The sequence below is a fragment of the Streptomyces sp. NBC_00829 genome (genome assembly GCF_045161795.1).
In the GTDB taxonomy this organism is placed as follows: Bacteria; Actinomycetota; Actinomycetes; order Streptomycetales; family Streptomycetaceae; genus Streptomyces.
Genome location: NZ_CP108867.1, coordinates 4,181,420 through 4,238,393 on the forward strand (window position 1 = coordinate 4,181,420; position 56,974 = coordinate 4,238,393).

A 56,974-nucleotide genomic window follows, 5' to 3' on the forward strand; every position below is an offset into this window, starting at 1 on the left:
TGCGGGATCAGGTGCGGCCCCGGTCACTAGCGGACGGTCTCCAGCACGTCGGCGACGCCCAGCGCGTCCGCGATCTCCGTGAGCGCGTCCGTGTCCAGTGCCAGCAACTCCTTCTCCGACAGTCCCAGGTCCATGAGGATGTCGCGGTCGCCGACCGGTCCCGCAGGGACCAGTTCGGCGGCCGGAAGCGAGTCCGCTTCGTCCTCGTCGTCCTCGTCCGGCTCGCCGTCCTCGGTGCCGTCGAGGTCCAGGGTGTCCAGGTCGTCGGCCGGGTCGTCATCGTCCCCGCCGAGCAGTTCATTGGTGAGGATTTCCCCGTACGAGGAGCGTGCGGCCGCGGCCGCGTCCGAGACGAAGATGCGAGGGTCTTCCTCGCCCTCCACCCGGAGGAGGCCGAACCAAGCGTCTTCCTGCTCGATGAAGACGATCACCGTGTCCTCGTCCACCGAGGCCTCACGGGCCAGGTCGGTCAGATCCGACAGGGTCTCCACATCGTCGAGCTCTGTGTCGCTCGCTTCCCACCCGTCTTGAGTGCGCGCGAGCAGTGCGGCGAAGTACACCGTGACTCTCCCACTGATCAGAGGTGTGACGACCGGCGGCGCTTTGCTCAGCCCCGCCCACTCGGAATCGTGGCAGAAACCTTGGCTTTGCGAGAGGTCTTCCGTCGTTGAGTCGGCCATCAGTTCTTACAAGAACCCTTCATGAGGACCGTTACCGCCGGGAGCAGTCACCAGCGGAAGGTCCTCATGCGCATCTGCTGCCGCATCCGTGCCGCCCGGGCGCGCCGGGGCTGGACGCGGTCGCGCAGTGCTTTTGCCTCATTGAGCTCGCGGAGGAACTGGGCGCGTCGCCGTCGGCGCTCCGCATCGCTCTCGGCCGCTGTCTCCTGCTGGTCGGGTTCGGGTTCCCGCATCGGCCACTCACCACCCCACGGCTGAGTCCGTCCCCTCCACCTTCCCTCCGGACCACCCGTTGATGCGACCCCGGGCTACTGTTGGCGCCATGCGGATCCATGTCGTCGACCACCCGCTGGTGGCGCACAAACTCACCACACTGCGCGACAAGCGCACCGACTCCCCGACCTTCCGGCGTCTCGCCGACGAGCTGGTCACTCTGCTTGCGTACGAGGCCACCAGGGACGTGCGCACCGAGCAGGTGGACATCGAGACCCCGGTGACCGGGACGACGGGCGTGAAGCTCTCGTACCCACGCCCGCTGGTCGTCCCGATCCTGCGGGCCGGTCTGGGCATGCTCGACGGCATGGTGCGGCTGCTGCCGACCGCCGAGGTGGGCTTCCTCGGGATGATCCGAAACGAGGAGACACTGGAGGCGTCGACGTACGCGAACCGGATGCCCGAGGATCTCTCGGGCCGCCAGGTGTACGTCCTGGACCCGATGCTGGCCACGGGCGGCACCCTCGTCGCGGCGATCCGCGAGCTGATCAAGCGCGGCGCGGACGATGTGACCGCGGTCGTGCTGCTGGCGGCGCCCGAGGGCGTCGAGATGATGGAGCGCGAGCTGGCGGGCACCCCGGTCACCGTGGTCACCGCCTCCGTCGACGAGCGGCTCAACGACCACGGCTACATCGTGCCGGGGCTGGGCGACGCGGGCGACCGCATGTACGGCACGGCCGGCTGAGACGGCAGCCTCAGCACTTCCCGGAGGGCGCGGGCGCGGGCGCGGGGTTGGCCAGGGCGGCCAGCGCCGTGTCGGCGTCCTTCTTCGTGTCCAGGGTCCTGAAGGCCGTGCCGAGGATCAGGTCGATGTCCGCGGTCGCGCGGGTGTCGGTCTTGACCTGGCTGCCCTTCAGTTGGGTGGCGAGCACGCGGAACGCGCCCCGCTGCGCCGCTGCGCCGCCCAGCAGTATCCCGGTGCCGGGGATCTTCTTGTCGTACGCCTCGGGTGCGTTGCCCACCTTGCCGATGGCGAAGCCGCGCAGCTTCAGCTCGTCGGCCGCCGCCTTGGCGAGGCCGCCGCGCGGGGTGGCGTTGTAGACGTTCACCGTGACCTGGGCCGGTTTCAGCGCGAGGGGGGCCGCGACGGAGGGCTTCGGGGCGGGCTTGCAGTCCGTCGTGCGCGTCCCGGCCGCCGACGACCCGGCGTCGTCACCGGTGAAGACATCGATGAGCTGCAGGGTTCCCCAGCCGGCGAGGCCCAGGGCGACGGCGGCGGCGACGACCACCAGAACGATCCTGCCGCGGCGGCGAGGACGTCGCATTCGTGGGTACTTGTCGCCCGTAATGCGGTACTTTCCGCCCATGCCGGGGGGAGTGAGCATGCTCATGGGCGCAGCGTAGTGCGACCTGGTGCCGATGCCTACTAAATGATCAACCGATTGGGTCCGTACGGTCCGTAAAGAGCCCGAAAGGGTCAGTCGAAGAGGCCCGCCGACCGGTCCGTCGAGCGGTCCCGTGCGGGGGCCGCCCCGCTTCGGGCGGGGCGGAGTGCGGCTTCAGCCCAGTTCGAGGACGCGGGCGTGCAGCACCTGGCGCTGTTGCAGCGCCGCGCGCACGGCGCGGTGCAGGCCGTCCTCCAGATAGAGGTCGCCCTGCCACTTCACGACGTGGGCGAACAGGTCGCCGTAGAACGTGGAGTCCTCCGCGAGCAGCGTTTCGAGATCCAACTGGCCTTTGGTGGTCACGAGCTGATCGAGGCGGACCGGGCGCGGCGCAACGTCCGCCCACTGCCGGGTGCTTTCCCGGCCATGGTCGGGATAAGGCCGCCCGTTACCGATGCGCTTGAAGATCACACGGAAAGCCTACCGGTCAAGCGGCTCCCGGCGCAGCCACGCAGCCACGGTGCAATGCTGGACAAAATTATGCATAACCGAAATAGAGGGCCGTCAAGAACGCCAGTGGAGCGCCGTCGATCACGCCCAAAGCGGAAACTTCCGCATCTGCGGCCACTTCGGCAGCCCCTTCCACGACAGCACCGCCCGCTGAGGCGTCCGGGGCGTCCGAGGCGTCCGAGGCGTCCGGGGCGTCCGCCGCGCCGCCGCCCGCCGCGCCGCCGCCCGCCGCGCTGCCGCTCCAGTTCGCTGCGGCAGCTCTCCGCCAGCGGCGTGCCCGTCTTCCTCGCCGACGTCAACGGCGACGGCTGTTGCGGAATCGCGGCCCCCGGCGAACCCGGCGCACGGGTCCAGGAGCGGGCGGGCCAGTCGGCCAGGAGTGGGAGGCCAAGGGCTTCCCCTGCGAGTTCTACGGTCTGGGTGGCACCGGCCCCGGCATTCCGGTGCGCGCGACCGTCACCGGCTTCGGACCCGTGCTGCTCTCCAAGGTGCTCCAGCTCAACCAGATTCGCTCGAAAGGGGTCGGGGTCTTCTTCGTCACGCAGACCTCCGCAGTCACGGATGGCCCCGGGCCTCGATCGCCGGACGGATGTGATGTGCCGCCTGTCCGCGAGCGCCGGCAGGGAGCAGGACCACGCCCCGCCGGCGCTTGAGGCGCGGGCCCCGGGCCTCGTTACTCCGTCACGTCGTGGCCGTCGTGCAGGCCGCCCCCACTGCCCGCGCCCCCACCCGTCGGCACGGTGACCACCGGCTTCCGGAGCGAGCTCAGGTCGTGCGCGTACGTGCCCACCGCGTTCGCGATCACGCCGATGTTGATGCCGAACGCCCTCATGTCGATGTTGGCGAGGTTGTCGCACTTGGAGTGGTAGCAGGCGTCGTACGCCGTTCCCGCCGTCCCGCCGAACTTCGCCGCCTGGGCCGGGGTCTTGATGCCTTCCGCGCCGGTGAAGGTGCCGCCGGAGGGGATGCCGACCTCGATGAACGGCCCGTAGTCCGAGCGACCGGAGAAGTCCGTGCCCTCGTGCGGCTTGCCCTGCTTGTCCAGGAACGCGTTGATGTCGCGTTCGAGCTGCGCCGAGCCCGCGGGGCCGGGGCCCGAACCCACGCCGTCCGAGTCGTCGCCGTCGTAGACGAAGAGTCCGTAGTTCGGCGAGGCGATCATGTCGAAGTTCAGGTAGAGCTTGATCTCCTTCTTGCCCAGCGAGCTCAGCTGCGCGACGTACGCCTCCGAGCCGAGCAGGCCGTTCTCCTCCGCCGACCACCAGGCGAAGCGGACCTTGTTGGCCGGCTTGGCGTGGGACTTGGCGAGTTCCTGGGCGACTTCGAGGAGTCCGGCGGAGCCGGAACCGTTGTCGTTGATGCCGGGGCCCGCGGTGACCGAGTCGAGGTGCGAGCCGAACATGACGGTGTTGGCCGCGTTGCCGCCGCGGGTCTCCGCGATCACGTTGTTGGTGGAGCGCTTCTGCTGCAACTGGCGGATCTCGAAGGAGAGGTTCACCGGCCCCTTGGCGAGGTCCGCGGCGAGCGTCTCGCCGTCCGCCTTGCTGACGCCGCCAGTGGGGATCTTCCCGGAGGCCGTGTCGCCGAGGGTGCCCGACAGCGCGCCGTCGGTGTTGTTGTAGATGATCGCGCCGACCGCCCCCGCGCCCGCCGCCGCAGCCTGCTTCTCGGCGAAGGTGCAGCCTCCGCGCTTGATGAGGGCGATCTTCCCGGTGAAGGTCCCGGAGGCGTAGTCGGTGGCCTCACAGCCGGTCGTCGCGTCGACCGGGACGGCGGCCAGGCCGGCCTTGATGCCGCCCACCGGGGTGGACTTGGTGTACGTCATCGCGGTGATGGCGAGGGACCGCGGCCCGGGGGAGAGCACCGCCAGCTTCTCGGCCTGCGTCTCGGTGTAGATGAAGTCGAACTGCTGGTACGAGACGTCGTAGCCGTACTTCTCCAGCTGCTGGTAGACGTACGCCGCGGAGGCGTCGTACCCGAGCGAGCCGGCGGCCCGGTGACCGTCCGTGGTGTCGGCTATCTGCTGTAACTTCTGCAGGTGCTTGTAGGCGTCCTTGGCGGACGACTTCCCCACCAGCTTCCTGGCGAGCTTCGTCGCGTCCTTGGCCGCCTGGTCTCCGGGCTTCGGGCGGGCGGCGGAGGGGGAGGCGGATGCCAGCAGGAGCGGGGTGGCGAGTGCGGCGGCGGCCAGGACGGCCGCGGCTCTGCGATGGGTTGCCTTCACAGAGGTCCTTCCCGAGGTCTACGAGGTTGAGGGGAAGCTAGCGATCTCTGCGAGTTCTGGGAACAGCAGCGCCTCAACTCCTGGCGCATTTCACCGCTTTGACACCAGGACGTGATCCATCCACTTCAACACGCCGTTGATCAGGCCTTTTTGGTAGCCTTCGCGGCTCGTTTCATCTCCTGCTTGTGTGCGCGCACCTTGGCCAGCGACTCGGGTCCGGTGATGTCGGCCGCCGAGCGGTAGGAGCCCTTCTCGCCGTACGCCCCGGCCGCCTCGCGCCAGCCCTTCGGCTGTACGTCGAACTGCTTGCCCAGCAGTGCCAGGAAGATCTGAGCCTTCTGCTCGCCGAAGCCGGGCAGTGCCTTCAGCCGCGCGAGCAGTTCGTCGCCGGTGGCGACGTCCCGCCAGAGGGAGCTCGCGTCGCCGTCGTACTCGTCGACCAGGTACCGGCACAGCAGCTGCACCCGCTTGGCCATATTGCCCGGGTAGCGGTGGACGGCGGGCTTCTCCTTCAGCAGCTCGGCGAAGGCGTCCGGGTCGTACGAGGCGATCTCGGCGGCGTCCAGATCGTCGCCGCCGAGCCGCTGCGCGACGGTGTAGGGGCCGGAGAACGCCCACTCCATAGGGACCTGCTGGTCGAGCAGCATGCCGACCAGGGCGGCGAGCGGGCTGCGGCCGAGCAGTTCGTCGGCCTCGGGCTGCTGGGCGAGATGAATCGTGGGGCTCATGCCCCGATGATCACCCGGTGGCCGGTGGGCCGCCAGTCTCCTTCCGCCGACGGTGCACGCCGTCGTAGGGCCGGCCCCCAGGGTTCCCGGCGGGGACGCCGTTCTTCCTCACAGCGTTCGGGGGTTCGCCTCGCGCGAATACCCCCGTACGGTATGGACGCATGTGGACTTCACGGCTGCCCGTGCCCCGGGCCCTGGTCGGGTTCGTGTTTCTGGTGCTCGCGCTGACGGCCCTCTCGTACGCCGTGGGGCGCGCCGTCGGCCCCGTGGCTCCGGGGCTGCACCGCGTCGAGGAGCCGGGCGACCCCGCGCCCGAAGGGCCCGGCGGGATGCCGGGGACGCATGACATGGGGGCGGTCCGGTGACGGATCTCCTGATCAGCGGCATGACCTGCGCGGCCTGCGTGGCCCGGGTGGAGAAGAAGCTGAACCGTGTGGAGGGCGTGAGCGCCACCGTCAACCTGGCGACAGGTCTGGCCCGGATCACCCATCCGCCCGAGGTGAGCGCCGGGACGCTGATCTCGACGGTGGAACGGGCGGGCTACACCGCCCGGTTGCCGCAGCCACCGCAGGACGAGAGCCCGGACGAGAGCCCGGACGACGCCGAGCGGCGCGAGGGCCGCGAGCGGCTGCTGATCACGGCGGCGCTGGCGGTGCCGGTACTGGTCCTGTCGATGGTCCCGGCCCTCCAGTTCGACTACTGGCAGTGGCTCTGCTTCACCCTCGCGGGGCCGGTCGTCATCTGGAGCTCCCACCCCTTCCACGCTCGCGCGCTGGCAGGACTGCGGCATGCCACGGCCACCATGGACACCCTCGTCTCGCTCGGTGTGCTCGCCTCCTACCTCTGGTCGGTGTACGCCCTGTACTTCGGCGGCGCGAGCGACCCGGGCATGCGGATGCCGTTCAGCTGGCTGCCCAGCGCGGAGGGCGGCACCGCGCATCTGTATCTGGAGGCGGCGGTCGGCGTACCGCTCTTCGTCCTGGCCGGCCGGTATCTGGAGGCGCGCGCCAAGCACGGCACCGGGTCCGCGCTGCGGGCGCTGGCCGAACTGGGCGCGAAGGACGTGGAGCTGAGGAAGGGCGGCGAGCGGGTCCCGGTGTCGGCGCTCCGCGCGGGCCAGGAGTTCATGGTCCGGCCGGGCGAGAAGGTCGCCACCGACGGTGTGGTGACCGAGGGCGGCTCGGCGCTGGATCTGTCCCTGGTCACGGGCGAGCCGACACCGGTCGAGGTGGGCCCCGGCTTCCGTGTCGTGGGCGGCGCCGTCAACTCAGGCGGGCTGCTCGTCGTCCGCGCGACCGCCGTCGGAGCGGACACCCAGCTGGCCCGCATCACCCGCCTGGTGACCGACGCCCAGGCGGGCAAGGCACGCCTTCAGCGGCTCGCCGACGCCGTCGCGGGGGTGTTCGTCCCGGCCATCGTGACGGTCGCGGCCTGTGTGCTCGGCTTCTGGCTCGGGGCCGGCGCCGACCCGGAGGCCGCCGTCACGGCCGCCGTCGCCGTACTCGTCGTGGCCTGCCCGTGCGCGCTGGGCCTCGCGACCCCCACCGCCTTCCTGGCGGCCACCGGGCGCGGTGCCCAGCTCGGTGTGCTGATCAAGGAGCCGGGGGCGCTGGAGCGGCTGCGCCGCGTCGACACCGCCGTCTTCGACAAGACGGGCACGCTCACCACGGGCCGTATGACACTCGTCGGGACCGCGGTGGCCGACGGCCTCGACGCGGCGGAGGTGCTGCGTCTGGCGGGCGCGGTGGAGTACGGCTCCGAACACCCCATCGGCCGGGCCGTGGTGGCGGCAGCGCGCCGACAGGCGGACGGTGAGCCGCTGCCCGAGGCGGCCGGCTTCCGTGTCGTGCAGGGCGAGGGCGTGCACGGCCGGGTCGAGGGCCGGGAGATCTCCGTACGCAGACCCCGGGCCGGAGGCGGTCTGCCGGAGCCCCTGGGCACAGCCCTGGGGCGCGCCGAGGAGGCGGGCCACACGGCGGTCGTCGTCGAGGTCGACTCCCGGCCCGTCGCCGTGCTCGCCGTCGGCGACACCCTGCGGCCCTCCAGCGGAGCCGCGGTGACCAAACTGAAGCGCCTGGGCATCGAGCCGATCCTGGTGACCGGCGACGGGCCGGCCGCGGCGCACGCGGTCGCCCGGGAACTGGGCATCACCACCGTGCACGCGGGCGTCACCCCCGAGGGCAAGTCCGAGCTGGTCGCCGCGCTGCGCGCCGAAGGACGGCAGGTCGCCGTGATCGGCGACGGCGTCAACGACGCCGCCGCCCTCGCCGTAGCCGACCTGGGCATCGCGATGGGCAGTGGCACGGACGCGGCCATCGGAGCCGCCGACATCACGCTCGTACGGGAGGACATGGCGGCGGTCGTCGCGGCGGTGCTCCTGACCCGCCGCACGCTCACCACCATCCGCGCCAACCTTGTCTGGGCCTTCGGCTACAACGTCGTCACCGTGCCGCTGGCCGCGACGGGCTGGCTCAACCCGATGTTCGCGGCGCTCGCGATGTCCGCCAGCTCGGTCCTGGTCGTCGGCAACAGCCTGCGGCTGCGCGCCGACCGTCCGGGCGCGCGGCAGGCCTCGCGGCGCCCATTTCGAGATCCCTCAACCGAGATCTCCCACACCCGTCCACAACCTCCCAGGACAGAACAGCTAGCCCCATAAAACGTCCGGCGGCGGGCGGAGGCACATGGAATCGCTGCGGGCAGAGCTGTACGCGATGCAGACCGCGCAGCCCTGCACGGTGCGGCGGGCACTCAAGGAGGTCCCGAGGCTCTGCCCTCTGCTGCCCCCGGACCGAGGCATGCCGACTATGTGACGGGCCCGTGCCTCAGACCGCTTCGCGGAGCCAGGTACGGGCCCGTTCGTCCAGTTCCAGCGCCGGGCGGGCACCGCGCGAGCGGAACGGAGCCAGGTCCGAGCGCATCGACTGGACCGACTTACGGGTGCGGGACGAGCGGATGCCGGTCATTGTGTCCATCGCCTTGTCCCAGGTGACGCACGCCGCCTCGATCTGCCCTTGGTGAAGTTGAGCGTGGCCCTCGGCTGCGGCGGACAGCGCGGCAATCCGCTGGTGTGCCGTCGAGCCGTACCGCTTTCGGGCACCCGCGTGATGGGCCTCGGCAGTCGCGTGGTCGCCGACTCGTGCGTAGATCTTCGCCGTGTGGGAATCGACTGTGGCGGATGGTGCTCCCCACAGTGAGGCCCAGCCGGTCATCTCGCCGATCTCGCCACGCGCCGCCAGGTCACGGGCGCGGTCGGCCTCGCGGCGTGCGTCGGCGAATCTGCCGGACTCGGCGAGCGCGCGGGCCCGGCAGATGACGAACAGCGATTCGGTTGCCCGATCGACGCCGCGGCTCAGTCTGATCGCTGCGTCGGCGAGCCCGAGCACGTGTTCCGGTCGGCCATTGTCCATGCCGTGGTGGGCGAGGATACGCAGAACGTACGCCTGATCTCCTCGATTCCCAGATCTGCGGGCGAGGCTGAAGGCCTGGAGGTAGTAGCGCTGCGCCAAGCCGTGCTCGCCGGCGTCGTACGCCTTCCAGCCGGCCAAGTAGGCCAGGGACGCGGCTGCCGAGAACATCTTCCGCTGGAGTGCTTCGGTCTGGAACCGCGAATTGCACAGGCGCTGCACGTCGTCGGTGAGGTACTGCACGACGGTGCTGCGGCCATGCTGCCCGCCGTGGCGCTCATCAATGGCCGTGAACATGCTCACCATGTCCCGGACGGCTTCGACCTCGGCGGCTCCGGCGGTGCCGCCGGTGACTGCGCGCTCGGTGCGGGCCTGGATCTCGCCTGCCATGCCGAGAGGCAGGGCGGCGCCGGCCACGGAGTATGCGGCTGTCGTCAAGAAGGTTCGTCGCTCGATGTCAGCTCTCCCAATCCGCCCCAGCGTCACCACTGGATCGCCTTCGACGGTAAGCCCCAAGTCGGCCTGGTCGGAATCGCCGTCGGCTACGGCGAGCCCCAGTTCTTCAAGACTTAAGGGTCGGGCGACTTTCCGCGCGAGGAATTCGCGCAGGTATCGAGCCGTCGCCGGATGGGGACGCCCCCCGCGGACCCAATACGCCACGTTCGACTTGGTGGTGTGAATCGAGCTGTCGCCGGAGGCAGTTGCCACAGCTCGGACGCCTCGGGCGGTTGCTTCGTAGCTCACCCCAGCTTGCTCGATCGCCTGCGCAAGTTTGCCATTGCGTGACTGGGCCATGACCCAACGTTAGTGCCCTTTGGGCAAGTTGAGGGATCGAACGCATTCGAACACTCTTGAACGGGTTGAACGCTTTCCACCTTGGCGGCACCTGGTGACGCTCCGCGTGCGGGAGTTCACTGATCCCGTCGAGCAAGGAAGCCGTGATGGGGACCCCCTTCGGCTTCCGCGCTCGCCCCCCGAAGGGCGGACCGCCGACGTGACAGTGGCGGTCCGCCCGCTCCCCCGAGCGACGGAGACGACGATGCGAGGCACGGCAAGGGCGGCACAAGATACGACGTGGATGGACCGTGACAACGAGTCCATGCGCTTCCTCGGTGGCTCCGCCACGCCCCGCGTCCAGGCCGCGCCGAACCTGCAACTGAAGCGGCTGCGCGAACGCCTCAATGAGCCGGTGTTCGCACACCGCCCGATCCGGCCCCGGCGTGTCATCGCCTACGTCCGCACGCTCAGGGGAGCGGACTCGGCCCCGGCGTTCGAGGTCCTCGCCCAAGAGGCCGCGAAGCGTGGCTGGTACGTGGGGCACCAGTTCCACGACGACACCGGTCCGATGGCCCCGCAGCAGTCCCCCCGCTGGGTGCAGGCCCGCAAGCTCATGCACGAAGGCTTCGCGGACGGCGTTCTGGTCCTGGACCGCAGCCACATCAGCCGGGATGACAGCGAGTACGAGATTGAGCTGACCTTCGTGGCCGAGTGCCAGTGCTTCACGGCGCTGGTCGTGCCCGAGACGGCGACTTGAAGAGAACCGGTCCGCTGGATGGACGAGCGGTGGTGGGGCTGGCGGCAAAGGCGCTTACAGATCCTCATCGTACTGACCTGCGCCGGGCTGATCGTGCCGCTCGCCCTGTACGGCTCCCCATCCGTGAGAGGAAGACGATGACCAGCCAGCTCCCCCGCCGTGTGCAGGGCGCAGCTCTTGCCGCGATCGTGTCGGACGACCCCGGTCCCTCCGAGGTGAACCTGTTCAGAGTTGCCGCCGACGAAACGGTTGAGCGGCGCTTCGATCCCAACAAGCCGCACCCTATTCGACAGGTGGGCGGCAGCCCGGAGCCTGCGGCATGAGCGCCGCGGTGCTCCCCCCGACCCGCAAGCCGGGGTACTGGGACGACTGCTATGCCAAGGGCACCCGATTCCGGCCGGTCAATGACGAGGAACAGGGTCTGTTCCGCGCGCACGTGCGGCCCGAGACCGGCATGACCACGATCGATGTCGGATGCGGGTGGGGCCAATTCGCACACACGATGGCGACGGCATGGGGCCTGGACACGACGGGCTACGACTTCTCGCCTCTGGTCATCCGCGAAGCCGCAGCCAAGTTCACGCACCCTCACCTGCGCTTCCGGGAACATGACTTCAACGTCGAGCCGATCCCGGCGGACCTCGCCCCCGGCAGCGTGGACATCGTGGTGTGCCGCCTGGCCTTGGCTTTCCTGGATCGGGCCCGTTTCCTCACGGACGTGCGCCGCTGGCTGCGGCCGGACGGTGTGCTGTATGTCATGACCCCCGTACACGAGCGGCAGCCTGCCGAAGCGTCGCACCGCGGCATCTCGGAACAGGTAATCGTCAGGCTCGGCGACGGCTGGGCGAAGACCACCCGCTACGACCTCTGCAACGACGGATGCCTGACCGCCGTCGTGCTGCGCGGCCCACAGGGCTGACGCTCTCCGCCTCCGGCCTGACGCCGGGCCCAAGACCCATGACGGGCTCAAGTACGGGGGCGGCTCTACCTCGGCACGGCACGGTCAGTGCGACCGCGCTCCAACTCCCGCGTGGAATGGCAGCCGCGCCGTGCCGGGATTCCCCTCATTCAGCGAGACGGAGACCTTCCGCATGTCCCAAACCACTGGCACGAGGCTGCACGAGGTACTGCGGCTCGCCGGCGCGTCGGATGATGCGCAGATGGACGAACAGGACACTCACCGCCTGTCGATCGCCCCCGAGTCCTTACGGGCGGCCCTGGCCGACCGGCACACGGCTCGGGTCCACGTCACCGGCACTCTCGAACGCCGGCTGGTGTTCCTGGAGCGCGAAGACGGGCAGTGGGCGGTGGCTGACCTGTCCGGCCAGCCGCACGACACCCGGACCTGGCCTGCCTGGACTGACGGACACTTACAGCTCGATACCGGGCGCTCCTGGCTGTCGCTGGCCAAGCTTGACGAGCACATCGTCTACCGGTTCAGCCGGCCGCAGGTGCTGCTGGCCGCCCTGTATCACCCGGAGAACTTCCCTCTGCCGCGCTTCCCCCTCGGAATCTCCGACGTGGCGCGCGCCGCCCGGTCCACCCTGCTCGGAACGGTCAGCCTGGCCGACATGCAGCTCGGCGTGGTCCTGGACGACCTGCTCACCCGGGTCCGCGAAGACACGCCGGACATCCTCGGCGTCTCGGCCACGTTCGGCCAGCACGACCTGCTGATCAAGCTGCTGGACGCGGCGTACGCACTCGACGCGCCGCCCACCGTCATCGTCGGCGGCAGCCTCACTGCCAGGAACGAAGGGCTGCTCCTGGGGCGGTACCCGGATCTCCTCGTCGCGCGGGCAGGCGGCGAGGAGACGATGGAGGCGCTCCTCGGGCACTGGCACGGCGACCTCAAGCGCGACCAGATCCCAGCACTCGGCTTCAACGGCGTGGCCCGGGGCGGAGGCATAGCCATCGGCCGTCGGCACACCGCGAAGCAGGTGGCGCGTGACGCCTCCGCGGACATCTTCCCGGAGCTTGATCTCCTGCCCGCCACCTTCGAGTACCACGGTGTCGCGCAGCTTGAGGCAAGCCGGGGGTGCACGAACTTCTGCTCTTTCTGTCCGCGTGGCCACAAAGGCACATGGTCAGGTGGGGCACCGGATCGGCTTCCGTGGATGCTTGGTGAGATCCGCCGCGTCTTCGACCGGTACCCCGAGGTTGCGCGGGTGCTGTACCTGGTCGATGAGGAGTTCATCGGCGCCGGCCCGGACGCGGTCGAGCGTGCCCTGAGCGTGGCCGGCGTACTGAAGGCGGCCGGGTTCGCATGGGAGTCGAGCTGCCGCATCGACCAGGTCGTGCACCGCGGTCACGATCGAGCCTGGCATGTCGAGCGCGCACAGATGTGGAGGACGCTCGTACGTGAGCAGGGACTTCGCCGGATGCTGTTCGGCGTCGAGTCCGGAGTGGACTCGATTTTGAGCCGATTCAACAAGGAGACCACCGCCGAGCAGAATGCGCTCGCGATCCGGACTCTGTCGGTGCTGGGCGTGCCCACCCGGTACACGTACATCACGTTCGACCCCCTGATGACGCTGGTCGAGCTGAAGGCGACGCACGCCTTCCAGGGCCGCGATGACCTGCTCCTGCGGCCCTCTCCCGGCCTGTCGGCGGACGAGATCGTGGACGGCGTGGGTGACGAGGCGTTCGTGGCCGAACACACTACGGGCCGACCGATGCACACCGGGATCTCGTACATGCTCGTGTCGATGGAGTGCCTGATCGGTGCGGCCTACACCCGCGAAGCGACCAAAGCCGGACTGACTGGCGACCTGCGGCCGCAGATGGGCCGCGTGGACTCCACGTACGCAGACTGGCGCATTGGCGTCGCTTCCGAGTGGGCGCAGCGGTGGGTGGACCGGAACTTCGCCCTGGACTACACACTGAAATCGCTGGAGAAGATCCTCGACGGCGAGCAGCGGTCCGTGGTGCGCGGCGCCCGCGTCGTCCTCAAGGGCGCGGCGTACGGCGTCCTCGGCGACATGATCAGCGTGATCGAGACCCAGTCACTGGACAGCACCGCAGAGACGGACCTGATCGTCAAGATCGCGGACTCACTGGGAACTCGCATCGACCAGCTACGCGGCGAAATGGACACGACCGTCACCGAAGTCGCCGCGCAGTTGCGGGGCGAGCACGGGGAGATGCTGCGCCGCGAGCACGCCCGGTGGGCATCCGAAACGACATGGCGACTGATCAACACCTCCGACACCTGTGGAACGTGAGGATGTTCGTGGAATACGTAAGGCTCCCGGGCCTGAACAGGATGGTGTCCCGTATCAGCGCGGGCTGCTGGACGATCGGCGGTACCGCCGTCAACGGCGGCAAGCCGGTCGGCTGGGACAACGTGGACGCGGAAGCCGCCTACAGCGGCCTGGTGCTCGCGTACCAGTCGGGCGTAACCCTGTTCGACACCGCCGACGTCTACGGCATGGGCAGCTCGGAACGCCTCGTCGGCCGCCTGCTGAGTGGCGTACCCCGGAACTCGGTGATGGTCTCCAGCAAGGGCGGGTACTTCGCCGGTACCGCCCGGCACCCGTACCTGCCTCAGCAGCTGGGCCATCAGTTCGCCGTGACGCTGGACAACCTGGGCACGGACTACCTGGACGTCTACCACCTGCACAGCGGCGACTTCGGCCCAAGCGACGAGTACCTGCAAGCTACGGTCATGGCTGTACGGCGGCTGCGCAAACTGGGCATGGTCCGTGCGATCGGGATGCGGGCGCCGCACCGGTTCGCTGTCGAGTGGGCGGACGACCCTGACCACCCGTGGGGTGAGGAGGCCAGCCGGTTCCTGCACCTGTTCCGCACGGTGCAGCCGGACGTGCTCACCGTGCGCCGCAACCTGATGACGCCGCTGTACGAACCAGGCGAGACCGATGTATTCGCGTTCGCCCGTGCCGAGAGCGTTGGCGTGCTCGTCAAGCAGACGCTCGGGCAGGGTCTCCTTCTGGGGAACTACCGGGCCGGGCAGCAACGCGACTTCAGTGCCCAGGACCACCGCTCACGCAGGTCAAAGGACGAGGCACTGATCCGCCTGATGGAGAAGGCACTGGAGGAGATCCACGGCCGGTTCGGCAAGAGCCGACGCGACCTGGCCCGCGTCGCCGTGCAGTACGCCGTGCACGACGCCCCCGAAGCCGTGGCCCTGGTCGGGTTCCGGGACGCTTCACAAATCGCCGACACCCTTGCCGGGGCCGGCCGGCCACTCACCGACGACGACATCACGCTCGTGCAGAACGCGATGTCGTCCGTGCGGGAGAAGATGACGGAGCAGCGCCCCAACAGGCTTGCCCGTCAAGCGGATTGACCATCGCAACCAGCAGAAGGGCCCCCGTGGAGTACACCGAGATCGAGCAGAAGTACCGGCTGAACGGCGACGTGCAGACGGTGAAGGACACGCTGGCCGGGCTGAACGCCGAGCCGGGCGAGCCGTCGCGGCAGGTGGACACCTACTACAACGCGCCGCACCGGGACTTCCTCGCCCCCGATTCGATCTCGGAGTGGCTGCGCGTCCGGGTCGAGGACGGCAAGGCGTCGCTGAACTTCAAGCGGTGGCACCCGATCGAACAGCCGATCAAGACCCACTGCGACGAGTACGAGTCCGAGGTCAGCGACCCGCAGGCCGTGACCCTGGTGCTGACTTCGCTCGACTGCAAGGACATCGCCGTCGTCGACAAGGTCCGCGAGGAGTGGATGACCGCGGACGGGCAGATCGCGGTGGCGTTCGACGAGGTGGACGGGCTCGGCACATTCATCGAGTTCGAGTTCAAGGGCGACGCCGAGAGCGTGGAGGCCGCGACCGCGGTCCTGGACCAGTTCATCGCCAGCCTCGGCGCGGACCTTGGCGACCGCATCAACGCCGGCTACCCGCACATGGCGCTCGGCCGATGACACGCCGAGCGTGACAGACCGCTCGCACCCGCACGGGCGGGGGCGAGCGGTCCGGACCCTGACGATTCCGGAGGCCCCATGCTGCACGAGCTCATCGCCAGCCCTTTTAAGGCCACTCACGTGGTCCTGCGGCCCGGCAATCCGAAGGCCATCAAGATCCCCGGCACGAAGTTCGCCGAGCTGAAGACCGCGGTAGAGGTCGGCGACACGATCCCGACGCGGTTCGTGGACGCTGCCACCCGCTCGTGGAACCTCGACCTGACGGACCGGAGCGGGCACCGCACAGTCCTGCCCTGTCCGGCCGGCCCGCCGACGCCCCAGGAGTTCCGATGACCTCAGCCTCCGCTGACCCGCCCGGGAACCGGGCGGCCGTCATGGTCCCGGTGGCCGCCTGTGCCGTCACCCTCGCCCTGCTCACCGCCTATGTGGCGAGCGGCGCGGCCGGAGCGCCCCCGGCGGAGATCACGGTCACCCGGGCCCGGCTGATCCAGCCGCTGAAGGCGCGGGACACCGTGGCCTACATCGATCTGCGCAACACCGGCGGGCAGGACGCCACACTCGTGACGGTCACGGCCCCTGTGCTCGGCGTGCCGACGATGCTCGCCCGCGACGTCGAGTCGGACGGTGCGGGCAGGATGGAGGAGCTCTCCGGGCTGAAGGTCCCCGCGGGCGGCGAGGTACGGATGTCCCCGGGGACAGGCGACGTCATGGTCGAGTCCCCGCCCCCGCTGGAGCTGGGCGAGCGCGTCGAGTTCGTTCTGCGCTTCAGCGACGGGACCACCGTGCGCACGCAGGCGGTGGTGGTGGGACCCGGCGGCTGAGGTCCCAGGGTCTCTCGTCCGGGCTCGCGTGCCCTGGCACCGCTCACCGATCCGGCCCGGCCCACAACCGGACAGCCCTCAACAAGATTTTCAGCAGTCTTCTAGACGGTGCCGTCCCGCGCTCCGCCGTGCCAGGACTTCCAGAGCGCGGCATACGCACCGCCGTCGGCCACCAGCTGCTCGTGGGTGCCGAGTTCGGCGAGCCGGCCTTCCTCCAGCACGGCCACACGGTCCGCGTCGTGGGCGGTGTGCAGGCGGTGCGCGATGGCGATGACCGTACGGCCGTGGAGTACGGCGGCCAGAGCCCGTTCCGTGTGGCGCGCGGTCCTCGCGTCGAGGAGGGCGGTGGCCTCGTCCAGTACGAGCGTGTGCGGGTCGGCCAGGACGACGCGGGCCAGGGCGAGTTGCTGTGCCTGGGCCCCGTCGAGGCGGTGGCCGCCCGCGCCCAGCTCGGTGTCCAGGCCGTCGGGGAGCTCGGCGGCCCAGTCGGCGCCGACGGCGGCGAGCGCGGCGGACAGTTCGGTGCGGGTCGCCGAGGGGGCCGCGATCAGCAGGTTGTCCCGGACCGTGCCGAGGAAGACATGGTGTTCCTGTGTGACCAGGACGACGTGGCGGCGCAGCTGGTCCGGGTCGAGCGCGGCCAGCGGTATCCCGCCGACCGTCACCGTGCCGGAGCGGGGCGTGTCGATACCGGCGAGGAGCCTGCCGAGCGTGGACTTGCCCGCGCCGGACGGGCCGACGAGCGCGAGGCGCTCGCCGGGGCGCACGGTCAGGTCGACGCCGTGCAGGACGTCCCGCCCGCCGTCGTAGGCATAGCGCGCGCCCGCCACCTCGATCCGGCCGTCGGCGGGTGGGACCCGGGTGGCGGGCCGCGCCGGCGGGGCGCGGTCGAGACCCTCCACGCGGGCGAACGCGGCCGTGCTGCTCTGCAGCTGGTCCATCCAGAACAGCACGACGTCCAGCGGATCGGACAACTGCCGCAGATACACGGCCGATGCGACGACCGCGCCGAGCGTGACCGCTCCGTGGGCGTGCAGGACGCCGCCGAGCAGCAGCACCCCGACGACCGGCAGGACGTACGAGACGTCCACGGAAGGAAAGAGCACGCTGCGCAGGAACAGGGTCCGCGTCCGGGCGCGCCGGCACTCCTCGATGGCGTCCCGGCAGGCCGCGACGCGGCGCTCCTGGAGGCCGAGGGCCTCCACGGTACGGGCGCCCGCGGCGGTGGTGGCCAGCACTTCGGCGAGCGCCGAGTCGGCCGCGCCCTCGGCGAGATATCCGGTGTGCGCCCGGCGCAGATACCAGCGGGTGGCGAACCAGATGCCGGTCAGGCCGAGCAGCCCGCAGGCGCCGAGCCGAGGGTCGACGGCGACGACCGCTCCGATGATGAACAGCGTCTGGGACAGGGCGATGAAGACCTCGGGCCCGGCGTCGCGCAGGGTGGTGCCGACGGCGGCGACGTCGGAGGTGCCGCGGGCGGTGAGATCACCGGTGCCCGCGCGTTCCACGACGGAGGCGGGCAGGGCCAGCGCCCGCTCGACGAACTGCTCGCGTACCCGGGCCGAGGTCCGCTCGCCGAAGCGGTGCGCCAGGTACCGGGCGAAGCGGGCGAGGAGCAACTGGACGGTGGCGAAGCCGAGAATGGTGAGCGCCAGCCGGTCCACCGCGGCCACCGAGGTCCCTGCCCTGATCCGGTCGATGACCTGCCCCAGCAGCCACGGCCCGGCGAGCCCGGCCCCGGCGGCGAGCGCGTTGAGCCCGATGACGAGGGCGAAGGCGCGGCCGTCGAGCCGCACCAGTCGCAGCGCGGCCCGCCGTACGTGCCGGGGCTCTGCGACGGGAAGCTGACGGCCGGGTGGGTCCAGGGGCAGCTCGCCCGCCGTCGTACCTCTCATGGCTCATCCCCTTCGGCCGCGTCCCGGGACACCAGCGCGCGGTAGCCCGGCTCGTTGGTCAGCAGTTCGGTGTGGCTGCCGACCGCCTTCGTACGGCCTTCGACGAGGTAGTACACCGTGTCGGCCCTCTCCAGCAGCAGCGGCGATGTGCTCGTGACCAGGGTGGTGCGGCCCGCGCGGGCCGCGCGCAGCCGGTGTGCCAGCACGGCTTCCGTATGGGCGTCCACCGCCGACGTGGGCTCGACCGCCAGCAGCACCTCGGGATCGGCGAGCAGCGCGCGGACGAGGCGGATGCGCTGGCGCTGTCCGCCCGAGAGATTGCGGCCCTGCGCGTCGACGGCCGAGTCGAGTCCGTTCGGCAGCGCGTCGATGATGTCCTGCGCCACGGCTGTGCGGACGGCCGCCGTGATCGCGGCCTCGTCGTGCTCGGCGCGGCCCGAGACCACCTCCCGCAGGGTGCCCGAGAACAGGTCCGCTTCGTTGTCGGCGACCAGGATCCGCTCCCGTACACGCGCCAGCTCCATGTCGGCCAGAGGGGTCCCGCCCCAGGTCGCCGCCGACATGGTGAATCTGGCGAGCCGGTCCACGACGGCCGCGCTGTCCCCCGGGCGGCGGCCGGCCAGCGCGGTCAGCAGTCCCGGCTCCACCTCCACACCGGACTCCGGATCGTGCAGCACGGCCGGGGCGGCGGGCGGGTCGACCACCTCCGCACGGTCGGCCCCGTCGGGCTGCAGGTTCAAGAAGCGCACCACCTGGCGCGCCGCGACCAGCCCGCGCCCCAGGTCGTATCCGCCCTCGATGAAGAACGCCACCGGTATGACCAGGACCGCGACATAGCCGTATACCGCCACCAACTGGCCGACGGTGAGGTCCCCCTGTGCGGCCATCCGGGCCGTCAGCCAGGTCACCGCGCCGAGGAACACCGCCGGAAGGCCGACGGAGAGGGCCTGGATCCAGCTGGTCACCACGCCGACGCGGTATCCCTCGGCCCGCAGTTGCTGCGACCCGCGCCGGTAGTGGTCGGCGTACAGCGCTTTGCCGCCGAGCCCGTTGAGCACGCGCAGTCCGCCGACCAGGTCTCCGATCCGTCCCGCCAGCTCGCCCTGCCGCCCGCGGTAGGTCGTCTCGGCGCCCTGGAGCCGTCCGAGCAGCGGCCCGACGAGCAGGGTGAGCACCGGCACGCCGAGCAGGACCACCAGGGTGAGCAGCGGCGATACGGACCACAGCAGGACGGCCACGATGAGATAGCCGAGCACCGCTCCCACGCCGGGGCCGGTGATGGTCAGCGTCTGACTGATCGTCCTGACGTCGCTGATGCCGATCGTGACGATCTCGCCGGCGGTGAGCCGCCCGGGAAGCGTCGCGCCCAGCAGGGTCGACTGCCGGACGACGACCTGGACGGTGCGGAAGACCGCGTCCATCCGGATGCGGGTCATGGTGCGGTGCCGGGCGATCCCCAGCCAGGAGCTCAGCAATCCGACACCGAGGAGGGCGCCGGTCCAGCCGGTCAGCGCGCAGAAGTCGCCGGGTTCGAGACCTTCGTCGATGGCCAGGGACAGGAGGTAGGGAGGCAGGGTGAGGCTCACCATCCACAGGCTGCCCAGGACGGCGCCCGTCGCGACGCGGCGGCGCTGACTGGTTATCAGCCACCACAGGTAACGCCCGGCACTCCGGGTGTCCGGGGATCCCGGGGCGTTCGTACGAGCGACTGTCACACGTGCGACTGTAGTGACCCTGTTCGGGAGTCGCTGACCCCGCTCCGGCCCGCTCGCTCAACATCCCTGTGGGTCAAAGGAGTTGGCCGAGACTGTTTTTTTCTCCCGCCGGCCGTCCGGCCGTGGGGCCGGGACAGGTGGTCCATCAGGCTCGGCGCGAACGGTGTCAGCGGTGGGCGGGCCGGTCGGGAACGCTGCCCGGAACGCGCGTTCGCGGTCGCCGAGGAGGGGCGTACACGGGCGGGGCGACATCGCCGGACGGACGCCGTCGCGTCCCACGGGAACTGACCGGCCCACCCGTCCGACTCCTCTCCCGTACCAGGGTGTCCAAGCGGGAGGCGGAATGGGCGGGCTCGATGTGCGGCTGCGCGCCGTGGGCTGCCGGCACGGCCGGGTGGACGCCGTGACCGACGTCGATCTCGATGTCGCGTCCGGCGAACGCGTGGCGCTGACCGGCACCAACGGCTCCGGCAAGACCACATTGCTGCGGGCCGTGCTCGGCCTGCACCGGTCGGTGCACGGCGAGATCCTCGTCGGAGGCCGGCCGGCCCGCACCACCGCCGAGTGGGCCTGGCGGCGGCGGGCCTGCGCGTGGATTCCGCAGAAGCCCGCGGCCGGGCGGTTCCCGCTGCTGGCGGGCGAGCTGCTGGCGAGCAGCGGGGCACCGGAGGAGGCCGCGGACGCGGCGGGGCGACTGGGCGTGGGAGAGCTGGCCGCGCGGCCCCTGCACACTCTGTCCGGGGGCCAGTTGCAGCGCATGTACCTGGCGCGGGCGGCCGGAGCCGTCGCCGCAGGAGCCGGTCTGCTGCTCGCCGACGAGCCCACCGCCGCGCTCGACTTCGCCGGTCAGGAGGAGGCGGCGGACGTCCTGCTCGCCTTGCCGGTGACCCTCGTCGTGGTCACCCACGACCGGGCCCTGGCCGACCGCTGCGAGCGCGTGCTGGAAATGGCCGCCGGGCGGCTGCGGGAGGTCCGGTGACTCTCGCCGCCGCCGACCTCGGGCAGCTCCTCCAGCTCGTCCCCGTCCAGCGGGCGGGCTTCGCCCTGCTGTTGGCCGCCGTCGGCCTCCCGGTCGTCGGCGTCGTCATCGTCGGGCTCGACATCATGCCGGTGCGCTTCGCGATGATGCATGTGGCCCTGCTGGGTATCGCCGTCGGGCTGCTGAGCGGCCTCGACCCCATGCTGTGCGCGCTGGTCGCGTGCGGGCTCGCGGGCGCCGCGGTCGCGCCGCTCGCCCGCACGCCCGACGGGCTCTCCGGGGCGATGGGCCTGCTGATGAGCCTCGCCATCGCCGCTGCCCTGCTCGTGCTCGCGGTCTCCGGGGTCAACGCGGCGGGCGCCTTCGCCCTGCTCTGGGGGTCGATCCTGTCCGTCGGCGCCGCCGATCTGTGGGTGCTGGGCGCGCTCGCCGTCCTGGTGCCCGCCCTGTTCTGGTGGCGGCGGCGCGACATCGCGCTGCTGCTGTACGACCGCGAACTCGCCCTCTGCTCCGGCGTACGGGTCGAGCGGCTGACGCTCGTCCTGCTCGTCCTCGTCGCGGTGGCGGTCGCCGGTGCGATCAAGCTGACCGGCGCGCTCCTCGTGGACGCGCTCACCCTGCTGCCCGCACTGGCCGCGCGCCGCCTCGGCTCCTCGCTGAGATCGATCACCGCCTGGGCCGTGGGCATCGGCGTCGCCGTCAACGCGACCGGCTTCCTGCTGGCCCTCCGGATGGACCTGCCTCCGGGTCCCGTCCTCGTCCTGACCGCCGGGGCCGTCGCCCTCGGCGTCCATCTTGTTCCCGAACGGAGAATCCGCCCATGGCGCGCAACCGCGTCCGCACCACTGTCCTCCCCGCAGCGCTCCTCGCATCCGTCCTCGCACTGACCGCGGGCTGCGGCGGCGGCTCGGACTCCTCGTCGGGCGACCACAAGGACGGGCCCCCGGTAGTGGTGGCCACGACGACCTGGGAGGGTGCGTTCGCCAAGGCCGCGGGCGCGCAGGACGTCAAGGTGATCGTTCCGCCGTCGGTGCAGCACGCCCCCGACTACGACCCGAAGCCGTCCGATCTCGCGGCGGTGGCCGAGGCCGACTTCGTGCTTTACGCGCCCTTCGAGCCGTACGCCGAGAAGATCAAGGAGGCCGCGGGCTCGAAGGCGAAGCTCATCGAGGTGAACCTCGACAACGACGCCGACAAGGCCGGCACCGAAGTGGCCCGGCTGGGCAAGACGTTCGGGACCGGTGCCGCCGCCGCGGCCTGGCAGAAGAACTTCGGGACCGAGTACGGCGCGCTCCAGCGGGAACTGAAGGCCGCCTGGCCGGGCGGAAAGGCACCGGCCGTCGTCACCCAGGTCTTCACGGCCTGGTCGGCGAAGATGGCGGGCGCGCAGGTGGTGGGGACGTACGGCCCCGAGGCGGTGACCGCGCAGCAGCTCTCCGGACTGTCGGCGAAGAAGCCGGCGCTGGTCCTGGACAACGCGCACATGTCCACCGGGACCGTGCTGCCCGACTCGGGCGCGAAGCAGGTCAAGATCGTCAACTTCCCCGGCAAGGACCTGGATCTGCTGCCGGTGTACCGGGACGCGGCCTCCGCGCTCAAGAAGGCGATGGGCGGAGCCTGACGCTCCGGCCCTGGGGCCGCCGGACAGCCTGACGCTCCGGCCCCCGGCCGCCGGACGGTGAGGTTCTGCCCCGTCCGGCGGCCGATGAGGGAATCGGGCTCAGACCGCCCGCGCCCGCAGCGCCGCCCGGTCCGGCTTTCCCGCGGGCGTGAGCGGGACCTCCGGGACCACGAGCAACCGCTCCGGGTGCTTGCGCCGTTCCAGTCCCCGCGCGTTGAGATGCGCGCACAGGTCGTCGAGTTCCGGCGCGTGCCCGTCGCGGGCCACCACGCACGCCGCGAGCCGCTCGCCCATCAGCGGATCGGGCACGCCGACGCACACCACGTCCCGTATCCCCGGATGCGCGGCCAGTTCGATCTCGACCTCGGCGGGGCTGATGTTGGCGCCGCCGCGGATGACGACGTCCTTGAGCCGGCCCACGACCCGCAGCGAGCCGTCCTCCTCCAGGAGCCCCAGATCCCCGGTGCGCACCCAGCCGTCGGCCGTGCGGTAGCGGGCGTCGAGCTCGGGCGCGCCCACGTAGCAGAGCGGTGTCATCGGGCCCCGGGCGACGATCTCGCCGACGGAGCCCGCGGGCGCCTCCTCCATCCCGGGCGTGCCGGGGACGGCGATCCGGATGTCCGCGACGCGCGGGTCCGGGTGCCCGGCGAACACCCCGGGCCTCGTGTCGTGCGGACCCGTGCCGTCGAGACCCGTATGGCAGTTGACGCCGTCCGCGGACCCGTACAGGTTGACGACCGGGCAGCCGAAGACGCGGCGCGCCTCCTCGGCCGTGGCCGTGTCGAGGACCGAGCCGCCCAGTACCAGCGCGGTGGGCGCGGGGAGTTCGCGGGGCCGTTCGGCCAGTTCGTCGAGGAGCATCCGGATCATCGTCGGCACGCCCAGCACATGCGTCGGCTCGTGCTCGGCGATCGCGTCCAGCGCCGCCGCGGGCGTGAAGTGGTCGAGCAGCACCAGGGTTCCGCCGTGCCGGGCGAGCGCTACAGCGGTGCCGTTGCTGCCGAAGGCCGAGGCAAGCGGGACGAGGAAGAGACAGCGAGGCGGCTGCCCGTCCTTCAGCAGCGACGCCAGGAAGTTGCCGCGGCCCCCGGCCAGCGCGTTGTGGGAGTAGGCGATCATCTTCGGCTCGGCCTCGGAGCCCGAGGTGACCAGGATGCGCACGGCGGACTCGGGGTCGGGGCGGTTGGGCACGAAGGCGCTCGGGTCGGTGCGCAGGAGCTGCGACAGCGGTAGGGAACCCTCGGGCGCCCGACCGGTGCCTGCGGCGATCACCGTGCGCAGAGCGGGCAGTTCAGCCGCGATGGCGAGCAGCTCGGCGGCGTGCCGGCTCCCCCGGTGGTCGATGGCGGCGATCACGGCGACCGCCTCGGATCTGCGCAGCAGCGAGGCTGCCTCGCGCCCGCCCCGGCCGACCGGGAACGGCAGCGAGACGGCGCCGATCGCGGCCAGCGCGAGATCGGCGATCACGGCGTTGCGGCCATCGGGGAGCTGGACGCCGACCACATCGCCGGGCCCTGTCCCCAGGGCGGTGAGGCCGGCGGCCAGACATCGCACTTTGCGGTCCAGGGCCGTGTAACAGAGCTTCCCCTTGGCATCGATGACCGCCGTGCGATGCAGATCCGCGATCTGGCGGGCCCGGTAGAGGCTGTAGACGTCGAGATCGGGGCAGGTTCCGTCGGCGGTCCAGGAGCGGCGCAGCTCGGCGGGCAGCAGATCGTGCAGGGCGACGGTCACAGGAAGCTCCAGGGGTCGGGAACGGCAGGGGCCCCGTGCGCGTCCCGGCCGATCGAGCCGGCGAGGCGCGGGTCGTGGTGCAGCTCCGTCAGGTCGGCTGTGACCGCGGTCGCGGCCAGTCCGTGGGTGCGCAACTGGGCGAGGGCGTCCTCGGTGCCCAGCTCACGCAGGTCGTACGCGGCGGCAGCGCCCGCGCACGAGTCGCTGGGCGCGATCCAGCCGTCGGCGGTGGGCAGCGGGCGGCGGAATCCGGCGGGCCGGCGTGGGGGGAGACCCTCTGCGGCCCGCCCGCGGGCGGGCGCGGTCAGGACGTCCGCCGCGCCCAGCAGAGAAGAGTCCACCCGCACGCCGTGGCCCGTGCGCTCCCGCAGCACCAGTCCGGCCAGCACCGCCTCGGCGCCGAGCAGCCCCCCGAGTACATCGAGCAGGGTCATCAGCGACGGCGCGGGCGGCTCCCCTTCGGGCCGTACGGCCTCGCCGACGCCGGTACGGGCCTGGACCATGAAGTCGGTGCCCATGGGGGCGTCGGACAGCCGTCCGGCCCAGCCGCTGGTGTACGCGTAGACGAGCGCGGGGTTCGCCGCGGCCAGGTGTTCGTGGTCGAGGCCGAGTTCGGCGGCCTTCCCCGGGGCCCAGTTGTGCAGGAACACATCCGCCCCGGCCGCCATCTCACGCAGCCGCCGCCGGTCGCTCTCGGCCTTGATGTCCACCTCGACGGCCCGTTTGCCCCGGTTGAGAGCAAGCCAGCGTGCCGAGAGCCCTGAGCAGGCGGGGGGCATACCGCGCAGCGGGTCGCCGCCCGGCGGCTCGATCCGCACGACGTCCGCCCCCAGGAGCCCCAGCAGATGGGCGGCGAGTGGCGCCTGGATACGGCGTCCGGCCTCCAGGACCGTCAGCCCGGCGAGCGGCAGGCCGGCCGGGGCGCCGCCTGTCGCGTACGCCGCCGGGTGCGCGGCCAGCGTCCACGGCGGAGCCTCCGGGATGCCTCGGTCGGCCAGGGAACGCAGGGCGCACACTTCGGCCCCGGACGTCTTCGCCGCGTACCGGATCCGTTCCCAGGAACAGCCGCCCGCCGTACGGTGCAGCGCCTCGGGGAAGGGCGCGCAGGCGGTCGCGTACCGGAACTGGAAGGGCCGCCAGCCTGCCCGTATCGGCGTCTCCGGTGCGTCGAGCGCGCGCCAGAACGCGGCCCACGCCCCCGGATCGAGGGTTTCCAGCTCGAAGACGGTCCCGTCCGAGGAGGTGAAGGGCGGTCCGCCCGGGGAGAGTTCGGCGGCCTCGCCCTCGTCGGCCCCGGCCGCGGCAAGGTACTGCGACACGGCCAGCAGCCCGGCCCGGTCCGCACTCGTCGACACCTGGGCGACCCGGCCGCCGCGCGCCTGCGCCAGCAGTCCAGCGAGCACGCCCTGCACGGTCAGGACCGCGGTGGCGGTGGAGGCGTAGTCCGCCGCGATCCCGCGCGGGCCGCCGTCCCGCCTCCCGTGCACCGCCATGATCCCGGTCGCGGCCTGCACGGTCGCCTCGTCCGTGACATCGCGCGCCGTCGCCGCCCAGCGGGCGTCGGCGGCGAGCGTCTCGAACCCGGCCCCGTCGACGGCGATGTGGGACCCGCCCCGGTGATCCGTAGCGGCACCCAGCAGCCGCAGGTGCTCCGCCACGAGTCCCGCGCCGGGGCCGGGTGGCCCCGAGGTCTGCGCCCGCAGACCGTCCAGCGGCCGGACCGTCCGCGTGGTGGCTGGTGATGCCATGCCTCTCCTCTTTCGATGCTCGTCCGATCCGCTTTCCGAAGCGGTGGGAACCTGGGAGCCGTCGCGCCCGACCAGTTCCGTGTGACAGGCAGTCGGACAGTCGTTCCCATGGGTTCCCGGAAGGCCGGAGGAAAGTGGTGCAGCCAGAGGTGCCGGTGACGACCGGACTTCCCGAATGTCCGGCGGACACGGTCGAGTTGAGAGACCGCGTTGCCCACTTCGTACGCGACCGGGTGATGCCGCAGGAGCCGGTGCTCGACTGCGGCGGCCCGGATGCGTCCGCCGTACTGCGCGAGCTTGGGCGACAGGCGAAGGACCAGGGCCTGTGGGCGCTGCCGCTCCCCGCCGAACTCGGCGGCCAGGGACTGCCCCTGCGCCGCTATGCGCATATCGCCGAGGCCGAGGGCGCCAGCGACCACGGGCCGGCCGCGCTCGGCTCCGCCTCCCTGCTGGACGTCCTCATGCTGCGCGGGCAGGGCAGCGCCCGGGTGCGCGCGCTCTACCCGGAGCGGCTTGCCTCGGGGGAACTGCGCAGCTCGTACGCGATGACCGAACCCGACGTCCCCGGCACCGACCCCTTCCTCACCGAGACCCGTGCCCGGTCCGCACCGGACGGCAGCTGGAGGGTGAGCGGCCGCAAGTGGTTCACGACCGGGGCGGCCGACGCCGACCTGGTCACCGTCCTCGCCCGCACCGGCGGCGCGCCCCCGGACCGCGGGGGACTCTCCCTGCTGCTCGTCCGCACGGACTCGCCCGGCTTCCGGGTGGTGCGCGAACTGCCCGTGCTGGGCGCGGGCGGCCAGTGGGAGATCGCCCTCGACGACGTGCCCGTCCCCGGTGACCATCTGATCGGCCGGCCCGGCGAGGCGCTGACGATCGCGGGCGAGCGGCTGCAACTCGGCCGCACACTGCGCTGCCTGCGGTGGCTCGGCCAGGCCCGGCGCGCCTTCGACCTGATGCGCGACCGCGCGCTGACCCGCACCCGCTCCCGCGGCCCGCTCGGCGACCTCCAGCTGGTCCAGCGCCACCTGTTCGATGCGCTCCTCGCACTGCGGACGACCCGTCCGCTGGTGTACGAGGCGGTGGCACGGCTCGACGCGGGCCGCGACGCGCATGTGGAGGTGGGCCTGGCCAAGGTCGCGGCGGCGCGGATGCTGCAGGAGGTGACGGACGCGGCGATCCAGGTCCACGGGGCGGCGGGGCTGGGTCCGGACACGGCACTGCCGGGGCTGTTCCGGACGGGTCGGACGGCGAGGATTCTGGACGGGCCGGACGAGCTGCATGTGTCGTCGGTGGCTCGCCGGGTGCTTTTCCCCACCCCTCCTCTTCCGCCGAGCGGGGCTGCGCGCCGGACCCCTTAGTCAGGCGCACAGGCCCTTTAGGCGCGCGGGCTCTTTAGGCGCGCGGGCTCTTTAGGCGCGCGGGCTCTTTAGGCGCGCGGGCCCCGCGGCGCGATCAAGTCTCTTGGGCCATCGAGGGGCGCGGGGCGCCGCCCCGGGAGGAGGTCTCGGGGGGACTCCCGGCTAGCGCGTCACCAGCCCCGTCAGCTCCGCCAACCCCACCGCCAAGAAGTAGTCCCCCCACACCAGTTCGTTCCGTACCGCCACACCCTGAACCCGGTCGTAACACCCCTCCCGCAACCCCCCGTCCTCGGCCAGATGGACCCGTACGAGCTCCTCCAGCACCGCGACCGCCTCCTGTCGGCGGCCCAGTTCGAGCAGGGCGACCGCCGTGATCGCCGCCGCCGAGGTGTCGAGGGGGCCGTCGGGATCGGCGTCGTCCGCCGGTGGGACCGGCAGCGGATGGGTCAGTTCCCCGGTGAGGTCCCGCAGCTCCGCCGCGTCCAGCCGCCCCGCCGCCTCCGCCACCGCGAGCAGCAGCCATGCCCGCCCACGGCTCCAGCCCGGCGTCGGATCGGGGTGGGCGACCCAGCCCGTCGACGGGTCGTGGCGCATCGCTCCGTTCCCCCGGCACAGTTCGAGATGCGTCCACAGATGGCTCTCGGCCGCCTCGGCGTCCGCCACCGCCAGCAGCGGCACCATTCCCGGCACCGCGTCCGGGCGGGCCACGAGCCGGGGGCCCCCGAAGGCCGAGCCCCAGGGGACGAGGCCCAGTTCGGGGTCGAAGGCCTTGAGACAGGCGTGGGCGGCCCGGTCGCGCAGCCGTCGCGCGGCTTCGTCGTCGGCGAGGACGGTCCCGTACCAGAGGATCAGTCCCCGGGCCGCGGTGTCCGTGTCCACCCAGTCGGCGAGGCGCGCGGTGCACGCGGCAGCGGCCTGCCGGTCGGACGCCTCGCCTGTGTGCCGGGCCCGCAGCCACAGCAGTCCCGCCCAGAATCCGCCGGTCCAGGAGCCGCGCCGGGTGGTCGTCCAGCGGCCGTCGGCCGGATCCGCGAAGAGCGGGAAGCGTTCGCCGACTTCGGCCCGTACGGCGGCGACGCGGCCGAGCATTGCGGCGAGAGCCGGCGCGGCCCACTCGGGTGCGGCCTCTTCGCGTCCGGTCTCTTCGCGTCCGGCCCACTTGCGTCCGGCCCCTCCAGGTCCGGCCCACTCGGGTGTGCTCATCGCCGCGCCTCGCCCCCGTCCCGCACGGCCCACCAGACCGCCACCCCGCACGCGCCCGCGAACTCGGCGGCGACCAGCAGCCACCCGGTTCCGTAGCGGCCGGACTCGGCCAGCAGGCCGAACAGCGGTGGCCCGACGGCGAATCCGGCGAAGAATCCGGCGGAGACGAGTGCCGAGTCCTGCCCGGCCCGCCCGGGGGCGGCGCGCTGCATGACGAGGACCATGGACACCGCGTTGGCCGAGACCGCGAACACACCGACGGCGACCGCGGCGACCCAGGCCAGCGGGTGGGCGAAGGACGCGCCCGCCAGCAGCAGCGCCGCCCCGACGGCTCCGGCGGCGAGCAGGCCGGGCAGCCGGAGCGCACGGCCGGGCTGCCCGGCCACCTTCGACCAGCCGACCCGTCCGCCGACGCCCGCGACGCCCAGGACGGCGACGAGCGCCGCGGCGGCCGTCGGTCCGAGTCCGAGCCGCTGAGTGCCGTAGAGGGCGAGATATGTGTTGACCGAGGCGATCCCGCTGCCGAGCAGGAGCGAGAAGGCGGCGAGCCAGGCGATCGCCCCTCGCGGCACCAGAGCCGAGCGAACCCCGGCCCCGGCCCGCGACGGCCCCGGCCCACCAGGTCCGGCCCCCGACCCTGTGCGCGCTGCCGGTCCCGCGCCGGGCAGAACGGCTGCCGGGACGGCCCGGGGTCCGTCGGGGTCCGTGGGCAGCACCCGCGCCGCCCACACCGCCGCGACCACCGCCGCCCCCGCCGCCGTCCACACCGCGCCCCGCCAGCCGGCGACCCCGGCGAGCGCCGCGAGCGGCAGCCCGGCGGCGAACGCCCCGAGCTGAACGCCCGACTGCTTCATCCCGGTCACCGACCCGCGCCGCGCGGGCGCCACCGTGGCCAGGATCGCCTTGTTGGTGGCCGGGTTGGCCAGCGCCTGCGGCAGCCCGCCGAGCGCGACCGCCGCCAGAAGCAACCCGGTGCCGGGCGCCGATCCGATCAGCGCCAGTGCCAGGGCGGAGACGAGCAGCAGCGCGACCAGACAGCGGCGCGGCCCCACCCGGTCGACCACCCGCCCCCCGACCGGGGAGAGCACGGCCGCGGCCCCGAAGCCGGTGGTCGTCGTCAGGCCGAGCACGGTCGGCGACACATCCAGGTCGTCCACGAGCCGCGGACCCAGCGCCCCGAGCAGGAACAGCTGCATCATCGAGAACGCCATGGCACACGTCAGCAGCGCCGTCAGGGCGCCCTGCGGGCGGCTCTCACCACCCGGCGCCGCCGCCCCGGCCGAGGCCGCCTGCTTCTGCTCCGCGTTCACCGGTGCGTCACCGTCCCAAGCCCCGTCCACAGCCCGGGAGGTCACCCGGGTCGTGCCAGGAGTCGTACGGAGGGGCTCTCAAGTTCCCGTGAATTTCTGTGGCTTGATTCACCCGCCCGTCCTTGAGCCCGGCTCGTGGACTTCCGTACCCACCCTTGAAGTACGCGAGCCAAATGCAAGGATGAGGCCGCCATGACTGCTGGACGGGGTGTGCGTGCGATACGGGCCGCGGTGTTCGCGGCCGTCTGTGTGCTGCTCGCCGCCCTCGGCCATGTGCTGATGTCGGAGACCGGCGTGCCGTGGCGGACACTGGCCGCAGGGGCGGCCGTGACCGGCGCCGCGGCCTGGTGCCTGGCCGAACACGAGCGGGCTCCGCTGCCGGTCGTGGCGATCACCACGGTCGTGCAGGCGGGGCTGCACACCACCTTCACGCTGGCCCGGTCCGCGCCCTTGCCCGCCGTACCGATGCACCACCACACCGGTGCCATGGACTCCATGGCACCGGTGGGCCACGGGATGACCGGCGGCGGCATGTCGACCGGAATGCTCGCCGCCCACCTGCTGGCCGCCCTGCTCAGCGGTCTCTGGCTCGCCCATGGGGAGCGGGCGGCCTTCCGGATTCTGCGTGCGGTCGCCGGATGGTTCGCCGCGCCGCTGCGCCTGCCGGTCCGCGCCTGCGCACTGCCCCACCGGCCACCGCGCATCCCCGCCCGCCGTCACCGCGGAGCGCGAACGCCCCGGCGGCTGCTGCTCGTTCACGCTCTCACCACTCGGGGTCCGCCCGTCGGGACCGCTGTCGTCTGACAGCAGGATTCCCGCTGCCGCCGTGGGGCCCACGCCCCGGCGCTCGGGCATCGGCCGCGCTCGTGCGCGTGGCCGTACGACTCACCGGAGCCGCGCTCGCGCGCGCCCGGATTCCCGGATTCCGAGAAGGACATCAGGCAATGAACCCTGCCCTGACCTCGACCGTTCCGCGCATGACGCGATGTACCGGCGACGAGGCGATCACCGCCTGGGCGCTCGCCGCACGCGGCGGCGACCCTCTGGCGGTCGAACGCTTCGTCCGTGCTCTGCAACGTGACGTCCGCCGCTACGTGGCCTACCTCAGTGCCGATCCGCAGGCCGCCGACGATCTGACCCAGGACACCTTCCTGAGGGCGCTCGGCAGTCTGCACCGATTCGAGGGCCGTTCGTCGGCCCGCACCTGGCTGCTCTCCATAGCCCGGCGCGCGGTGATCGACAGCCTGCGCCGCACCGCCGCGCGCCCCCGGCTCGCGGACACCGACGACTGGCAGTCCGCCGCCGAGCGCGCCCAGTCCCGCAATGTCCCCGGCTTCGACGACGGCATCGCGCTGGCCGAACTGCTCACCACGCTCCCCGACGAGCGCCGGGAGGCCTTCGTTCTCACACAGTTGCTGGGGCTGCCCTATGCCGAGGCCGCTCTCGTCAGCGGCTGCCCGGTCGGCACCGTCCGCTCCCGGGTGGCTCGTGCCCGCAGCTCCCTGATGGGCCTGCTGCACGAGGCCGAGCGCCCGGTCTCCGTCTGAGGCGGTATGGGGCCGGCCCGCCTCGGACATGTGCCAGCAGTGTCCGCCTCGGGTCGGCCCTGTGTGTCGCCCCGTCCCGGGCCGGCCTCCTGTGTCGCCCCGTCCCGGGCCGGCCCCCCTGTGTCACCCCGCCGGCCGGGTCCTGAGCAGGAGTCTGGATCTCGGCGGGCGCTCTATGCCAACCACTCGCCGTCGCGCAGCAGTTCGCGCCCTGCGAGCTCATTGGCCTCGCGCCAGGCCTGGATCCGCAGCGGGCGCACCCGGAAGTACAGATAACCGCTGGTGAGCTGCCGCGGATCGAAGCCGGTCTTCTCCGCGAAGGCGTCACCGGTCTTCTCGGGGAGTTCGTCGGGTGCGAGCGCCTCGACGTCACCCTCGACGAGCACGACGTCCCGCGTCGCCCCGATCCCGAGCCGCACGGTGCTGCCGGAGCGCAGATTGCGGCCCGTTGGGCCGGCGGCCGGGGTGGCGAACAGCAGCGCGCTGCCGTCCCAGAGGAAGGACAGGGGCACCATGTACGGGGTGCCGCTCGCCGGGTCGGCGGTGGCGACCCAGGCGTCGATCTCCTCCTCCAGCCGGTCGAGCGTGTCCTGCTTGCGCTGCTTCCGGTCACGTGCGGGCGGTGCGGTGATGGGCGTCATGGTCGGCAAGTCTCCCTCGGGCAGATGTCGCTCGTCACTGGATTGACCCGTCGGGCTGGGGAGTTGTGACACCGGGGACCGCGGTCCCGGGCCGGTCGTCCTGCCGTCGGGTGTGGTGCCCACCGACGTCCTGCCCGTCGATGTGGTGCCCGCCGTGCTAGATCCGGGCGAACCGCTTCGTCTGGTCGGCGAAATCCTGCGCCATCGCCCGGTTGACGGTTGCCTGGGTACCGCGGATCGTCCGCAGATAGTCGTCCGTGGTCGGGCGGGCCCGGGTGCCGCTGTCGAAGGTGCGCTCGAACACGGACTGAGAGACGGTACGCGCGGCATGGCCGATGTCGGCGGGGGTGAACCCCTCGCTCGCGGACACGAGTGCCGCGACATCGGCCTCGGCGCCCGTTCGCGCGAGGAAGCTCCTCCACAGCGCGGCCCTGGCGGTGTCGTCGGGAGGCCCGATGGGGACCACGTAGTCGAAACGGCCGTGCCGCAGGAACGCCGGATCCAGGGTGGTGACGTTGTTGGTGGCGCAGACGAGCAGCCTGCCGTCCCTGCTCCGGAAGCGGACGATCGCCTTGAGCAGCTCGTTGACGATGCCGACCGCGGTCGCGTCCGCGCCGTTGCGTTCGCCCGCCACCTCTTCGACCTCGTCGATGAAGACGAGGACGTGGTCGAGCTGGGCGATCTCGTCGAAGCGCCGGTTCAGCCCGGTGGCCAGGCCGTATTCGGCGGCAAGCCGCGCCGGGAACAGTTCCAGGAAGGGCCACGACAGGCGGCTGGCGATCGCGTGCGCGAAGGTGCTCTTGCCGGTTCCGGGCGGGCCGAACAGCATGACCGCGCGCGGCGGTTCCACCCCGTGCTCGGAGGCCATTTCGGGGTGGGCCAGCGGAAGCACCAGACGGCGCTCGATGAGCCGCTTCTCCCGCTCCATGCCGGCGACCTTCTGCCACAGCCCCCCGGGAGTCAGCTCCGCGCCGAGCGAGGAGAGCACGCTCTGCGGTGTCAGGGGCGCGCGTTTCTCGAAGAAGACCAGGCCGGAGCGGTCCTCGAAGGAGCAGTTGCGCAGGGCGGTGACGCCGGTCTCCCCCTCGGGCAGGACCGCGTGGACCGTACGGACACCTCCGGCGAACAGTCGCTGCTCAAGTGCGGTGAGAAGGGCACTTCCCAGCCCCTGCTGCCGCCAGGAGGGGTGCACACAGATCCGCAGAATCCACGCCCGGTCGCCATCCCCGCGGCTCACCGCCGCCCCGACCGTCACCTCGCCCGCCACGGCCACCACGGCCGGATGACCGGCTTGGAGGGCGGCCACGACGTCGGACAGCCGGAACAGGGCAGGCTCGCCGGTCGTACCGCTCTCCGCGTCGACGCGGACCACCGCTTCGAGGTCGTCCGGTGAGTAGTCCCTGACAAGCCAGCTCGACATGATCGGCTCCGAGTGCTGGAGGGTCCTTCCATCATCGGGTGATCCGCGCACCCCGACGACCGGGAGCCCACCCGTACTGGCCTGCCCGCTCTTCTCTCCGGGCACCCATGTACAGAATTCTTGACTCCATGTACGCCCGGCCTTACATTCCTCGTGTCAGGTTTCTTTTACAAGCGGGGAGTGGACGTGACGTTCGAAGAGAAGCGCGCATGGATCATGGGGGTGGTCGCGGTCGGCGCGTACGCGGCCTATCTCGCCATCGTCCTCGGGCGGGCGGACGGCACCCCGCTCGCAGACGTGGCCTATGTGTCCACGCTCCTGTGGACCGTCGGTGCCGCGATCGTCGTCTCGATCGCGCTCAACATCGTCATCGCGGTCGCCGCGCCCAAGGACGCCAACAGGAAGGACCAGCGAGACCGGGAGATCGGCCGGTTCGGCGAGTACACCGGCCAGTCGTTCGTCGTCCTGGGAGGAATGGCGGCACTCGGCCTGGCGATGGCCGAGGTGGACCAGTTCTGGATCGCCAACACGATCTACCTGGCGTTTGTCCTGTCGGCGGTCCTCGGGTCCGCGGCCAAGCTCGCCGCCTACCGGTGTGGCTTCCAGCCGTGGTGAAGCCGACCAGGGTCACGAACGCGATCCGAGCCCTCCGGTTCGCCCACGGAGAGATGACGCAGGCGGAGCTGGCCGACCGCATCGGCGTGACCCGCCAGACCGTCATCGCCATCGAGAAGGGCCGCTACTCGCCCTCGCTCGAAATGGCCTTCCAGATCGCCCGGGTGTTCGGCGTTCCGCTCGACCAGGTGTTTCAGTATCCGGCCAGTGAAGGAGAGACGCCATGAAGGCGGTCGTGCAGGACAGATACGGCTCCGCGGACGTGCTGGAACTGGCGGACATCGAGCGGCCCGAGGCCGGGGAGGGCGAGGTCCTGGTACGGGTGCGTGCCGCCGGCCTCGACGCGGGGGTCTGGCACCTCATGACGGGCAGGCCGTATCTCCTGCGCCTCATGGGATTCGGACTCCGCGCCCCCAAGGTCCCCGTCCGCGGCAGAGAAGTCGCGGGCCGCGTCGAGTCCGTCGGCGGAGCAGTGACCCGATTCCGGCCGGGCGACGAGGTGTTCGGCTTCTGCGAGGGCTCCTTCGCCGAGTACGTCAGCGCCCCCGAGGACAGATTTGCGCCGAAGCCCGCGAACCTCACCCTCGAACAGGCCGCCACCGCGGTCTCCGGCGTCACCGCCCTCCAGGCCGTGCGCGACGCGGGCCGGGTCCGGGCGGGCCAGAAGGTCCTGGTCATCGGCGCGGCGGGCGGGGTGGGGACGTTCGCGGTACAGCTGGCCAAGGCATTCGGAGCGGACGTCACCGGTGTGTGCAGCACGACCAAGACGGACCTGGTCCGCTCGCTCGGCGCGGACGATGTCATCGACTACACACGCGAGGACTTCGCCGACCGGCCGCAGCGCTACGACGTCATCCTCGACACCGCCGGCAACCGCTCCCTCTCCCATCTCCGCCGGGCCCTCGCCCCGCGAGGAACGCTCGTCATCGTCGGTGGCGAGAACGGAGGCCGGCTGCTCGGCGGCACGGATCGCGTCCTGCGGGCGCTGCTGCTGTCGCCGTTCGTACGCCAGAGGCTGCGCGGGCTGTTCTCGGCGGAGCGCCGGGAGGATCTGGAGGCGCTCAGGGAACTGATCGAGGCGGGCGAGGTGACACCCGCCATCGACAGGACGTACGCGCTGAGCGAGGTCCCCGAGGCCATCCGGTACCTGAGTGAGGGCTCGGCGCGGGGGAAGGTCGTCATCACGGTGTGACGCACACCGTATCCGTCGCCGTGCCGAGTCCGACTCGGTGAACGCCGGTGTTCCGGGGTGCACTCGGAAGACATCGGCCCGGACCTGGGATGCACTCCTTGACCGTGGATCGCGTGTCCGACGACTCGGCGATCAGGCGGCCGCGGCGGGACGTGGGCTGCCGTGGAAGACCTGGCTGGTGTGCCAGGAGCGGTGGACCGCCGCGACGGGGTGGGCACCCGGTTGAGGTCCGATGAGCCGGCGGCCGGCGAGCGCTATGACGTGCTCCCGGGCGGCAGGACTGCGGCCGACGAAACGCTGTGAGACCAGGATGCGGTGACCTCCCCCACTCTCGGCTTCGCCCGAGCGGGGGGACCCCCATCCGATGCCGAGGACTCCCTTGTCGAAGAGCTTGTGGTGCAGCGAACACAGACACAGGCCGTTGTCGACGTCGTCCGGGCCATCGAACGCCCACCAGCGCACGTGCGCGGCCTCCAGCCCGACCGGAACCGTGCCGATCCTGCCGTCGTAGCCGCAGAAGGCGCACTGGTACTCGTAGGCCGTCAGGACCAGCTCCCGCATCCGCGGATCCCGCTGCCTGCGCACGGCCGAGAGCTGTCCGGTCTCCGCGGGCTCCAGCCTCAGGCCGACGGATTCGCACAGTTCGTCGTGGAGGGAGGGCGGGAAGTGCAGGTCGAGCAGGACCCGCGCCATCCGGCCGAGCAGCGACGGCTCGCGCCGCAGCGCCGCCCGCAGTGCCGGCGCCAGCCGCCCCGCGGCCCCCGCCGCTCGCAGCTCCCGCACCCCGCTACCGGGGCTGCCCGGTCCATGGTCGGTGCGCACCTCCCACACACCGTCGCTCACCAGATGGTGGAACGGATAGGCGGGAGTCGTCCTGCTGGACGGACCGTACGCGTCCAGCAGTTGCTTGAGATCTTCCTCCACCGCGCTGTACCGCAGTTCGCCGTCGGCATCCTGCTGGAACCGGCCGAGGGCGTACAGGAACAGCAGCGGCTTGTGCGGAGCGCGGGTCCCGCCTCTGCTCCACTGCCTCAGCTTCGCGGTCCGCTCCAGCCAGTCCATGACCGGAGATCGTAGTGGTGCCTTGTCTACGCGGGCATGACACCGTGAATGCGGGAGAGAGTGAAGACGCGTTCGTCGTCGCGCAGGTGGCACCAAGCGTAAAGGTAGGGCGGGTCGAGATCGAGTTCGCTGAGGGTGCGTATGGTGCGGCTGCCCGAGGCGGCTACGTACCCCCTCGCAGGGTGGTGTTCCGGCGATTGCGGGCTGTACCTTGCCGTCTTCGTCGCGGGCCTGGGTCGGGGTGAGCGGCAGGGTCCGCCACGCCTGCAGCAACACGGCGAGCTGCTCCGCCGGTTCCCGCTCCGCCCAGGCGTCGTAGCCCTCCGTCGCCGCGACCCGGCTGCCGTCCTGGGCGGCCATCAGCCCGGCGGCGTACGCCGTCTCCAGAGCGAGACGTACGACGATGTCGTCGCACTGTGCCGCCTTGCCGATCCGCGACAACTCACGTGCCCCGACCCCACCGGACTTCAGCCGGGTCGGAGGAGAGGCGGAGCACACCGCAAGGACCGAAGCGGCGTGAGCGGCGAACGCCGTGGCCGCGGCCGCCGCGTCCCGGTCCACCTCCGCCGAGGTGACGGGCGTCGAAGGAACAGGGGGCGGGACGGGATCGAACGGGGCGTGCCAGTCGGCCCCGCGCAGGGCGAGCGCCACCTCGGCCGGCATACGGGTGGCTCCGTACCGGCGGCGGTCCTGGACCAGCAGTCCCCGCTCCAGCGCCCAGCGCGCACCCGGCCCGGAGTCGGTGTGTGCGACGCCGAGGGTGATGAACTCCATCTGGTCCTCGGGTTGTTCGGGCTCCAGGCTCGCTCGCCGCTCAAGCAGTTCCCGGGTGGCCGCAGGCGCCTGGGCCACCACGGCGGCGATCCGCTCCGGGTCGCTGTGGTGACATACGAGGGCCGTCAGCCGCTGCGGTTTGGTGTTGCCGGTCGTCCGGACACCCAGGGTCACCAGCATGCGGCGCAGTTCCTCGGAGGTCATGTCTGCCAGCAGTTGGGCGACCGGCGCGTCCAGTCCCAGCGGCGTCTCCCATGCCTGCCGCAGCGGTGCCGCCATACGCAGCAGTCCCTTGTCGTCCGGCCAGGCCAGCGCGCGATCGGCCAGTGTCCCGAGGGCCTCGTCCAGCCCGCGTGCGCTCACCGTTCCGGACACGCCCAGCAGATCCCCCAGTGCCGCACGTGGCGTCGGCCCCAGCGCCGCCAGCGCCTCGGCCACCTGCAGGTGCGGCAGCGCGAGCCCGGGCAGCACGAGCGCCACCGACGCCGGGCGCTGGAGACGATCCGCCAGTTCACCGAAGGATCGTGGCTCCGGTGGCATCACAACGTCCGCGCGAGCGGCGAGGACCCGCTCCAGCCGGGAGATTTCGAGACCGCTCAGCCAGGCGGCCAGTGTTGATCCGCTGGACTTACCGATGGGGACACCTCACGAGAACGAGCACCGTTGGTTTCCTGACACGGACCGGAATCGGTCTGCGTGGACACCAGGATGGCGCATCGCGGGGGACGCCCGTGTCCCTGCCGGATGCTTCCCTGAATCCGACTCTCCTCTCACCATGGATCTCATGGTTGACGGGAACGTGGTCACAGGGACATGGGTGGAGGAGCCGGCAAGAAGATTCCCCCCGCCAGGTACCTATGTTTAGCTGCTGCGGGAACTGATCGAGGCCGAGGCCACCGCGCACATCGGCGCCCAGGGGAGCAAGCACACTGACATGCCGGCCCGGCAGACCGACCACGTTCCTCCGAACGAAGAGGACAGAGGAGATCCCTTGGACACCCCCGTACGCATCGGACTGGTCGGCTATGGCTTCGGCGGCCGTGTCTTCCACGCCCCGCTGCTCGCCGCCGCCCCGGAATGCGAGTTCCTGGGCGTGGTCACCACTTCGGCCGAGCGCCGAGCCCAGGTCGCCCAGGAAATGAGCCGCCCGACCTTCGACTCCCTGGAGGACCTGGCCCGCGCCGGAGCCGAGGCGGTCGCCGTCTCCACACCCGCCGCCACGCACATCCCTCTGGTGCGGCAGGCACTGGAACTGGGCCTGGCCGTCGTCTGCGACAAGCCATTCGCACTCGACGCGGCCTCGGCGCGTGCGGCCGTCGAGCTCGCGGAGAAGCAAGGCCGTCCGCTGACGGTGTACCAGAACCGCCGGTGGGACACCGACTTCCTCACTCTGCGGGCGCTGGTGGACAGCGGCGACATCGGCACCGTGCTCCGCTACGAGTCCCGGTTCGAGGTCTTCCGGCCCGAGGCAGGTGCTCCTGCGGCGGGCGGTGGCACCCTCGTCGACTTCGGCAGCCACCTGGTCGACCAGGCTCTGGTGCTGTCCGGCCCGGTGGAGCGGGTGTACGCGGAGATGCACCACCGCGAGGACGAGGACGGACTCGACGACGACGTCTTCGTGGCCCTGACCCACCGCAACGGGGTGCAGTCCCACCTGTGGGGCAGCTGGCGGCAGGGTGCCCCGGGACCCAGCCTGCGCGTCACCGGGACCACAGGCACGTTCGTCATCGACCACAGGGACAGCCAGGACAGCGCGCTGATGACCGGTGCGACCCCGCAATCCGAGGGCGACAGCTGGGGTACCGAGCCCGAACACCTCTGGGGCCGGGTACGGCGCGGAGACACCGCCGAGCCCGTCGCCTCGAGCCGCGGCAGGTGGGACCTGTTCTATGCAGCCTTCGCCGCCGCAGTCCGCGGTAAGGGACCCGTTCCCGTCGACCCCTGGGACGCGGTGGCCACCGCCACCGTCCTGGACGCCGCGCGGTCCAGCGCCCGCGACGGCCGAGTGGTGCGCCTGCCCTGACCGTGCTTGATTGGCCCCTGGCGCAAGCGGTGGGGCATGCGCCACGTCGCACACCGCCTCGTCCTGGGAGCCGAGGACGACGCCATCGACGAACACCGGAAACATCCCCTGTGGACAAAAACCAGGACGAGGACAACGTTGAAGGGCCCCACCGCAAGCGGTGGGGCCCTTCAACATCGTGCCCGGTGAGGCACTGGCGGAGGATACGAGATTCGAACTCGTGAGGGGTTGCCCCCAACACGCTTTCCAAGCGTGCGCCCTAGGCCACTAGGCGAATCCTCCGCGGCAAACAATACAAGACGTTGAGGAGTGCTCGCGAACTCGTTCCTGCCCCGGCCATCAGGTACCCTGTGCGGAGCCCCTCACGTGGCGCTATCTGACTGAACTCCCCCAGGGCCGGAAGGCAGCAAGGGTAGGTCGGCTCTGGCGGGTGCGTGGGGGGCGCTTACGTTCCCGGGGGCCTGGCCCGGTGCCGCAGGGCCGTGCCGGAGTCCGTCCCGTATCGCCGGGCGGCATCGCTTGTCAGTGGGCCCCGATAACCTCGTAGGCGTGTCGTCCCTTGCGCTCTACCGCCGCTATCGCCCCGAGTCGTTCGCTGAGGTCATCGGGCAGGAGCATGTCACCGACCCGCTGCAGCAGGCCCTGCGGAACAACCGGGTCAATCACGCGTACCTGTTCAGCGGGCCCCGCGGCTGCGGAAAGACGACCAGCGCGCGCATCCTCGCCCGCTGCCTGAACTGCGAGCAGGGGCCCACGCCCACGCCGTGCGGCGAGTGCCAGTCCTGCCACGACCTCGAGAGGAACGGACCGGGGTCGATCGATGTCATCGAGATCGACGCCGCCTCGCACGGTGGTGTCGACGATGCCCGTGACCTCCGCGAGAAGGCCTTCTTCGGGCCGGCGAGCAGTCGGTACAAGATCTACATCATCGACGAGGCCCACATGGTCACCCCGCAGGGCTTCAACGCCCTGCTGAAGGTGGTCGAGGAGCCGCCGGAGCACCTCAAGTTCATCTTTGCGACCACCGAGCCGGAGAAGGTCATCGGCACGATCCGGTCGCGTACGCACCACTACCCCTTCCGGCTGGTGCCCCCGGGCACGCTCCGCGAGTATCTGGGCGAGGTCTGCGGCAAGGAGGACATCCCGGTCGCGGACGGCGTGCTGCCCCTCGTCGTACGGGCGGGCGGCGGGTCCGTGCGTGACTCCATGTCCGTCATGGACCAGTTGCTCGCGGGCGCGGCCGAGGATGGTGTGACATACGCCATGGCCACCTCCCTCCTCGGATACACGGACGGGTCGTTGCTCGACTCGATCGTGGACGCCTTCGCGGCGGGCGACGGGGCCGCGGCCTTCCAGGTCGTGAACACCGTCATCGAGGGCGGCAACGACCCGCGGCGCTTTGTCGCCGACCTGCTGGAGCGGCTGCGGGACCTGGTGATCCTGGCCGCCGTGCCGGACGCGGGGACGACCGGCCTCATCGACGCGCCCGCCGACGTGGTCGAGCGGATGCAGGCGCAGGCCGCCGTCTTCGGCGCCGCCGAGCTGAGCCGTGCCGCGGACCTGGTCAACACGGGACTCACGGAGATGCGGGGCGCCACCTCGCCCCGGCTCCAACTGGAGTTGATCTGCGCGCGGGTGCTGCTGCCCGCCGCCTTCGACGACGAGCGGTCCCTGCAGGCCCGGCTGGACAGGCTGGAGAGGGGAGCGACCTTCTCGACCGGCGGCACGGCGCCCGCGATGGGGTACGTCCCCGGGCCCGAGGCCCAGGCCCACGCACCCATGACATCGGCCGGGCCGGGCGCACCGGACGTGCCGCAGGGCGCGGGTCCGGCCGCGGCCCGCGCGGCGGCCCGGGGGCCCGTCGCCGAAGCGCCCGCCCCGGCACCCGCTCCCGCGCCGGAGCCCGTCGCTCACGACGCCGGGGCGCAGCCGGCCGGACAGCGCCCCGGCGCCTGGCCCGCGGCCGCGACGGCCTCGGGGCTCTCCGCGGAGGGCGCGTCCCCCGCCGCTGAGACCGGACGGCGTCCCGGCGGATGGCCCACCGCGTCGGCCCCGGGACAGGGCAGCCGCCCGCCTGCCCCCCAGGCACCGACACCCGCCTCCCCGGCCCCCGCTCCTGCCGCGCCCTCCGCCGGCATGGTCCAGGGCGCCGTCCAGGTGCGGAACATGTGGCCCGACATCCTGGAGGCGGTCAAGAACCGCCGCCGCTTCACCTGGATCCTCCTCAGCCAGAACGCCCAGGTGGCGGGCTTCGACGGCACCACCCTCCAACTCGGCTTCATCAATGCCGGCGCCCGCGACAACTTCGCGAGCAGCGGCAGCGAGGAGGTGCTGAAGCAGGCGCTCTCCGAGCAGTTCAACGTGCAGTGGAAGGTCGAGGCGATCGTCGATCCCTCGGGCGGCGCGGGCGGCCCCGGCGGCGCCCAGCCCCCGTCAGGCGGCGGTGGGGGCTATCCCGGGGGTCCGGGAGGCGCCGGAGGCCAGGGTGGTGGCGGCTTTGGCGGTGGAGGCCGCGCCCCGTCCGCCCCCGCCGCGCAGGCCCCGGCCGCCCCACCGCCCCGCCCGGCCCCGGCCGCCTCCCACCCCGCCTCAGCTGCCCCCGGTCCCGCTGGTCCGGCGGCCGGGGCCTTTGCCTCCGGGCCCCCGCGCGCAGCCGACCACACCCCGCCCCCGGTGGCCCCCGAGGACGACGTGCCGGAGGAGGACGATCCCGATCTCGTCGACTCCGCTCTCTCCGGTCACGACCTGATCGTGCGCGAGCTCGGCGCCACCGTTGTGGAGGAATACACAAACGAATAGCGGGCCTCCCTTCGGAGGCCCGTACGGATCCGGCCACCCCTGCGGCTAGGCTGACTGCCGTGAAGGTCCTCGTCATCGGCGGCGGCGCCCGCGAACACGCCCTGTGCCGCTCTCTCTCACTCGACCCCGACGTCACCGCTCTGCACTGCGCGCCCGGAAACGCCGGCATCGGTGAGGTCGCCGAGCTGCACCCGGTCGACGCGCTGGACGGCGCGGCCGTGGCGCGGCTCGCCACCGAGCTGGCGGCCGAGCTCGTCGTCGTCGGCCCCGAGGCGCCGCTCGTCGCCGGGGTCGCCGACGCCGTGCGGGCCGCGGGCATCCCCTGCTTCGGCCCCTCCAGGGAGGCGGCGGAGCTTGAGGGCTCCAAGGCCTTCGCCAAGGACGTGATGGCCGCGGCAGGCGTGCCCACGGCCCGCAGCTATGTCTGCACCACCCCGGAGGAGATCGACGAGGCCCTCGACGCCTTCGGCGCCCCCTTCGTCGTCAAGGACGACGGCCTCGCGGCCGGCAAGGGCGTCGTCGTCACGGACGACCTCGCCACCGCCCGCGCGCATGCGCTGGCCTGCGGACGTGTCGTCATCGAAGAGTTCCTCGACGGCCCCGAGGTCTCCCTCTTCGCGATCACGGACGGTGAGACGGTCCTTCCGCTGACCCCCGCCCAGGACTTCAAGCGGGCCCTCGACGGCGACGCCGGCCCCAACACCGGCGGCATGGGCGCGTACTCCCCGCTCCCGTGGGCCGACCCGAAGCTGGTCGACGAGGTCATGGCGACCGTGCTCCAGCCCACCGTGGACGAGCTGCGCCGACGCGGCACCCCCTTCTCCGGACTCCTTTACGCGGGTCTTGCGATCACCTCGCGCGGCGTGCGCGTCATCGAGTTCAACGCCCGGTTCGGCGATCCGGAGACCCAGGTGGTCCTGGCCCGGCTGCGGACCCCCCTCGCGAGCGTTCTGCTCAACGCCGCCCGCGGCACCCTCGGCGACGAGCCGCCCCTGAAGTGGCGTGACGACGCCGCCGTGACCGTGGTCGTGGCCTCGCACAACTACCCGGACACCCCGCGCACCGGCGACGCGATCGAAGGCCTGGACGAGGTCGCGGCCCAGGACGGGCCCGACGCGTACGTCCTGCACGCCGGTACGAAGCAGGACGGCGACGCGATCGTGAGCGCCGGCGGCCGGGTCCTTTCGGTCACCGCGACCGGGAAGGACCTGTCGCAGGCCCGTGAGCGCGCCTACCGCGCGGTGGCCCGTATCCGGCTCGACGGCTCGCAGCACCGTACGGACATCGCACGCAAGGCCGCGGGGGAGTGAACCTCTAGGCCCTGAGGACCGTCATCACCTTTGCCCGCAGCCATTCCATCGAGTGACGGCTGAGCCATCCGGATGACGCCCGCCGAAGCCCCAACTAGGGTGCGGCGCAAGCGTTCCGGCACTTGGCCCACCGGCATTGCGATGTCGGCGGCGGGTGCCACAGTGGGGGAGTGAGCTTCACCGTCGCGGGGCAGAGGGGGTGATTCCGGCCGTGTCCGGTACCGGTTTCGGCGAGTCGCTGGGTGCACAGGCCGCACGCTCGCGGGCCCTCGCCGTGCTGCGCGTCCGCAGCAGGGCGCTGGCCGTGGCTCTGCTGCCCGCCGCCGTCGCCGTCGTGCTCCTGGCCGGCGGTGTCACCGGCCGGATCACCGGCGGGGGTTGGGATGCCGCCCGCTGGGCCGTTTCGGTCCTGGCGGTGGTCGTGCTGCTGCTCGCCGCCGCCGTCGCGGCCGTGATCGTCCGGGCCAGTCCCGCGCTCAGCCCCACCGTCCAGCTCTCCGAGCGGGCCGCCCCCGATCTGTACCGGATGGTGCGCGACCTGGCCGAGCGCCTCGAAGTGCCCGCGCCTTCGGCTCTGGCGCTCACCCCGGACTGCGACAGCTGGCTTGAGGACCGTACGCACCCCGCCCACGCGATCACGCACCCCGCCCGTGCGATCGCGCACCCCGCCCGTGCGATGCGGACGGGAAGCAGGCGCCGTGGCGCGGAGGCGCCCGTGCTGGTGATCGGGTCGCCGTTCCTGTGGTGGATGCGGGTCGCCGAGCTGCGGGCGGTGCTGGCACCGGTCGTCGCGGGCACCGCGCCCTCCGCGCACCCCGACATAGCCGCGGCCCGCCGTTTTGTGCGGGGCCTGGACGCGGCGGTCGCCGTGGCGTCCGCACCGGATCGGCGGCTGATAGCCAGGCCCGCGCTGGGCTTTGTCGGCCTGGTCTCCCGGCTGTTGCTGCGGGGTTGTCAGGTACCCGCCGCGGAGATGGAGCGGGGGGTCGCCGCTGCCGCGTCCGAGCGTGCACAGGCTGTGGACTACGGCCTTCGGATCGTCGCCCAGGAGCAGGTCGGCCTCGCCTACGCGGGCTGGGACCGGCTGCTGACCCGGGTCGCGCTGCCCGCCTGGCGCATGGGCCGTTGGCCCTCCCGGCTCGACGCGGGAGTCGTCTCGGCACTGACCGAGCTCTCCCGGCGCGACCGGCTCGCGGAGGGCTTCGCCTCGCGGCTGGGCGAGCGTCCCGCCTGCGATCTGCTCGAAGAGCCCGGCACGGTCGACGAGGCCGCCTCGCTGCTGGCCGCACGGCTCTTCCACGGCGGTCCGGCCGAGGCGGGTCCCGACTGGTCACCGGTGGACTGGCAGCAGTATCCGGAAGAGGTCGTCGACCGTAAGTGGCGTTCGGAGGCGGCGCGGCTGCACCGCGTGCTCGACGACCTGGGTGTCCCGCCGGCGGCCGGTCCGGACGGCCCGACGCTCACCCGTGTGATGGATCATCTGGCCGGCCGGGGCCCTGAGACCGGCGAGACGCTGGCGGCCGGGATCAGTGCCGAGGTCGCCCGCGAGGAGGCTGCCGCCCCGCCGGTCCGCCGGACCCCGGGCGAGGCGCTGGAGGGCTGGAGCGCGGACGCGCCGCTTCCCCTTTTCCCGCTGCAGCCGCCCCGTACGGGGCGTGAGCTGCTCGCCGACCATGTGACGGCGATGGTCTGCTGCGCCGCCGTCGACACCGCGGGCGCGGTTCCCGGCCTCGACTGGCTCGACGGCCCGGCGCTCCTGATCAACGGCGAACGCCGGGCCGACCTGGCCGCCCGAGTCCTGAGCCTGACGGAGGACGGCGATCCCGCCCCGCTGCGCAGCTGGCTCGCCACCCTCGGCGTCCGCCCGGAGAAGCCGGTCCGCCTCGTCTGAACGGCGGATTTGCTGAATTTTCGTCTGAATCCCGCATTTTCTCCTCCAGGCTCATGCACTGTCCCTCGAATCTCCATCCGGATTGTTGCGTTCCGTTCACGTCAATTCGCGACGAACGGTGACGGAGTGCGTGCGTTATGTGATGTGCTGGAGACCGGCACTGACAGGAGTCGGAGCGTCACGGGTGAGCCGGGCACATCGAGGGAGGGCGCAGCATGGGGGCGGAGCAGATCCGGCGATGGGAATCGGGTGCCCTCGCCCACGCCGTCACAGACCCGTTCGGGCAGGGGCCCCTGCCGTGGCTCCGTGGCAGCGAGTACTACTTCGGCGACACCGGCCAGGTCGTTCCCTGGTACGTCGACCCCGTCCTGGCGGGTGGTCGCTCGGGCGGCCCCCGCACCGCCGACGATGTACGCCGCCAGATCAAGGGCTTCGCGTCCACCGGGGCGGCGGCCCCCGGCGAGTCGATCGATTTCCACATCACTGTGGACCCGCCGCAGCAGTTTTCGGTCGACATCTACCGCATCGGGCACTACGCGGGCGACGGCGCGGCCAAGATCACCACCAGCCCGCGCCTCTCCGGCATCGTTCAGCCGCCCCCGCTCACCGCCGACCGGACCGTCTCCTGCCACCACTGGTGGCTCTCCTGGCGGCTCCAGATTCCCTCGTTCTGGTCGGTCGGCGCCTATGTCGCCGTGCTCACCACCGTCGACGGATACCGCTCGCACATCCCCTTCACCGTCCGCGACGACCACCCCGCCGACCTTCTGCTGCTTCTCCCGGACATCACCTGGCAGGCGTACAACCTGTATCCCGAGGACGGCCACACCGGCGCCAGCCTCTACCACGCCTGGGACGAGACGGGCCGGCTCCTCGGCGAGCAGGACGCGGCGATGACGGTCTCCTTCGACCGCCCGTACGCCGGCGCCGGCCTGCCCCTCCATGTCGGCCACGCCTATGACTTCATCCGCTGGGCCGAGCGGTACGGCTACGACATCGCCTACGCCGAGACCCGAGATCTGCACGCCGGCCGCGTCGACCCGACCCGCTACCGCGGACTGGTCTTCCCGGGCCACGACGAGTACTGGTCGGCTCCCATGCGCCGCACCGTCGAAGGTGCCCGCGACAGCGGTATCTCGCTCGTCTTCCTCTCCGCCAACACCATGTACTGGCAGGTCGACCTCGGCCCGTCCCCCTCCGGCGTCCCCGACCGCCTCCTCACCTGCCGCAAGCGCCGCTCCCCCGGAAAGCCGGCGCTGTGGCGCGAGATCGACCGGGCGGAGCAGCAGTTGCTCGGCATCCAGTACGCGGGCCGCGTGCCCGAGCCGCACCCCCTGGTCGTACGGAATTCCGATCACTGGCTCTGGGACGCCACCGGCGCGGGCGAGGGCGACGAGCTGCCCGGCCTCGTCGCGGGCGAGGCCGACCGCTACTTCCCGCGCACCGCGCTGCCCGAGCACCAGGGACGGATCCTGCTCGCCCACTCCCCGTACCGGGACGGCGACGGCGTCACACGCCACCAGGAGACCTCCCTGTACCGCGCGCCCTCCGGCGCTCTGGTCTTCGCCTCCGGGACCTTCGCCTGGTCCCCGTCGCTGGACCGGCCGGGCCATGTCGACGCCCGGGTTCAGCGGGCGACCGCCAATCTCCTCGACCGCATCTGCAAACGCGACTAGAAGACTCATGGGGGCCCTGGCCGGGCCCGCACATCGCGCGTACGGGACAATCGGACCCGTTGGACGTAACCACGGGGAGGAACCGTGTCCGGATTCGTCGAAAAGCCCGAGCCGCTTCAGGTGCCGGGCCTGGTACATCTGCACACCGGCAAGGTGCGCGACCTGTACCAGAACGAGGCGGGCGACCTCGTGATGGTCGCCAGCGACCGTATCTCCGCCTACGACTGGGTGCTGCCCACCGAGATCCCCGACAAGGGCCGGGTGCTCACCCAGCTCTCTCTGTGGTGGTTCGAGCGCCTTGAGGACCTGGTCCCGAACCACGTCCTGAGCACCGACCTGCCCGAGGGCGCCCCGGCCGACTGGGCCGGCCGGACCCTCGTCTGCAAGTCCCTGCGCATGGTCCCCGTCGAGTGCGTCGCCCGTGGCTATCTCACCGGCTCGGGCCTCGCCGAGTACAAGGAGTCGCGCACGGTCTGCGGTCTCGCGCTCCCCGAGGGCCTCTCCGACGGCTCCGAGCTCCCGGCCCCGATCTTCACGCCCGCCACAAAGGCGGCCGTCGGCGACCACGACGAGAACGTCAGCTACGAGGAAGTGGCCCGCCAGGTCGGTGCGGAGACCGCCGCCCTGCTGCGTCAGACGACGCTCGCCGTCTACGGCCGGGCCCGCGACATCGCCCGCGACCGCGGGATCATCCTCGCGGACACCAAGTTCGAGTTCGGCTTCGAGGGCGACGAGCTCGTCATCGCCGACGAGGTACTGACCCCCGACTCCTCCCGCTTCTGGCCGGCCGTCTCGTGGGAGCCGGGCCGGGCCCAGCCCTCGTACGACAAGCAGTACGTCCGCGACTGGCTGACCTCCACCGCCTCGGGCTGGGACCGTACGAGCGAGCAGCCGCCCCCGCCGCTCCCGCAGGAGGTCGTCGACGCGACCCGCGCCAAGTACATCGAGGCGTACGAGCTGCTGACCGGCACCCCCTGGAGCTGAGCCCACGCCCGGCGCCCGGCGGGCGGGTGCCGGGCCGCATGCCCGCCGCGCACACGAGGAAGGCCCCGGTCACAAGGACCGGGGCCTTCGATCTGAGCGGACGACCAGGTTCGAACTGGCGACCTCAACCTTGGCAAGGTTGCGCTCTACCAACTGAGCTACGTCCGCATGCGCCGTAGCGCGGGGACCACTATACCCAACCTCGCTCGCGGGCGAGACGCACCGCGGTGTGGCGGTTCTCCGCACCCAGTTTGGAGGCCGCCGAGGAGAGGTGGTTCCGTACGGTCCCCTGGGACAGCGAGGCCCGCTCGGCGATCTCCGCGACCGGCGCTCCGTCCGCCGCCAGTTCCAGTACCTGCGTCTCCCGGGCGGTCAGCGGCGAGTCCCCCGCCGAGATCGCGTCGGCCGCCAACTCCGGGTCCACATAACGGTTCCCGGCGTACACGGTACGGATGATCTCCGCCAGCCGCCGGGCGCTGACGGTCTTCGGGACAAAGCCCCGCACACCCGCCGAGAGAGCCCGTTTGAGGTGCCCGGGACGGCCGTGACCCGTCACGATCATCGTCCGGCACCCGGGCAGTTCAGCCCTGAGCGATGTGGCCACACTCACACCGTCCGGGGCCGGCATCTGGAGATCGAGGACAGCGACGTCGGGCCGGTGGGCCCGTGCCATGGCGAGGGCCTCGGCGCCCGAAGTGGCCTCGGCGACGACCACGAGATCGTCTTCGAGCGCGAGCAGCGCGGCCAGCGCGCCACGGAGAAGGAGATCCCGCACTGCCTGAAAGCCGCCGGCGTAGCTCCGCCACAGGCCGTCCGCCTCGATGACGTACTCGTCGTTGGTCATGCCTCAAGGCTTCCGCCGGGCAGGGACGCGGAGCCGTGCGGGCTGTCACCGGCCCCGATGACAAATGTCATCGGGGAGCGCAGATACGACGAAGGCCCCGGTCCTTTAGACCGGGGCCTTCATACTCTGAGCGGACGACGAGATTCGAACTCGCGACCCTCACCTTGGCAAGGTGATGCTCTACCAACTGAGCCACGTCCGCATTGCTGCCGCTCAGCTCTCACTGGGCGGTGCGTCCACCACCCTACCTGATCCACATCCATGGACGGTAAAGCGATGCAGAGCGGGTGACAGGAATTGCACACTGCGCCTTCCCCCTGGAAGGGGGATGTTCTACTACTGAACTACACCCGCACGCTGCGTCGGGCGGGCCCTGCGGCCTTGCCCTTCGGCGTGCTCCAGACTCTAGCCGAACAGCGGGGGTGCAGCGCAAATCGGATCCGCGCGCGCCTCTCGGTGCGCGTCGGACGGCGGGCGTCCGGGGGCGGGTGTCTCAACTCGCTTCGCGGAAGGCCTCGTACACCGCCTTGGGGATCCGTCCGCGGGCCGGCACATCCATCTTGTTGGACTGGGCCCAGGCCCGCACGGCCGCCGGGGCGGGTTCGAGCGCCGTGTGCCGGTAGGAGATGCGGGACTTGTCGCGCTTCCCGGCGTTTGTCTGCTTTCGGCCCGCGGCCACGTAGGGCGCCAGGGCCTTCCGCAGTTTCTTTGCGTTGGAGGGATTGAGGTCGATCTCGTACGCCTTCCCGTCCAGCGCGAACGCGACCGTTTCCGCCGCTTCTCCGCCGTCGATGTCGTCGGAGAGCGTGACCACTACTCGCTGAGCCACGGATATCGGTCCTTTCCTGCGGTATCACCGGTTCTGGCACGGGGCGATACCGGCTTTCCGGCCGGTGAGGGGCAATGCTGCTTTCCTCTGTATTCCTTTGTACAGCGGAAGACGCCGCATTGTGAAGCCCAGCCAATTACATGCGCGTGTCCTGTGCAATGGCGGAGTGGATTCTTTCCCGGGATTTTCCCTGGCCGTTCTCCGGATATCTACCCGCGTAGATTTTCTGGGCGGGTACGCTGAGGGAACCGCCCTCGCAACACACCACCGGGAGTGCCCGTGGCACGCGTCGTAGTCGACGTCATGCTCAAGCCCGAGATCCTCGACCCCCAGGGACAGGCGGTGCAGCGCGCACTGCCCCGCCTCGGGTTTGACGGGATCGCGGACGTCCGTCAGGGAAAGCGCTTCGAGCTGGAGGTGGAGGGGCCGGTCGATGACGCCGCCCTCGCCCGCATCCGTGAGATGGCCGAAACGTTCCTCGCCAACACCGTCATCGAGGACTTCGTCGTAAAGGTGGAGTCGTGACTGCTCGCATCGGAGTCGTCACTTTCCCCGGCACGCTCGACGACCAGGACAGTCTGCGCGCCGTCCGACTCGCCGGCGCCGAGCCCGTCTCCCTCTGGCACCGTGACAAGGACCTCAAGCAGGTCGACGCCGTGGTCCTCGCCGGAGGATTCTCCTACGGCGACTATCTCCGTGCCGGAGCCATCTCGCGGTTCTCGCCGGTGATGGAAACGATCATCGACCAGGCCAAGGCGGGCATGCCCGTTCTCGGTATCTGCAACGGCTTCCAGATCCTCACCGAGTCGCATCTGCTGCCGGGCGCAATGCTGCGCAACAACCATCTCCACTTCATCTGCCGCGAGCAGAAGCTGCGGGTGGAGACGAGCGGTACCGCCTGGACCGCGGACTACACCGCGGGCCAGGAGATCCGGATTCCGCTCAAGAACATGGACGGCCGGTACGTCGCCGACGAGCGCGTGCTCGACGAGCTGGAGGCCGAGGGCCGGGTCGCCTTCCGCTACCTGGACTTCAACCCGAACGGCTCGCTCCGTGACATCGCCGGCATCACCAACGCCGCCGGCAACATCGTCGGTCTGATGCCCCACCCGGAGCACGCCGTCGAGCCGCTGATCGGCACCGGCCTCACCGACGGTCTCGGTTTCTTCACCTCGATCCTCAAGAAGCTGGTCAACGCATGAGCCTCGACGCCGGAGCAGCCGAGGGAGCGACCGAGCGCCCCAGTCCGCGACTTCAGAACCACCTCGCGCAAAGGAGCGACCGAGCGTGACACTCGACACGGTCAAGCACGCGGCCGGGACCCCGGACGTCGAGCAGCCCTGGAAGGAACTCGGCCTCAAGCAGGACGAGTACGAGCGCATCCGCGAGATCCTCGGCCGCCGTCCCACCGGCGCCGAGCTCGCCATGTACTCCGTCATGTGGTCCGAGCACTGCTCGTACAAGAGCAGCAAGGTCCATCTGAAGCAGTTCGGCGAGAAGGTGCCGGAGAACGACGCGATGCTCGTCGGCATCGGCGAGAACGCCGGTGTCGTGGACGTCGGCCAGGGTTACGCGGTCACCTTCAAGGTCGAGTCGCACAACCACCCGTCGTACATCGAGCCCTACCAGGGCGCGGCCACCGGCGTCGGCGGCATCGTGCGCGACATCCTCGCCATGGGCGCCCGCCCGGTCGCGGTCGTCGACCCGCTGCGCTTCGGTGCGGCCGACCACCCCGACACCAAGCGCGTCCTGCCGGGCGTCGTCGCGGGCATCGGCGGCTACGGCAACTGCCTGGGCCTTCCGAACATCGGCGGCGAAGTCGTCTTCGACTCCTGCTACCAGGGCAACCCGCTGGTCAACGCGGGCTGCATCGGCGTGATGAAGCACGAGGACATCCACCTCGCGCAGGCGTCGGGTCCCGGCAACAAAGTCATCCTGTACGGCGCCCGCACCGGCGGCGACGGCATCGGCGGCGTGTCGGTCCTGGCGTCCGAGACCTTCGAGTCGACGGGCCCCGCCAAGCGTCCCGCCGTCCAGGTCGGCGACCCGTTCCAGGAGAAGCTCCTCATCGAGTGCACGCTCGAGATCTTCAAGGAGAAGCTGGTCGCGGGCATCCAGGACCTCGGCGGCGCCGGGCTGTCCTGCGCGACGAGCGAGCTGGCGAGCGCCGGCTCCGGCGGCATGCGCGTCGAGCTCGACACCGTTCCGCTGCGTGACGCGACCCTCTCGCCCGAGGAGATCCTCATGAGCGAGTCGCAGGAGCGCATGTGCGCGATCGTCGAGCCGGACAAGGTCGACCGGTTCATGGAGATCTGTGAGAAGTGGGACGTCATCGCCACCGTCATCGGTGAGGTGACCGGCGGCGAGCGCCTGGAGATCTTCTGGCACGGCGACCAGATCGTCGATGTGCCGCCGCGGTCCGTGGCCCACGAGGGCCCCACGTACCACCGTCCGTTCGCCCGTCCGGAATGGCAGGACGCGCTCCAGGCCGACGACGCGAACAAGCTTCCGCGGCCGGCGACGTCCGTGGAGCTGCGCGAGCAGGTCCTCAAGCTGGTGGCGTCGCCGAACCAGGCGTCGAAGGCGTGGATCACCGACCAGTACGACCGTTTCGTGCAGGGCAACACCGTGCTCGCCCAGCCCGAGGACGCGGGCATGGTCCGGATCGACGAGACGTCGAACCTGGGCGTGGCCATGGCGACCGACGGAAACGGCCGGTACACCAAGCTCGACCCGTACACCGGTGCGCAGCTCGCGCTGGCGGAGGCGTACCGCAATGTCGCCGCCTCGGGCGCCAAGCCGCTCGCCATCTCGGACTGCCTGAACTTCGGCTCGCCCGAGGACCCGGCCGTGATGTGGCAGTTCGCGGAGGCCACGCGCGGTCTCGCGGACGGCTGCCTCCAGCTCGGCACCCCGGTCACCGGCGGCAATGTGTCGCTGTACAACCAGACCGGCGAGAGCGCCATCCACCCGACCCCCGTGGTCGCGGTGCTCGGTGTGATCGACGACGTCAACCGCCGTACGCCGATCGCCTTCGCGGAAGAGGGGCAGCTCCTCTACCTGCTCGGCGACACGCGTGAGGAGTTCGGCGGCTCGGCCTGGTCCCAGGTGATCCACGACCACCTCGGCGGACTGCCGCCGGCCGTGGATCTGGACCGCGAGAAGCTGCTCGGCGAGATCCTGATCTCGGCCTCCCGCGACGGCATGATCGACGCGGCGCACGACCTGTCGGACGGCGGTCTGATCCAGGCGGTCGTCGAGTCCTGTCTGCGCGGCGGCACGGGCGCGCGGCTGATCGTCCCGGACGGTCTGGACGCGTTCACCTTCCTGTTCAGCGAGTCGGCGGGGCGCGCGGTCGTCTCGGTGCCGCGCAGCGAGGAGCTCCGCTTCAACGACATGTGCGGGGCGCGGGGTCTGCCCGTCACCCGTATCGGTGTCGTGGACGGTGACGAGGTGGATGTGCAGGGCGAGTTCAGCATTGCGCTGAGTGAGCTCCGCACGGCGCACGAGGAGACCATCCCCGGTCTGCTGGTCTGACGCGCACGGCTCTGCGCGAGCCCCCGTCCGGATGCTTCGGACGGGGGCTTCACCGCACCGTTCTCCTCTGTCCCTCGCGCGAGATCCTCGGCAGTATCGACTGACGTAGATCCACTGCTCCACGAGCCGTCGTGTGCGAACGACCGCTGGCCGGCGGACCGCCGCCGAACAGAAGCTCGCCCCGCGGCCCGCGGTCGAGGTCGAACTGCCGGTGACCGGCCGCTGGACCGCCCTCAACAGCCCCGCCGACAAGGTCCCGAGCCATGGGATGCACGGCATCCGACGCCGGGCGCCGACCCGCCGGGGACTGCGGGACAGCCCGTAGTCTCACTCGTATGCCACCGGCCAGGAAACGCACCCGCAGCTACGACTCCGCCAGGATCCGCGCCGCCGTTCTCACCCAGTTCGCCCATGTGCGCCGGGCGGTCGGCACCCTCACACCCGAGCAGCTCGACCTGCCCACCCGGCTGGCGCCGCCCGCGGGGCGGAGCGCCCCGGAAGCCTGGACCGTTCGCGACCTGGCCGGACACATCGCCCTGGCCGTCTCGGCGGTGAGCCGGAGCCTGGAGCAGCCCGCGCCCGCCGCGGTGGAGATCGAGCTGCTGGACTGGCCGTTCGCGACCGCCGCGCGCGCCGAGGGCATCTTCGGCGACACCCGGGAACTCGCGGCGAGCGCCGAGCCGGACGAGCTGTACGCGCGGACGGCCGACGGGATCGCCGAGGCGCTGGCAGTCGCCGCCGACGACCGGCTCCTCGCCACCCGCGTCGGCGCGATGCGGCTCGCGGACTATGTGGTCACCCGCACGGTGGAGCTCATCGTCCACACCGACGACCTGAACGACGCGACCGGTCTCGGCATCCCGTACGACCGGCAGGCGCTCGCCGCGTGCACCAGGCTCCTCGCCGACGCGCTCGCCGTGAAGGCTCCGGGCGCCTCGACCGAGGTGCGTGTGCCGCCGTTCGCCGTCGTCCAGTGCATCGAGGGCCCCCGTCACACCCGGGGCACTCCGCCCAATGTCGTCGAGACCGACCCGCTCACCTGGATCCGCCTCGCCACCGGTCGTACGGGCTGGGCGGAGGCGCTCGACGCGGCGAAGGTCAGCGCGAGCGGAGAGCGGGCCGACCTCTCGGCGCTGCTCCCGCTGCTCGGCTGAGCGACGCGGCCCTCGCGACCCGGACCCCGAGCCGCTCCGGATCTTCGCGACCCGGACCGCGGACGGCCCCGGGGACCGCTCCCGGTCGCTGCCCGAAACGGACGCTCTCCGAGCCAGCCCGGGGAACCGGAGCCCCAGCCGCCCCGTCCCATCGGCATGCGCGACCAGTTGAGCATCCCCGTCACCGCCCTGGCACTCCTCGCTCTCGCAGCCTGCGGCACGGAAGCGGGGTCCGGGTCCGGCGTCAGAAACGGCTCGGACTCGGCCGACGTGCCGATCACCGGGGTCCACTGGTCCGTCGACAGCGTCACCGTCGACGGCAAGAAGGCCACGGCTCCGGCGGATGCGCAGGTCGAGATCAGCCCCAAGGGCCGCGCCCAGGGCAGCTACGGCTGCAACGGCTTCAGCGCCGACGTCACGGTCGACGGCGACACGGTCACCGTGGGCAACGTGACGTCGACCGACATGGCGTGCGACAAGAACCGCATGGGCTTCGAGGACAAGCTCAGGTCCGTCTTCTCGGGCAAGCTCAAGGCAAAGATCAACGACAAGAAGCTCACGCTGACCACGCACAAGGGCGACTCCATCACCTTCTCCCCGGAGAAGCCGACCCCGCTCGCCGGCACCACGTGGGTGGTGAACTCCCTGGTCACCGGCGACACCGCGATCTCGCTGCCTGCCGGCACGGACCACACCGCGTATCTGACCTTCGACAAGCCGGGCAACGTGCGTGGCAGTCTCGGCTGCAACACCTTCACCGGTACGGCGAAGATCTCCGGATCCACGATCACCTTCGACCGGCTCGCCACGACCCGGAAGATGTGCACGGGCACGGCGCAGACCGTGGAGAGCCATCTGCTGAAGGTCCTCAAGGGCAAGGTGGCCTACGTGCTCCAGCACCGCGGCCTCACTCTCACCGCGGCGGACGGCCATGGGCTGGACGCGCTGGCAAGGCCACCGGCCCAGACCGATTGATCGGCGGAGAAGCTGCTCGGGCGCCTGGAAGCGGGGAGTGTCCGCGGAAGGGGGAGCGGCCCGTTCCGGTGAGGTGGGAGATAGGTCACGCCACTGACGACGGGTCACGGCCCGAAAGTACCTTCGTACGGGTCGGCCCACCCCTTGGCATCTCATGGGCGCGCGAGTGGGGCAAACAGGACCGCCCCGGGCGCCGGGGCCGACCCGCGTCCGGGTCCTGATCCGGCTCGCCCCCGCGGTGCGGACCAGGTCAACGCACCCTCGCTCCATCAGTGTGACCGCCCGGTCACCCCGAGCGGGCAGCGCGGGAACCCGTCCGATATGTTGCGTACGCGTCAAGAATCGTTCCGCAATGCGGACACCCGACCCGGCCCCGGCACCCCCGCCATACAGGCAAAGTCCCCATCCGGCCACCCCGGCCCGCGCGCGCTCCGCATCCCCAATTCGGACCAGTGGTCGATCTCGCCTACACTCGGTGCCGTGCCACGTGGTGACGGACGACTCAACCACGACCTGCTCCCCGGTGAGAAAGGCCCCCAGGACGCTTGCGGCGTCTTCGGTGTCTGGGCTCCCGGCGAAGAGGTCGCGAAGCTCACTTACTTCGGGCTCTACGCCCTCCAACATCGAGGCCAGGAATCCGCGGGAATCGCGGTGAGCAACGGCTCGCAGATCCTCGTCTTCAAGGACATGGGCCTGGTCTCACAGGTCTTCGACGAGACCTCCCTCGGCTCTCTCCAGGGTCATATCGCGGTCGGTCACGCCCGCTACTCGACCACGGGTGCCTCCGTGTGGGAGAACGCGCAGCCGACCTTCCGGGCCACGGCCCACGGCTCGATCGCGCTCGGCCACAACGGAAACCTGGTCAACACCGCCCAGCTCGCCGAGATGGTCGGGGAGCTCCCGAAGGAAAACGGCCGGTCCACCCGGGTCGCCGCCACCAACGACACCGATCTCGTCACCGCGCTCCTCGCGTGCCAGGTCGACGACGACGGCAAGCCGCTGACCATCGAGGAAGCCGCCGCCAAGGTGCTCCCGGCGGTCCAGGGGGCGTTCTCCCTGGTCTTCATGGACGAGAGCACCCTGTACGCGGCCCGCGACCCGCAGGGCATCCGCCCCCTCGTCCTCGGCCGCCTCGACCGCGGCTGGGTCGTGGCGAGCGAGTCCGCGGCCCTCGACATCTGCGGCGCCAGCTATGTCCGCGAGATAGAGCCGGGCGAGCTCATCGCCATCGACGAGAACGGTCTGCGCACCTCGCGCTTCGCTGAAGCAAAGCCCAAGGGCTGTGTCTTCGAGTATGTCTATCTGGCCCGCCCGGACACCGACATCGCCGGCCGGAACGTCTATCTCTCCCGTGTGGAGATGGGCCGACGGCTCGCCAAGGAAGCCCCGGTCGACGCGGATCTGGTGATAGCGACTCCGGAGTCGGGCACGCCCGCCGCCATCGGTTACGCCGAGGCGAGCGGAATCCCGTACGGCTCCGGCCTGGTGAAGAACGCCTACGTCGGCCGCACCTTCATCCAGCCGTCCCAGACCATTCGTCAGCTGGGCATCCGCCTCAAGCTGAACCCGCTCAAGGAAGTCATCCGGGGCAAGCGCCTCGTGGTCGTCGACGACTCGATCGTCCGCGGCAACACCCAGCGCGCCCTGGTCAAGATGCTCCGCGAGGCCGGCGCGGCCGAGGTCCACATCCGGATCTCGTCCCCCCCGGTGAAGTGGCCCTGCTTCTTCGGCATCGACTTCGCCACC

General features: G+C 71.3%; 50 protein-coding genes, 4 tRNA genes, 1 other RNA gene and 2 pseudogenes (1 of these 57 only partly in view). 35 read left to right on the forward strand and 22 right to left on the reverse strand.

What is annotated here, in order from left to right; all coding sequences use genetic code 11:
• Positions 1-26 precede the first annotated feature (26 nt).
• Both OG293_RS18300 and OG293_RS18305 read right to left on the reverse strand, forming a co-directional pair.
• Positions 27-560 carry a hypothetical protein gene (locus tag OG293_RS18300; protein ID WP_405999857.1) on the reverse strand — a complete coding sequence of 178 codons (534 nt, stop codon included), beginning with the start codon at positions 558-560 and terminating at the stop codon, positions 27-29.
• 167 nt (positions 561-727) lie between these two features.
• Entirely contained in the window at positions 728-913 is a 186-nt protein-coding gene (locus tag OG293_RS18305; protein WP_405999858.1) for a hypothetical protein, read from the reverse strand.
• A gap of 89 nt (positions 914-1,002) precedes the next feature.
• Here OG293_RS18305 and upp point away from each other — a divergent pair, with 89 nt between their 5' ends.
• Entirely contained in the window at positions 1,003-1,638 is a 636-nt protein-coding gene (gene upp, locus OG293_RS18310) for a uracil phosphoribosyltransferase (RefSeq protein WP_405999859.1), read from the forward strand.
• A 10-nt stretch (positions 1,639-1,648) separates the two neighbouring features.
• Here upp and OG293_RS18315 read toward each other — a convergent pair whose 3' ends face one another.
• Both OG293_RS18315 and OG293_RS18320 read right to left on the reverse strand, forming a co-directional pair.
• On the reverse strand, positions 1,649-2,284 hold the full coding sequence (locus OG293_RS18315; RefSeq protein WP_405999860.1) for a LytR C-terminal domain-containing protein: 636 nt from the start codon (positions 2,282-2,284) through the stop codon (positions 1,649-1,651).
• A gap of 168 nt (positions 2,285-2,452) precedes the next feature.
• Positions 2,453-2,749: a type II toxin-antitoxin system VapB family antitoxin gene (locus OG293_RS18320; RefSeq protein WP_003955420.1), complete on the reverse strand. Its 297-nt coding sequence runs from the start codon at positions 2,747-2,749 to the stop codon at positions 2,453-2,455.
• 294 nt (positions 2,750-3,043) lie between these two features.
• Between OG293_RS18320 and OG293_RS18325 the strand changes: the two are divergent.
• A pseudogene (locus OG293_RS18325) lies at positions 3,044-3,324 on the forward strand (helicase HerA-like domain-containing protein); the annotation flags it as partial.
• Positions 3,325-3,461: 137 nt separating this feature from the next.
• On the opposite strand, the gene OG293_RS18330 reads toward OG293_RS18325, so the two are convergent.
• Positions 3,462-5,012 (reverse strand): M28 family metallopeptidase, encoded by a 1,551-nt coding sequence (locus OG293_RS18330; RefSeq protein WP_405999861.1) that lies wholly within the window; start codon positions 5,010-5,012, stop codon positions 3,462-3,464.
• A gap of 140 nt (positions 5,013-5,152) precedes the next feature.
• Complete coding sequence (locus OG293_RS18335) at positions 5,153-5,740, reverse strand: HhH-GPD-type base excision DNA repair protein (RefSeq protein WP_405999862.1); 588 nt, start codon at positions 5,738-5,740, stop codon at positions 5,153-5,155.
• 161 nt (positions 5,741-5,901) lie between these two features.
• On the opposite strand from OG293_RS18335, the gene OG293_RS18340 reads away from it, so the two are divergent.
• Both OG293_RS18340 and OG293_RS18345 read left to right on the forward strand, forming a co-directional pair.
• A complete protein-coding gene (locus OG293_RS18340) occupies positions 5,902-6,105 on the forward strand; it encodes a hypothetical protein (RefSeq protein WP_405999863.1) in 204 nt (67 codons plus the stop codon).
• Between the two features lie 20 nt (positions 6,106-6,125).
• On the forward strand, positions 6,126-8,396 hold the full coding sequence (locus OG293_RS18345) for a heavy metal translocating P-type ATPase (RefSeq protein ID WP_406003634.1): 2,271 nt from the start codon (positions 6,126-6,128) through the stop codon (positions 8,394-8,396).
• A gap of 166 nt (positions 8,397-8,562) precedes the next feature.
• Here the strand turns inward: OG293_RS18345 and OG293_RS18350 are convergent, their stop codons facing one another.
• Positions 8,563-9,939, reverse strand: a complete 1,377-nt coding sequence (locus OG293_RS18350; RefSeq protein ID WP_405999864.1) for a hypothetical protein — start codon at positions 9,937-9,939, stop codon at positions 8,563-8,565.
• Positions 9,940-10,222: 283 nt separating this feature from the next.
• Here OG293_RS18350 and OG293_RS18355 point away from each other — a divergent pair, with 283 nt between their 5' ends.
• From OG293_RS18355 to OG293_RS18390, 8 genes are all read left to right on the forward strand, one after another.
• The gene (locus OG293_RS18355) at positions 10,223-10,678 is read left to right on the forward strand and encodes a hypothetical protein (RefSeq protein WP_405999865.1); all 456 of its coding nucleotides are present in this window, start codon (positions 10,223-10,225) and stop codon (positions 10,676-10,678) included.
• A gap of 137 nt (positions 10,679-10,815) precedes the next feature.
• Complete coding sequence (locus tag OG293_RS18360; protein WP_405999866.1) at positions 10,816-11,001, forward strand: hypothetical protein; 186 nt, start codon at positions 10,816-10,818, stop codon at positions 10,999-11,001.
• Entirely contained in the window at positions 10,998-11,597 is a 600-nt protein-coding gene (locus OG293_RS18365) for a class I SAM-dependent methyltransferase (protein ID WP_405999867.1), read from the forward strand. Before OG293_RS18360 ends, OG293_RS18365 begins: the two co-directional genes overlap by 4 nt.
• Positions 11,598-11,769: 172 nt before the next feature.
• On the forward strand, positions 11,770-13,899 hold the full coding sequence (locus tag OG293_RS18370; RefSeq protein ID WP_405999868.1) for a B12-binding domain-containing radical SAM protein: 2,130 nt from the start codon (positions 11,770-11,772) through the stop codon (positions 13,897-13,899).
• 8 nt (positions 13,900-13,907) lie between these two features.
• Positions 13,908-14,984 carry an aldo/keto reductase gene (locus OG293_RS18375; RefSeq protein ID WP_405999869.1) on the forward strand — a complete coding sequence of 359 codons (1,077 nt, stop codon included), beginning with the start codon at positions 13,908-13,910 and terminating at the stop codon, positions 14,982-14,984.
• A gap of 26 nt (positions 14,985-15,010) precedes the next feature.
• The gene (locus OG293_RS18380) at positions 15,011-15,568 is read left to right on the forward strand and encodes a class IV adenylate cyclase (RefSeq protein WP_405999870.1); all 558 of its coding nucleotides are present in this window, start codon (positions 15,011-15,013) and stop codon (positions 15,566-15,568) included.
• 78 nt (positions 15,569-15,646) lie between these two features.
• The gene (locus OG293_RS18385; RefSeq protein ID WP_405999871.1) at positions 15,647-15,901 is read left to right on the forward strand and encodes a hypothetical protein; all 255 of its coding nucleotides are present in this window, start codon (positions 15,647-15,649) and stop codon (positions 15,899-15,901) included.
• Entirely contained in the window at positions 15,898-16,389 is a 492-nt protein-coding gene (locus OG293_RS18390) for a copper chaperone PCu(A)C (protein ID WP_405999872.1), read from the forward strand. Before OG293_RS18385 ends, OG293_RS18390 begins: the two co-directional genes overlap by 4 nt.
• Positions 16,390-16,490: 101 nt before the next feature.
• Here the strand turns inward: OG293_RS18390 and OG293_RS18395 are convergent, their stop codons facing one another.
• Both OG293_RS18395 and OG293_RS18400 read right to left on the reverse strand, forming a co-directional pair.
• Entirely contained in the window at positions 16,491-18,284 is a 1,794-nt protein-coding gene (locus OG293_RS18395) for an ABC transporter ATP-binding protein (RefSeq protein ID WP_405999873.1), read from the reverse strand.
• Positions 18,281-19,873: an ABC transporter transmembrane domain-containing protein gene (locus tag OG293_RS18400; protein ID WP_406003635.1), complete on the reverse strand. Its 1,593-nt coding sequence runs from the start codon at positions 19,871-19,873 to the stop codon at positions 18,281-18,283. Before OG293_RS18400 ends, OG293_RS18395 begins: the two co-directional genes overlap by 4 nt.
• 469 nt (positions 19,874-20,342) lie before the next feature.
• On the opposite strand from OG293_RS18400, the gene OG293_RS18405 reads away from it, so the two are divergent.
• From OG293_RS18405 to OG293_RS18415, 3 genes are read left to right on the forward strand one after another with little or no spacing between them, the layout of a single operon-like run.
• The gene (locus tag OG293_RS18405) at positions 20,343-20,978 is read left to right on the forward strand and encodes an ATP-binding cassette domain-containing protein (protein WP_405999874.1); all 636 of its coding nucleotides are present in this window, start codon (positions 20,343-20,345) and stop codon (positions 20,976-20,978) included.
• Positions 20,975-21,865, forward strand: coding sequence for a metal ABC transporter permease (locus tag OG293_RS18410; protein ID WP_405999875.1), 891 nt, complete (start codon positions 20,975-20,977; stop codon positions 21,863-21,865). Before OG293_RS18405 ends, OG293_RS18410 begins: the two co-directional genes overlap by 4 nt.
• The gene (locus tag OG293_RS18415; protein ID WP_405999876.1) at positions 21,799-22,599 is read left to right on the forward strand and encodes a metal ABC transporter solute-binding protein, Zn/Mn family; all 801 of its coding nucleotides are present in this window, start codon (positions 21,799-21,801) and stop codon (positions 22,597-22,599) included. The genes OG293_RS18410 and OG293_RS18415 overlap by 67 nt, the downstream gene beginning before the upstream one ends.
• Positions 22,600-22,698: 99 nt before the next feature.
• Here OG293_RS18415 and OG293_RS18420 read toward each other — a convergent pair whose 3' ends face one another.
• Together OG293_RS18420 and OG293_RS18425 are read right to left on the reverse strand one after the other, a co-directional pair.
• The gene (locus OG293_RS18420) at positions 22,699-24,333 is read right to left on the reverse strand and encodes a class I adenylate-forming enzyme family protein (RefSeq protein ID WP_405999877.1); all 1,635 of its coding nucleotides are present in this window, start codon (positions 24,331-24,333) and stop codon (positions 22,699-22,701) included.
• Entirely contained in the window at positions 24,330-26,081 is a 1,752-nt protein-coding gene (locus OG293_RS18425; RefSeq protein ID WP_405999878.1) for a CoA transferase, read from the reverse strand. The genes OG293_RS18420 and OG293_RS18425 overlap by 4 nt, the downstream gene beginning before the upstream one ends.
• A 155-nt stretch (positions 26,082-26,236) precedes the next feature.
• Between OG293_RS18425 and OG293_RS18430 the strand changes: the two genes are divergently transcribed.
• Positions 26,237-27,442, forward strand: coding sequence for an acyl-CoA dehydrogenase family protein (locus tag OG293_RS18430; protein WP_405999879.1), 1,206 nt, complete (start codon positions 26,237-26,239; stop codon positions 27,440-27,442).
• A gap of 162 nt (positions 27,443-27,604) precedes the next feature.
• Here the strand turns inward: OG293_RS18430 and OG293_RS18435 are convergent, their stop codons facing one another.
• Both OG293_RS18435 and OG293_RS18440 read right to left on the reverse strand, forming a co-directional pair.
• The gene (locus tag OG293_RS18435; protein WP_405999880.1) at positions 27,605-28,645 is read right to left on the reverse strand and encodes a sugar ABC transporter permease; all 1,041 of its coding nucleotides are present in this window, start codon (positions 28,643-28,645) and stop codon (positions 27,605-27,607) included.
• Positions 28,642-29,955, reverse strand: a complete 1,314-nt coding sequence (locus OG293_RS18440; protein ID WP_405999881.1) for an MFS transporter — start codon at positions 29,953-29,955, stop codon at positions 28,642-28,644. The genes OG293_RS18435 and OG293_RS18440 overlap by 4 nt, the downstream gene beginning before the upstream one ends.
• 192 nt (positions 29,956-30,147) lie before the next feature.
• On the opposite strand from OG293_RS18440, the gene OG293_RS18445 reads away from it, so the two are divergent.
• Both OG293_RS18445 and OG293_RS18450 read left to right on the forward strand, forming a co-directional pair.
• Positions 30,148-30,759, forward strand: a complete 612-nt coding sequence (locus OG293_RS18445; protein WP_405999882.1) for a hypothetical protein — start codon at positions 30,148-30,150, stop codon at positions 30,757-30,759.
• 173 nt (positions 30,760-30,932) lie between these two features.
• Positions 30,933-31,502, forward strand: coding sequence for a sigma-70 family RNA polymerase sigma factor (locus OG293_RS18450; protein WP_405999883.1), 570 nt, complete (start codon positions 30,933-30,935; stop codon positions 31,500-31,502).
• A 173-nt stretch (positions 31,503-31,675) separates the two neighbouring features.
• On the opposite strand, the gene OG293_RS18455 is transcribed toward OG293_RS18450, so the two are convergent.
• Both OG293_RS18455 and OG293_RS18460 read right to left on the reverse strand, forming a co-directional pair.
• A complete protein-coding gene (locus OG293_RS18455; protein ID WP_406003636.1) occupies positions 31,676-32,134 on the reverse strand; it encodes a pyridoxamine 5'-phosphate oxidase family protein in 459 nt (152 codons plus the stop codon).
• Between the two features lie 166 nt (positions 32,135-32,300).
• A complete protein-coding gene (locus OG293_RS18460; protein ID WP_405999884.1) occupies positions 32,301-33,563 on the reverse strand; it encodes an ATP-binding protein in 1,263 nt (420 codons plus the stop codon).
• Positions 33,564-33,749: 186 nt separating this feature from the next.
• Between OG293_RS18460 and OG293_RS18465 the strand changes: the two genes are divergently transcribed.
• The 3 genes from OG293_RS18465 to OG293_RS18475 are packed head-to-tail and all read left to right on the forward strand — an operon-like array spanning position 33,750 to position 35,370.
• Complete coding sequence (locus OG293_RS18465) at positions 33,750-34,178, forward strand: hypothetical protein (RefSeq protein ID WP_405999885.1); 429 nt, start codon at positions 33,750-33,752, stop codon at positions 34,176-34,178.
• Complete coding sequence (locus OG293_RS18470; protein ID WP_406003637.1) at positions 34,175-34,405, forward strand: helix-turn-helix transcriptional regulator; 231 nt, start codon at positions 34,175-34,177, stop codon at positions 34,403-34,405. The genes OG293_RS18465 and OG293_RS18470 overlap by 4 nt, the downstream gene beginning before the upstream one ends.
• A complete protein-coding gene (locus tag OG293_RS18475; RefSeq protein WP_405999886.1) occupies positions 34,402-35,370 on the forward strand; it encodes an NAD(P)-dependent alcohol dehydrogenase in 969 nt (322 codons plus the stop codon). Before OG293_RS18470 ends, OG293_RS18475 begins: the two co-directional genes overlap by 4 nt.
• Before the next feature lie 132 nt (positions 35,371-35,502).
• On the opposite strand, the gene OG293_RS18480 is transcribed toward OG293_RS18475, so the two are convergent.
• Positions 35,503-36,432: a phosphorothioated DNA-binding restriction endonuclease gene (locus OG293_RS18480; protein ID WP_406003638.1), complete on the reverse strand. Its 930-nt coding sequence runs from the start codon at positions 36,430-36,432 to the stop codon at positions 35,503-35,505.
• 1,765 nt (positions 36,433-38,197) lie between these two features.
• Between OG293_RS18480 and OG293_RS18485 the strand changes: the two genes are divergently transcribed.
• A complete protein-coding gene (locus OG293_RS18485; protein WP_405999887.1) occupies positions 38,198-39,229 on the forward strand; it encodes a Gfo/Idh/MocA family protein in 1,032 nt (343 codons plus the stop codon).
• 194 nt (positions 39,230-39,423) lie between these two features.
• Here the strand turns inward: OG293_RS18485 and OG293_RS18490 are convergent.
• Positions 39,424-39,511: transfer RNA gene (locus tag OG293_RS18490), tRNA-Ser, on the reverse strand.
• 71 nt (positions 39,512-39,582) lie between these two features.
• Between OG293_RS18490 and ffs the strand changes: the two genes are divergently transcribed.
• The 6 genes from ffs (at position 39,583) to OG293_RS18520 (ending at position 47,889) form a co-directional block, all read left to right on the forward strand.
• An RNA gene (gene ffs, locus OG293_RS18495) (signal recognition particle sRNA small type) lies at positions 39,583-39,681 on the forward strand.
• Between the two features lie 97 nt (positions 39,682-39,778).
• Positions 39,779-42,028 carry a DNA polymerase III subunit gamma and tau gene (locus tag OG293_RS18500; protein WP_405999888.1) on the forward strand — a complete coding sequence of 750 codons (2,250 nt, stop codon included), beginning with the start codon at positions 39,779-39,781 and terminating at the stop codon, positions 42,026-42,028.
• 59 nt (positions 42,029-42,087) lie between these two features.
• Positions 42,088-43,338: a phosphoribosylamine--glycine ligase gene (gene purD / locus OG293_RS18505; protein ID WP_405999889.1), complete on the forward strand. Its 1,251-nt coding sequence runs from the start codon at positions 42,088-42,090 to the stop codon at positions 43,336-43,338.
• A 211-nt stretch (positions 43,339-43,549) separates the two neighbouring features.
• Positions 43,550-45,229, forward strand: a complete 1,680-nt coding sequence (locus OG293_RS18510; protein WP_405999890.1) for a hypothetical protein — start codon at positions 43,550-43,552, stop codon at positions 45,227-45,229.
• 215 nt (positions 45,230-45,444) lie between these two features.
• Positions 45,445-46,905 (forward strand): N,N-dimethylformamidase beta subunit family domain-containing protein, encoded by a 1,461-nt coding sequence (locus OG293_RS18515; RefSeq protein ID WP_405999891.1) that lies wholly within the window; start codon positions 45,445-45,447, stop codon positions 46,903-46,905.
• An 84-nt stretch (positions 46,906-46,989) separates the two neighbouring features.
• Complete coding sequence (locus OG293_RS18520) at positions 46,990-47,889, forward strand: phosphoribosylaminoimidazolesuccinocarboxamide synthase (RefSeq protein ID WP_405999892.1); 900 nt, start codon at positions 46,990-46,992, stop codon at positions 47,887-47,889.
• Positions 47,890-47,984: 95 nt separating this feature from the next.
• Here the strand turns inward: OG293_RS18520 and OG293_RS18525 are convergent.
• The 5 genes from OG293_RS18525 to OG293_RS18545 all read right to left on the reverse strand — a co-directional run bounded on the left by OG293_RS18525 (position 47,985) and on the right by OG293_RS18545 (position 49,562).
• A tRNA-Gly gene (locus OG293_RS18525) sits at positions 47,985-48,057 on the reverse strand.
• Between the two features lie 22 nt (positions 48,058-48,079).
• Positions 48,080-48,733: a DNA-binding response regulator gene (locus tag OG293_RS18530; RefSeq protein ID WP_405999893.1), complete on the reverse strand. Its 654-nt coding sequence runs from the start codon at positions 48,731-48,733 to the stop codon at positions 48,080-48,082.
• A 129-nt stretch (positions 48,734-48,862) separates the two neighbouring features.
• A tRNA-Gly gene (locus OG293_RS18535) sits at positions 48,863-48,935 on the reverse strand.
• Between the two features lie 80 nt (positions 48,936-49,015).
• Positions 49,016-49,087, reverse strand: a tRNA-Gly gene (locus OG293_RS18540).
• 139 nt (positions 49,088-49,226) lie between these two features.
• Complete coding sequence (locus tag OG293_RS18545; protein ID WP_405999894.1) at positions 49,227-49,562, reverse strand: Lsr2 family protein; 336 nt, start codon at positions 49,560-49,562, stop codon at positions 49,227-49,229.
• A 279-nt stretch (positions 49,563-49,841) separates the two neighbouring features.
• Between OG293_RS18545 and purS the strand changes: the two genes are divergently transcribed.
• The 7 genes and pseudogenes from purS to purF form a co-directional block, all read left to right on the forward strand.
• On the forward strand, positions 49,842-50,087 hold the full coding sequence (purS, locus tag OG293_RS18550) for a phosphoribosylformylglycinamidine synthase subunit PurS (protein WP_405999895.1): 246 nt from the start codon (positions 49,842-49,844) through the stop codon (positions 50,085-50,087).
• Positions 50,084-50,764 (forward strand): phosphoribosylformylglycinamidine synthase subunit PurQ, encoded by a 681-nt coding sequence (purQ, locus tag OG293_RS18555; protein WP_405999896.1) that lies wholly within the window; start codon positions 50,084-50,086, stop codon positions 50,762-50,764. The genes purS and purQ overlap by 4 nt, the downstream gene beginning before the upstream one ends.
• Before the next feature lie 85 nt (positions 50,765-50,849).
• A complete protein-coding gene (gene purL / locus OG293_RS18560; RefSeq protein WP_405999897.1) occupies positions 50,850-53,099 on the forward strand; it encodes a phosphoribosylformylglycinamidine synthase subunit PurL in 2,250 nt (749 codons plus the stop codon).
• A gap of 178 nt (positions 53,100-53,277) precedes the next feature.
• Positions 53,278-53,373, forward strand: a pseudogene (locus OG293_RS18565) (M23 family peptidase); the annotation flags it as partial.
• Between the two features lie 61 nt (positions 53,374-53,434).
• The gene (locus tag OG293_RS18570; RefSeq protein WP_405999898.1) at positions 53,435-54,253 is read left to right on the forward strand and encodes a sterol carrier family protein; all 819 of its coding nucleotides are present in this window, start codon (positions 53,435-53,437) and stop codon (positions 54,251-54,253) included.
• A gap of 156 nt (positions 54,254-54,409) precedes the next feature.
• A complete protein-coding gene (locus tag OG293_RS18575; protein WP_405999899.1) occupies positions 54,410-55,228 on the forward strand; it encodes an META domain-containing protein in 819 nt (272 codons plus the stop codon).
• 480 nt (positions 55,229-55,708) lie between these two features.
• Positions 55,709-56,974: the 5' portion of an amidophosphoribosyltransferase gene (gene purF, locus OG293_RS18580; RefSeq protein WP_405999900.1), read on the forward strand. 252 nt of this gene lie beyond the right edge of the window; 1,266 of the gene's 1,518 nt are visible here — the first part of the coding sequence; the start codon lies at positions 55,709-55,711; its stop codon lies off the right edge, out of view.

Coding starts and splice junctions, on each gene's coding strand:
- OG293_RS18305 (WP_405999858.1), bottom strand. CDS start 913: ATGCGGGAACCCGAACCCGACCAGCAGGAGACAGCGGCCGAGAGCGAT.
- upp (WP_405999859.1), top strand. CDS start 1,003: ATGCGGATCCATGTCGTCGACCACCCGCTGGTGGCGCACAAACTCACC.
- OG293_RS18315 (WP_405999860.1), bottom strand. CDS start 2,284: ATGAGCATGCTCACTCCCCCCGGCATGGGCGGAAAGTACCGCATTACG.
- OG293_RS18335 (WP_405999862.1), bottom strand. CDS start 5,740: ATGAGCCCCACGATTCATCTCGCCCAGCAGCCCGAGGCCGACGAACTG.
- OG293_RS18340 (WP_405999863.1), top strand. CDS start 5,902: ATGTGGACTTCACGGCTGCCCGTGCCCCGGGCCCTGGTCGGGTTCGTG.
- OG293_RS18345 (WP_406003634.1), top strand. CDS start 6,126: ATGACCTGCGCGGCCTGCGTGGCCCGGGTGGAGAAGAAGCTGAACCGT.
- OG293_RS18350 (WP_405999864.1), bottom strand. CDS start 9,939: ATGGCCCAGTCACGCAATGGCAAACTTGCGCAGGCGATCGAGCAAGCT.
- OG293_RS18355 (WP_405999865.1), top strand. CDS start 10,223: ATGGACCGTGACAACGAGTCCATGCGCTTCCTCGGTGGCTCCGCCACG.
- OG293_RS18360 (WP_405999866.1), top strand. CDS start 10,816: ATGACCAGCCAGCTCCCCCGCCGTGTGCAGGGCGCAGCTCTTGCCGCG.
- OG293_RS18365 (WP_405999867.1), top strand. CDS start 10,998: ATGAGCGCCGCGGTGCTCCCCCCGACCCGCAAGCCGGGGTACTGGGAC.
- OG293_RS18370 (WP_405999868.1), top strand. CDS start 11,770: ATGTCCCAAACCACTGGCACGAGGCTGCACGAGGTACTGCGGCTCGCC.
- OG293_RS18385 (WP_405999871.1), top strand. CDS start 15,647: ATGCTGCACGAGCTCATCGCCAGCCCTTTTAAGGCCACTCACGTGGTC.
- OG293_RS18390 (WP_405999872.1), top strand. CDS start 15,898: ATGACCTCAGCCTCCGCTGACCCGCCCGGGAACCGGGCGGCCGTCATG.
- OG293_RS18395 (WP_405999873.1), bottom strand. CDS start 18,284: ATGAGAGGTACGACGGCGGGCGAGCTGCCCCTGGACCCACCCGGCCGT.
- OG293_RS18400 (WP_406003635.1), bottom strand. CDS start 19,873: ATGGTGAGCCTCACCCTGCCTCCCTACCTCCTGTCCCTGGCCATCGAC.
- OG293_RS18405 (WP_405999874.1), top strand. CDS start 20,343: ATGGGCGGGCTCGATGTGCGGCTGCGCGCCGTGGGCTGCCGGCACGGC.
- OG293_RS18415 (WP_405999876.1), top strand. CDS start 21,799: ATGGCGCGCAACCGCGTCCGCACCACTGTCCTCCCCGCAGCGCTCCTC.
- OG293_RS18425 (WP_405999878.1), bottom strand. CDS start 26,081: ATGGCATCACCAGCCACCACGCGGACGGTCCGGCCGCTGGACGGTCTG.
- OG293_RS18435 (WP_405999880.1), bottom strand. CDS start 28,645: ATGAGCACACCCGAGTGGGCCGGACCTGGAGGGGCCGGACGCAAGTGG.
- OG293_RS18445 (WP_405999882.1), top strand. CDS start 30,148: ATGACTGCTGGACGGGGTGTGCGTGCGATACGGGCCGCGGTGTTCGCG.
- OG293_RS18450 (WP_405999883.1), top strand. CDS start 30,933: ATGACGCGATGTACCGGCGACGAGGCGATCACCGCCTGGGCGCTCGCC.
- OG293_RS18460 (WP_405999884.1), bottom strand. CDS start 33,563: ATGTCGAGCTGGCTTGTCAGGGACTACTCACCGGACGACCTCGAAGCG.
- OG293_RS18475 (WP_405999886.1), top strand. CDS start 34,402: ATGAAGGCGGTCGTGCAGGACAGATACGGCTCCGCGGACGTGCTGGAA.
- OG293_RS18480 (WP_406003638.1), bottom strand. CDS start 36,432: ATGGACTGGCTGGAGCGGACCGCGAAGCTGAGGCAGTGGAGCAGAGGC.
- OG293_RS18515 (WP_405999891.1), top strand. CDS start 45,445: ATGGGGGCGGAGCAGATCCGGCGATGGGAATCGGGTGCCCTCGCCCAC.
- OG293_RS18530 (WP_405999893.1), bottom strand. CDS start 48,733: ATGACCAACGACGAGTACGTCATCGAGGCGGACGGCCTGTGGCGGAGC.
- OG293_RS18570 (WP_405999898.1), top strand. CDS start 53,435: ATGCCACCGGCCAGGAAACGCACCCGCAGCTACGACTCCGCCAGGATC.
- OG293_RS18575 (WP_405999899.1), top strand. CDS start 54,410: ATGCGCGACCAGTTGAGCATCCCCGTCACCGCCCTGGCACTCCTCGCT.